Origin of the sequence: Pallidibacillus thermolactis (assembly GCF_025660415.1) — a bacterium.
Classification (GTDB): domain Bacteria; phylum Bacillota; class Bacilli; order Bacillales; family Caldibacillaceae; genus Pallidibacillus; species Pallidibacillus thermolactis.
The window spans coordinates 1-57,671 of the sequence record NZ_JAOUSE010000008.1 but is presented as its reverse complement, the minus strand read 5'-3'; the positions used below and the strand labels follow the sequence as shown (position 1 = coordinate 57,671).

Sequence of the window (57,671 nt, the reverse complement as noted above, 5' to 3'; positions counted from 1 at the left end):
TGCACCAGCACCGACAAATATAAAGTTTAATAGTTCCGATTGTTGCAATGTTAAATGACTTAAATAAAACGGAAGGAAAATAACGACACCAACTTGACACCAGGATCGTAATAAAATGACAACAATGAGTAATATGGATCCCCAAACATGATTTTCCCCGGGTAATTCATTTTTCTTCCCTTGATAATTTTGAACACTGGTCTTCATCCATTTCAGTAAAGGTACAGTTAAAAATAAGGATAAAAAAGCGATAGGTAAGAGCCATATTAATCCGTCAATCCCCGTATAAACGAGAAATAAGGGAATCATCAGTGGTCCAAAGGCTTGCCCCGCATTCCCACCAACTTGGAAAATCGATTGAGCTAAACCTTTTTTCTTTCCTGATGCAAAATGGGTACCCCTTGATGCCTCTGGGTGGAAGATGCCTGAACCTAGGCCAGAGATGGCAATGAAAATTAAAAGCCAAAATAAATTAGGGGCAATGGCGGTTAGCGCTAATCCTGTAACAGATAAAAATAGACCTGCAGAGAAAAACCAAACTCTAGGCTTACGATCAGACATCATACCGAAGATCGGTTGAGAAATAGCAGAGGTTAGATAGGAAATTAATACGATTAACGTAGATTCCGTATAGCTTAAGGCAAAAGCATCCTTATACATAACAACTAACGCTGGAACCATTCCGGTTGTCACAAGATCATTTAAAAAATGGGTACCACTATACGTATACAATGCTCTAGGATAAAATCCACTTTTCGCGGTAACTTGATTTGTAGCCGTTTGTGTCTCCATTTTATCGCCTACTTTCACGAAAAATTTAATTTCATTTTAATATGCGTAATGAGATTTTACCATAATTAAAGATTGTCAGTTTAGTATGTTGCTTTTACGAACATATAAATTTAGGAAAAACTGACAAGGATTTTCTCATTTCTACATGAATAAAAAGGAATTGACAAAAGACACACAGCAGTTGTAAGTAGTTGTCGAACAGTTTTAAAAGGTAATTTTATTGCTTTGTCGAAGTTTACAAAATAAGATGAAGAATAATAGACATTGGTTAGATTTCGAAAGGGAGGTGCAAATGTTGAGTTGGAAAATAAGTGATTTTACAGAGCAAATACAATATGCAGTAAACGACTTAAAATTAAATCGGAAAACGGTGTCGACTTGGTTCAATAAATTAGAAAATGCGCACATCCATTATGTAAATCGCATCGATGAAACGGGTGAAAAAATTTACGATGAACTTGATTTAGAAATTGGTATTTATATAAAACAAAGGCGTAATGAAAAAGCTCCTCTAACAGTTATTTTTAATGAAATAAAAGAAAAGTTTGAAGTGCGACCGGTTCCTTTTCAAGAGGAAACAAAGTTAGACAATAAGGAACTGTATCTCCATGTTTCTGAAAACTTACTACAACAAATCGATTTAAGTGGATTGAAAAAGGAGATTATCAAGGAGATTAAAACAACATACGAAGAAGTAGCATCAGCACAATTGTCTCATATTATACAATCGTATGAATCCTTAATTGAACGATTGCCAGAACAAGGAAATCATGAAGAGGAGCGGGAACGGCGGTTTCAAGAAATGGTTTTAAAAAGGCGTGTTGAATATCAACTAGAAAAAGAGGCAATATTACTTTGGACTTCACAGCCGGAAAGTGAACGGTTTCGAAAAGTAGGTTGGTTTCGAAAGGAGGAAGACACATTAAAAAGAGACTTGTTTGTAAAAGAATATGTTACAAGTCATTTTGCTGAAAGGATTAAAAAGGAATTGTTCTATGAAAAATTGAAAGAGCGAAAAGTTGTTGGAGAAGTTGATGTGTTAACACCTGCCATTAGTCAGTGAGGGAAAAGGAGCTTGTTAAAGAGCTCCTTTTGTAATTCGAACATTTATCGATTGTGCAAGCCTTTTTCTTGTTGAATTTGTTTTAATTTTTCAGGTGTTACATCATTATTCTGATCATCGACAATCTTTAAACCTTCTATTGTATTGCGCATGCCAAAGCGGAAGTTTTCAATATATTTTTTTCTTAACTCAATTTGTTCCTTTTGTTCTGCAAGGGTGAGTCCTTCCGTTTTTGCTTTTTTTGCCAGTGCATTAATTCGATCGAGTTGATGTTTTGGTAACATATGGACACTCCATTCAAAAAATAATCATTTTCCTTTCGTGTTTATTATCTCTGTTTTGTAGAAAAATTACCAATAAAACTATTTAAGAATATTATCATCGCTATTTTTATTGTTATGGAGTTTATAATAGTGCAGAAATTGATCAATGCTTTGATCTTCTAACAGGAGTTGTTTCGTTTTTTTCATCGCTTTTTTTACTTTTTTTAAATCGTGTTTATCTAGTTCAGGGCATTCAGGGTTCGTTTTCATCCAGCTAAATTCTGGATCAGTATAAATTCGAGTGGAGCTGTAACAGTTCGGACAAGTTAAGTACGATTTATACTTCGGATCAATAAGTTGTTGTAATTCTTCCTGATAACGCCGATGAAATTTGCCGCATGTATCACAAATATATAGAGTATTCATTTCTTCCAATTCAATATGACGGGATTGAATTCGATTCGTAATCGTGAAAGTCACGAGGAAACTGATAAGTGCAACGGAAAGGATAAGGGCAACCAACCACATTCTAATCACTCCAAAAATTTTCTATACTTTAACTGTAACAGAAAAGGATTCATGATGGTAAAAAAATGACGGGATTTTCCCGTCATTCTGTGTTTAATTGCTCTTTTAACCAAGTGCGGAGGTCGTTGTAATTCTCTTCAGTTACAAAATGTCCTGCTTGGTAACTTTTAAATGAAAAATTTGCTTTTGTTTTTTCGAGGAAGTTTTTACTCTCTAATGCGAAAGCGTAAGGCAGAACAGGGTCCTGCATTCCATGAGAAATGAAGATGTTAAGTTTTTCAAGATTTTTTGTTTTATTTTCTTCTTTTACAAAAGTTGGGATATAACCACTTAATGCGATTACACCTTTTATGCGACCAAAGTTTTGAATCGCAAAGGACATGGAGACGATGGAACCTTGGCTAAATCCCATTAAGAAAATATTTTCGGCGTCAATCGGATAATGTTGTTCAGCATAGGTAATAAAGGCTTCTAAAGTACGCAATGCATGATCAAACGTATCGCGGTCGGGTGAGCCGAAGTTTTGGAAAGTAAAAAAGGCGTAGCCTGGTGGTTGGATAATCGGTCCCCGAAGACTAAAAATAAACATTTCGTTTTCAAAGCCTTCAACAAGAGGAGGTAAGTCTTTTTCATTGCTGCCCATCCCATGTAACATGAAAAGAACAGGGTACTTTTTACCGGGATCAAGATTCGATGGTTTTTTTAGTTCATAATAAAGTGGCGCATCCATCTCATTCATCCTTTCCAATGCAATGTAAGCTCATTAATACATATACTACCAATAAAAAGGGAATAGGCAAAGTTTTATAGATTGTTTTCTTCAAAAAAGGCTACCTTTTTGTCATAAGATAGCCTCATTAGTTGGATTATGAAAGTCGGTCCATGTGTACGATACGAAAATTAGCTTTCGTAAGTTCTTCATGTATTTTTTCTAAAGTACTATGTTGTACTTCTTTCGGTACCGTAATAACAATTTGTCTAACAAATTGGTCGCTGTGTAGTGTAATCAAGGATTGAATGGGAGAGTACTTACTAATAATACTTGTCAATTTTTTTAATGTATGATCAAAATCATATACACCGATGGTTAGCATATGTCCCTTTGTATGAACACCGAGGGCATCTTCAAATATTTCCATCACTTTTGAATGGGGGAGAATGCCAGTAAATTCTCCTTCTGCATTTACAACTGCCAAATAAGGATATTTTTTGATTGAAAAAAATACGCGGAAGAAAGATTCATCTTCACGAACGGTGGCATCTACATCCTCCGCAATATTTATAACAGAATCCTCAAAAGAGCCGTCATATTTAAATGTATCAATTTCATAGACATTCCCTAAAAATTTCTTTTCGGTTTTATCTAAAATCGGTACACAGCGAAATCCAGTATCTTGTAAAAATTTTTTTGCCTGTTGAATGGAAAAATCCTCCGTTACATATTTCACAAATTTTCGGTCTAAATAGTTATATTGAACTTGCATATCATCCCCACCTTTTTAAGTCATTACATTATATATTCATCTGTTTGAAAAAAGACCTATTTTAAGATGTCTATCAGTTTTCAAATATCACAATGAAAAAGGTTGTAAGTCGCACATGGCCTTACAACCTTTTTTCTCTTCTACCATCGTAACACGACCAACATGCTGCAACATGAAAAGTTATCAGTTGAGTTATCGAATGTAATTTGGATTGCTGACGGTGTAAATGAAACTTTATATTTTATGCTAATGCCAGCTGATTTTATCAATTGTTCGACTCTTACTTGATCTGATTTTTGGGCGGCATCCATTAATTGGTAAGCATATTCAGTAGATTGAATAATGCTGTTTATAAATAAAGTGACTTCTTTCATTAATTCTTGAAACCGTTTTGCTGATTGTTCGAATCCTTTCGTATCAACTGGTGGGAAAGAATTTTGTTGACGATAGCACGGACACATCGGCATATTGAAGTATTGTGTATTTGGCCACACGAATGAGTATGGCGTACCCCAATGAAACGGTTGGTAAGAATAGGTGAGATAGGGATCGTGGTACGACATATTTTCTCCTCCTCATGAATCACAGACTATTTTATTCTATGTTTTTAAGCCGTAAAGCGTTAATTGTTAGTTCTTCTAATATCTTTTGAAGCATGTAATTTATAAAATATAATAATTGGAACTTTACAATACTGTATATCATACACTATAATGAAGGTCGGGAGGAGAGCAAAATTGAGTGAGATAAAAGAACATTTAGAGAAGTTAAATCACGAATTAAAACGAGGGACATTGACAATTGCTGTACTTAGTCAGCTTAAAGAACCACAATACGGTTATTCATTAGTTACTAGCCTAGAGGAGAAAGATTTTCCCGTAGAAGCAAATACCTTATACCCGTTATTAAGACGATTAGAAAAACAAGGGCTATTAGAAAGTAAATGGGATACGAATGAGACAAGGCCACGAAAATATTATTTATTAAGTAAAACGGGAGAAAAGGTGTTTGAACAATTGGTCATTGAATGGAAAAAAATGGTAATGAGTATGGAAAATTTACTTAACAATGGTGAGGGGGAGGAAAATGGAACTAGTCGATAGATATATACATGCAGTTACGCAAAAATTACCTTCAAAAGCGCGCGAAGAAATTGGAAAAGAATTACGTGGATTAATCGATGATATGTTGGAAGAAAAAGCGCAAGGAGATCAGATCACTAATCAACATATAGAAGATGTACTTTTGGAACTTGGAGATCCAAGGGAGTTAGCATTAAAGTACCGCGATGATAAAAAGTATTTCATTGGACCGACATTATTTGATCCATTTGTCATTGTTTTGAAAGTCACATTGATTTCTGTTTTTGTGATCATGGGTACAGGATTTATTATTAAGATGATTTTATATCCACCAGAAATTTTAGATGCTTTTATTCATTTTATTCTTGATATTGTAACGGTAGTCCCAATGGCGGTAGGATGGATTGTCCTTTCCTTTGCACTTGTTGAAATTCTCATTCCAGATGGAATAAAAAAGAAACAAGTTGATAGGGGAGATCGTTGGCATCCTGCAGATTTACCTGAGATTCCTCATCCAAAGGGCCGCATTAAAAAGGGGGAAGTGATTACTGGGATTATCTGTTATATGATTTTAATTGCTCTCTGTTCTAGTAAGTTTTTAGGTATTTGGCTATTTGAAGATGGTCATTTCAAAGCTGTTATTCCTTTTTTTAATCCTAATTTTTACGGTTATCAGCTTATCTTTATTTTACTCATTTTTGGTGTTGGAATTATTAAGGAAGCATTAAAATTGGTTTTTGGCAAATGGACAATTAAATTAGTGATTATTACTGCTGTTGTAAATGTTTTATCAATCATTGGATTGTTAATATTCATTTCGCTTCCGGATATTTGGAACCCAGAATTTATGAAGGCTCTTGTTGAAAATGGACTATTAATTGAGGGAAGTGAAACATATGTGACAGTAAAAAATATCTGGTATGGAATTACATTGTTTCTAACGATTTTTTTTCCGATCGCCTTAATCTGGGATATTGTTGATGGTTTGATTCGTGTACAGAGAAGTAAATATTAATTTTTTGGGCACAATGGGTCCCATTGTGCTCCTTAGGTAGTGGATTGTTTCGAAGAAGGAAGTTTATATTAGAAAAGTTAAATATGCTGATGATATCTAGACTAGTATTCTAGTTTAATAAAAAAACACCTCTATTTTGAAAAATATATAAAGAGGTGTTTCTTAAATTTATTAAGGGTATTGTAAATAACCATTTTGTTTTAAGTAGTCTAAAATCACTTGTACTGACTCTGTTATTGTTAGTTTTTCTGTATCAATGACAATTTCTGGTGATTTTGGTTCTTCGTAAGGGGCGTCAATTCCTGTAAAGTTTTTGATTTTACCCATTTCTGCTTTTCGATAAAGCCCTTTTGGATCCCTTGCCTTACATACTTCGACCCTTGCTTTAACAAAGACTTCGATAAACTCGCCTTCATCAAACAATTTTCTAATTTGCTCACGATCTTCTCGGAATGGTGATATCGTTGCAGCTAAAGTAAGTAAACCGGCATCAACCATTAACCTTGCAACCTCTCCAATTCGGCGGATATTTTCTTTTCGATCTGCAGGACTAAATCCAAGGTTCGCATTTAACCCATGGCGTAAATTGTCTCCATCTAAACGGTAGACATGAATGCCTAACTGAAATAGTTCCTTCTCCAATTCAACTGAAATCGTTGACTTGCCTGATCCCGATAAGCCCGTAAACCAAAGGACGGCACTTTTATGTCGATTTAATTGATGTCGATCTGTTTTTGAAATTTTTGACGCATGCCAAGAGATATGTTTTCCCATACTTAATCACCTAAACTTTCATGTTATGAACCCATTCCGTTTATTAACACGTTCGCAACTTCAGGTCGAGTAAATTCCTTTGGTAATTCCTCCCCGTTCTGAAGTTTTTTACGAACTTCTGTCCCGCTTAAATGAACGTGGAAACTTTGCTCGTGAGGACAAGTTTTTTCTGTGGTCATGTTTTCGCATTTTTTACAGTAAAATGCATGATCAAATTTTAATATTTGAATGCCAAGTTCATCCTCAAATTGCTCCACATATTTTTGAGCATCATATGTGCCGTAAAAATCTCCAACTCCTGCATGATCACGACCAATAATAAAATGAGTACATCCATAATTTTTACGGGCGATTGCATGTAATAGCGCTTCTTTTGGCCCTGCATAGCGCATCGCAGCAGGAAAGACAATAAGTTTTGTTCGATTTTTTGGAAAATAGTTTTCTAAAAGTACTTCGTAACTTCGCATCCGTACGTTAGCAGGAATGTCATCTGCTTTTGTTTCACCCACAAGAGGATTTAACAATAAGCCGTCAACAATTTCGAGAGCACACTTTTGAATATACTCGTGGGCACGGTGGACAGGATTGCGAGTTTGAAATCCGACAATCGTTTTCCAACCAAGTTTTTTAAATAGTTCACGTGTTTCTTTAGGCGTCTTATAATAAGAATGAAATTCGTTATAGTTTTGTCTGTTTAATAGTATAATTGGGCCAGCAAGATAAATCTCCCCACATTCATATAGCCTTTTGACTCCGGGATGAGTAGGATCGGTGGTTCTATAGACTTTTTCAGCTTCAAGGAGCTTATTCGGTGTGTACATTTCTTCTAAATGTATAAGTCCATAGATAACGCCATCTTCTCCAATTAAGGAAATGGTGTCGCCAATTTGGAATGATTCAATTTCTTTTTTATGAGCTGGTAATGTAATTGGAATGGGCCAAATGATGTTATTTTTTAAACGATCTTTTAACAATACGGACAGGTAATCTTTAGAATTCATAAATCCTTGCAAAGGGCTGAAGACACCTGTTCCAATCATCTCCAGATCGGATATCGTCCATTTGGAAACCTTCAATTTTTTAAGGTTTTTTGCTTTTTTTAAGAGTGCGTTTTGTTCAGCTTCTAACTTTTCCCGGTTTATTAAAATGCCGCCATGTGGCCTAATAGACAATTGTATAACCTCCTAAATATTATAGAAGAAGTTTTATTTTTGCTTAGTTTCCTATTGGATTTACATTGTAGTATATGAAAAAATGAGATGATTCGTATAGTCAGAAAACTAGTTTTATATAGTTATAGAAGGCAAATCTATAAATAAAAAGTAGACTTGGTAAAATTGTCATCCATACAATTGTTGAATCAAGATTGTTAAAATTTCTCTAAAAAAATCATTGGTATTTTCATCAAAAAAGAGTAAAATATGATTTGTATTGTAAGATGAATTTTATTTTTTTATCTAATGTGACATTTGTGTCACTTTTATAGAAAGGTTGTTGGATAGCTTGAAAAAAAGGGGAATGTCGAGTTCGACTTGGGCAATTACATTATTTTGTATTGGCGTATTTATGGCAGCCTTAGACAATGGTATCATTAGTGCTGCGTTGACGACCATCAACAATTCTTTTGATGTATCAGCTAACTGGGGAGCATGGGGAGTAACGATTTATACTCTCGGCTTAGCCATTAGCATACCTGTTGTTGGAAAAATTGCCGATCGTTATGGTCGAAGAAAGTTATTTCTTGTAGAAATAGCTCTGTTTGGTATCGGTTCACTATTCGTTGCCTTAAGTCCTAACTTTGGATTTTATTTAGTAGCTCGCTTTATTCAAGCGATGGGGGGCGGGGGAATTTTCATTATCGGAAGTTCCCATATATTAAGTACAGTTCAAAAGGAAAAACAAGGAAAAGCCCTTGGAATATTAGGTGGGATGAATGGGATTGGTGCCGTATTAGGTCCGAATGTTGGTAGTTTTATATTGGATTTAACGGGAAATTGGCATTATTTATTTTTCATTAATGTGCCCATTGCAATCGTATTGATTATTTTAGGGTACTTCAAGATTGAAGAAACAAAAGAGCCATCTACTGGTAAGATGGATTTATTAGGAACGATCCTTTTATCTTTATCGATCCTCGGAATAATGTACGGTATAACGAATATTGAAACTGATTTTTGGGATAGTGTAACTCAACCTGAAGTATTTGGTTTTATTATAGCGGGGATTGTCCTATTCTCAATTTTAATTCTGTATAACCGTGCGTTAGAAAATCGGAAAGATGGCGACCCGGTATTACCTGTTCGTTTATTAACACAACCGCAATATTTGTTGACACTGTTCGTTGGGGCACTATCGGGTGCTTTACTTGCTGGAATGGTTTTTATACCAGCCTTCTCTGAGCAAGTTTTAGGTATTCCAGCCGAGTATTCCGGTTATTGGATGACACCGTTAGCTTTAGCTTCTGGTGTTGGTGCGGCCTTAGGTGGAGCATTAGTTGATAAGCGGGGGCCAATTTTAACCGTCTTTTTATCAGGACTAATTACAGCTATCGGCTTTCTGTTATTCCCTACTTGGATTGATGACAAATGGCAGTTTGTAATTTCATCCTGTATCGCAGGCTTAGGGATGGGGGTTTTATTAGGTGCTCCGTTAAATATTTTAGCAACCGAACGGCTGGAAAAGGATAAAGGAACTGCTGTAGCTGGATTATCACTTATTCGTCAAATTGGTATGACGATTGCTCCGACCATTTATGCTGGATTTATTGCACGGGGATTTAATAAAATTCCCACTTTATTTGAAACAGACTTTCCTGATATTTTAAAAAGAAATATAGAAAATGCTGACTTAAGTCCGGAAGCGTTACAGGAGTTACAAATGATAGCAAGTTCAATGGAGCATACCAATCCTTCTATAGGTGTGAACTACGAAGGAATTTTAGAACGTATTCAAGATCCGGCGTTAAAAGAGGTCATTGAAACGAGTGTTAATCAAATTACCCAAACAGCTGCCCAATCGGGGTATAATGGTTTATTTTATACGACAGTAGTCATATCAGCCCTTGTAATAATCATGGCCATTATTTTAAAACCGGTGCGGAATAAAAATATGAAAAATAGTAAAGCGACTCCATAGAATGGAAAGTGTAATGTGTCAATGGTAGACTGTTCATTTTATACATGATGATTGAAAAAATAGTAGTACAACCTGAATTTAGGTCGTACTACTATTTTTAATTACTAACCATGTTGATGATAGTTAATTCGAGCCATCTGATGAATTAGGTAAACTCAGGTTATGCATCTAAATCCAATTTTCTTTCTGCTTGCCCAATTAGATGCTTTTTCCCCTTAACACATAAAATTGCAATAAGGCTGATAAATGCTGCGAATATCATATAAAAAGCGACCGGAATGAAAGAATTATTAAATTTTGCTAATAACGCTGTTGCCACTAATGGTGCTGTACCCCCTGCAATGGCTGCTCCAAGTTGATAACCTAGAGAAATCCCGGTATTACGAATTTTTGCGGGGAAAAATTCTGACATCATTGTACCTTGAACAGCATTAAGTGATCCCCATATAAACCCAAGTCCAATCACGGTTGCTAATATAAGTAAAAATACGGACCCTTGTTGTAATATCCAAAAATATGGAAAAGCATAAATCATTGTTGCAACAATTCCGAATAAGTAGATTTTCTTCCTTCCAATTCGATCTGATACATGACCTATGATTGGGATCATAATGGTAGCGATTAGAGCCCCAATTACAACCGCATTTAAGGCTTCCGTTTCACCAAACGATAACTGGTTAGTTGCATAGGACACAATAAATGTACCAAATATGTAGAATGGTGCTGTTTCTACTACCTTCACACCCATTGCGATTAAAACTGCTTTCCAATGATATTTTAATGTATCTGCAATGGGGAGTTTGGAAATTTCCCCGGCTTTTTGAGCCTCTTTAAATGCCGGAGTTTCATCAATTCCTTTGCGAATCCATATTCCAACTAATACGAGAGCAGCACTTAATAAGAAAGGTACACGCCATCCCCAACTCATAAACTGATCATTTGGAAGTAACGTCATCACTGACATAACAAGAGAACCTAATATTAAACCGATTGAAATCCCCATTTGTGGAACACTACCGAACAATCCTTTTTTATTTTTTGGTGCATATTCAACGGCTAGTAGAACAGAACCGCCCCATTCACCGCCAAGTGCCAAGCCTTGAATGAATCGTAAACATGTTAAAAAGATGGGAGCCCAAATTCCAATGACTTGATAAGTTGGAAGTAACCCCATACCGAAAGTTGATAACCCCATTAAACTTAATGTTAATACCAATGTCTTTTTCCGACCTAGTCGATCACCGATATGACTGAAAACAACTCCACCAATGGGGCGTAAGAAAAAGGCAATAGAAAAGGAAGTATAAGCAATTAGCAAGCCGACGACGGGATCTTCACTAACGAAGAACAGTTGATTAAAAACTAAAGAAGCAACGGTTCCGTATAGAAAGTAATCAAACCATTCAATTGCACTTCCTATTAAACTTGCAGTTAGTACTCTTGCATTATACATTATTATCACCTCTAAAATAGAAAAAATTATAGTAAACCGCTTTCAATAAATGCTAGAAAAAAAGGTTGATGAAATTTTTTACCAACTCATCTGATGACCTGAATATCTTGTGATTAGATATTACCATTTGTTACAAAAAATGTAAATTATTTTACGAATAATTCAAAAAGATAAAATGTTTAATTTCGCAGTTATGAATCGTAGTACGATAAAGTTCAATTAAGAGATGGGGAATCTACTATTACAAATTTATGCAAAAAAGCGTATAATCGAAAAGGGAGTTGAAGTAATATGAATAAAAAAGATATCGCGAATATTCGTAAACAGTTTAAATTGAATAATGATTTACTGAGAATTAAAGAAATTTTTAATGTTTATGTGCAGAAGGAAACGGGAGAAATATATTTTCATGTAAGTCAACCGTTTCAATTAATAGAACAAGAAGCACAAGAATTATTTTTAAAAAATTTTAAAAAGGTATTAACGGGACAACTTGATTCGAAGTTATTTGAACTTAAATTTGTTCAAGGGATTGAAAACAGTACCCAAACAACGCTTTATGAAGGATTACATGCACATTCTACGGATGAGTGGAAGGAATATATGCTTTCGGTTGTAGAAAAAATGTATGAAAAAAATGTCTATTCCTTTGATACCGTTGTTACATTTATTCGTGGAGAATATCGTAAACCAAAAAGGAGAAAGAACTATGAGTTAGAAGAAGATGGTTCAGAGGAAACATATGCGAGTCCATTTATTTTATGTTCCGTAAATAAAATTGACCAACCGAAAAAAACATTATTATTTGATTACGTCGAAAAAACATTTAAATCAAGTAATGATGTTGATCCGATCATCAATTTAACATCACCGTTAACCGGATTCTTCTTCCCAGCCTTTAATGACAATGCAGCCGATGTTAACCATATATTGTATTATACCGGAAAAGTAAATCAACCAGACTATCAATTTATTGAAGAAGTGTTAAATTGCGAAGAAATACTTACCGCTCAAGACGATAAAGCAATATTTGAACATATTTTAAAAGAAGTGGTAGGGGAAAAAGTGGATGCAGAAGTGATCTCTAATGTATATGAGGAACTTGACCGGATCATCGTTGAAAATGAGGAAAGTGAAGAAATGGAAGAAAGTGCTCCACCGACCATTGATTCTAAAGATATTGAAAAAATATTAACGGTAAGTGGTGTAGAAAATGTAAGTACTCAAATTGTAGAACATGCCATTAAATCGGTTCTTGATGATGAAAAGCATGAATTTAAAGCGAATAGTTTAGTGCCAAAAACAATAAAAATTGAAACGAAAGTGGCAGACCTCACCATTAAACCTAAAGATTTACGAAATATGAAGTATATTATGTTTGAAGGTAAACGATGTCTTCTGCTTGAGATTGACGATGATGTGATTGTTGAAGGGTTTAAATTAGAAGAAGCCAAACTGTAAATGAAATAAAAAAGTGTTGTTCGTTCTAGAACAACACTTTTTTATTTAATCAAAATATCTTAATAAATGAAATTTGTCATAGTAAAAAAGAACAAAATACACCCATAAAAAAAGTTATCATTCTATTTACCTATCTGGATGATAGTAATAAAATCAATATTTGTGCAGAAATGACTAAAAACATATAAAAATATATTAAAAAATAGGTAAATGAACCGATAAAAAGGTAGGGACTGAGATTTTCGTCATAGTTCTTAGTTTTTCCTTTTTATTCTACATATTTATTAAAATTTTGCTATAAAACTACCAAATTATTATCTTAACTATTATAATAGAACCAAATGTTCAGAAGTTTATAAAAAATCAAAAAACAGGAGGCGCTAAGATGTCAAATAAAAAAGTGAAGGTTTCAGTTACGGCGACAGCAGCATTAGCGACGTTACTATTATTAAATAATGAGGCTGAAGCAGCATCATATAAGGTAAAACCTGGAGATTCACTATGGTCAATTGCCCAGAAATATAATATAACGGTTACGGAATTGAAAAAAATCAATAACTTATCTTCTGACCTCATATTTCCAGATCAAGTCTTACTGACGGAGACATCCAAAAATACGAATAATCATTCAAACAACAACTCAAGTCAGCAGTCTTCCACAACTACTTCAAGTTATACGGTTAAAAAAGGAGATACGCTAAGTGCAATTGCTTTAAAATATAAAATCTCTGTGCAAAATTTAATGGAGTGGAATAATTTAACTTCTTCTTTGATCTTCCCTGGTGACGTATTAGTTGTAAAAGAAACAAGTTCCAATGCAGGATCAAATCAAAATAAGAACAATGCAACAAAGGGAAACAGTGCGAATAACGCAACGACCTATACAGTTAAAAAAGGTGATACATTAAGCGAAATTGCTTACAAACATGGAATAACGTTAAAGGAATTAATGGATTGGAATAAGTTACAAACGACATTAATCTACCCTGGCGATGTTTTAGTAGTTAAAAAGACAAATCAAACGCCTTCTAATAACGGTTCAAATAGTAAGAACAATCACAATACAAGCGGTACAAATCGTACATATACTGTTCGGGCCGGAGATTCTTTATGGAAAATAGCAAATACATTTAGTGTATCCGTCGCTAATTTGAAAAAATGGAATAATCTTAGTTCAGATACGATTTATGTTGGGCAAAGTTTAAAGATTTTTGGTGGTAACTCGACAAGTAACAATTCCTCTTCTACACCACAGGATCATATAGGAACAAGTTATAATGTAAATAAATTAATTGAAATTGCAAAAAACTTTATTGGTGTTCCATATGTATGGGGTGGTTCTTCCCCTGCTGGTTTCGATTGCAGTGGTTATATTTATTATGTATATCAACAAGCAGGACTTAATATCGGACGTTTCAATGCAGAAGGCTACTTTAATCGTTCTTATTATGTGACAAGTCCTCAACTTGGTGATCTTGTCTTTTTTAAAGATACATATAAGAAGGGGATTTCCCATGTAGGAATATATCTAGGAAACAATGAGTTTATTTCAGCAACCAGTAGTGGAGGAGTTAAAATTGTTAGTTTAAATAATTCCTATTGGAGCCAGCACTTCGATAGTTATAAACGTTTTTACTAATATTGAAATACATGCCAAAAAGACTGTCTGAATGTGGAAGATACACTTTTAGACAGTCTTATTCATATTCTTTAATAAAGATATTTCAAAGGGTGTAGAATATACTGTTTAATATGAACGTGTTTTTTACGAATATTATTGCAAGTAAAATAAGAAAAACTATTGACTCATTAACATAATCGGTTTATAATTTGTAGCAATAACTAAAAATAAAAACAATTCGCATATGTGACATGCTACGAAGGGAACGAAGTAGTGCCTTATCTCCCTGGTCAAGAGAGCTGATGGTCGGTGTGAATCAGTCCAAAGATAAGCGCGAATTACATTCTCGGAGCAGCTTTTTCTTACTTAGATGAAATCTATTAATCTATCGTAAGGAAAAGACGGTGTCAACCGTTATCCATTTGAGTGGTAGGTAAGTTTTGCCTACAATTAGGGTGGTACCGCGATATATTCGTCCCTACTGGTTGATCCAGTAGGGATTTTTATTATTAAAAAAAGATGGAGGGCATGAAAATGACGGATAGTCAATTAGCAAAATTACGTGATCAAGTTGATGAAATCAATTTACAAATTTTAGAATTGCTAAACAAAAGGGCTGAAATTGTTTTACAAATTGGCAACGAAAAGAAAAAACAAGGTGTGACTCGCTTTGACCCTGTACGTGAACGTCAATCTTTGGATATGATTTTAGAGCATCATAACGGACCTTTTGAACCTTCAACTATTAAACACATTTTTAAGGAAATTTTTAAAGCAAGTTTGGAATTGCAAGAGGAAGATTATGAACAAACGCTTCTTGTTTCCCGAAAAGCGCATCCTGAAAATACAATCGTTGATGTTAATGGGCAAACAATCGGAGATGGTCAGCAATATTTTATTATGGGACCGTGTGCAGTTGAAAGTTATGAACAAACAAGATCAGTTGCACTGGCAATGAAGGAAAAAGGTTTGAAATTACTACGTGGTGGTGCTTTCAAACCACGGACATCACCATATGATTTCCAAGGCTTAGGTTTAGATGGATTAAAAATATTGCGGGAAATTGCTGATGAATTCGATATGTCGGTTGTAAGTGAAATTATGACTCCTGCTGATGTTGAACTCGCTCTGGACTATGTCGATGTTATTCAAATTGGTGCGCGAAACATGCAAAACTTTGACCTGTTAAAAACCGTTGGTAAGGTCAATAAACCGGTTTTACTGAAACGTGGATTGGCAGCGACCATTTCTGAGTTCATTAATGCAGCTGAATATATCATTTCAAGAGGGAATGACCAAATCATACTATGTGAACGTGGAATTCGTACGTACGAACGGGCAACACGAAACACACTCGATATTTCTGCAGTTCCTATCTTGAAAAAAGAAACCCATTTACCTGTTGCTGTGGATGTAACTCACTCAACAGGTCGTAGAGACTTGCTATTGCCGGCAGCAAAAGCAGCATTGGCTATCGGAGCTGATGTGATCATGGCGGAAGTCCATCCAGATCCAGCTGTTGCCTTATCTGATTCATTACAACAAATGAATATTCCACAATTTAATGAGTTCATGGATGAAGTTCGAGCATTTTCAAAGAAATTAGTATAAGGTTCGTTGCGGTGAAAGGTATTCCTTTTCACCGCTTTAAACTACTTCATTCGACATACAGCCAAAGGTAGGTTTATAGTCATGAGGAAAACAGTGTTACTCGTTGGGACAGGATTAATTGGAGGTTCCATAGCGTTAGCAATCCGTAGAGAACATGATGTTTTTATTTACGGTTATGATATTAATATTGAACAAGTTGAAAAAGCGTTATCCTTACAAGTGATTGATGAAGTAGTAACAGATTTAAAAAGTCCTGCTGAAAACGCTGATTTAATCATTTTGGCATCACCAGTTGAAGAAACAAAAAAAATAATGAAAATGATCACTAACTACAGTTTAAAAGAAGATGTGATCATAACGGATGTTGGAAGTACAAAGCGGGATATTATGTCGCTAGCTAATCAATTATGGAACGGGGATGTGACATTTGTTGGCGGACATCCAATGGCAGGCTCCCATAAAACAGGAGTTGAAAGTGCCAAAGCACATCTTTTTGAAAATGCCTTCTACGTATTAACTCCACAAAAAACAACACCTTATGAAAAAATTGAACAATTGAAACAATGGCTGAAAGGAACGAATTCCAAATTTCTCGTATTGGATGCGGAAGAACATGATTATATTACAGGTGCGGTTAGTCATTTTCCGCACATCATCGCAGCAGCATTAGTGAAACAAGTGAAAAAACATTCCGATAGAAATCCATTTATTTCAATGTTGGCCGCAGGCGGTTTTCGCGATATTACTAGAATTGCTTCAAGTAGTCCGAAAATGTGGAAAGATATTGTAAAGCAAAATCGTGATCATTTACTGCGATTGCTGGACGATTGGATAATGGAAATGCGAAATGTGAAAAGTATTCTCGAATCGGATGAGAACGGTAAAGCCATTGCTCGTTATTTTCAAGAAGCGAAGGATTTTCGTGATACGATGCCAGTTCGAGTAAAAGGTGCCATTCCATCCTACTATGATTTATATGTGGATGTAGTCGATCACCCAGGTGCCATCGCCAAAATTACAACCATTCTAGCTGAAAATGAAATTAGTATAACAAATATAAATATTATTGAAGCTCGAGAAGGCTTACTTGGTGTATTGCAAATTAGTTTCCAAACAGAAGAGCATCGAATTGCTGCACGAACTTTGCTTGAACAAAATGGCTATCAAACTTATTAGAGATAATGGAAAACAATATTTTGCTGACTATTATATACAAATTAAAGTGTAATGGTAAAGAAAAGGTTTGCTCTTAATGAATGAAGGGCAGGCCTTTTTTGTTTTCCTGTAACTCATGAAACTTTATTCAAATCACATAACTGTATTATAATAGATAAAACAAATAATTTTCAGATATTTTAAAAAGGAGTGTTATAGTTTGAAAACATTAAATATAGAAAGTTTAGTTGCTGAATTGAAGGAATTAATCGGTGAGGACCGAGTTAGTCAAAATGAAACGGTTTTAGAGCAACATTCAAAAGATGAGTCTTATCATACTCCTATTCTTCCTGATGTTGTCGTATTTCCAAAAACGACAGAAGAAGTCAGTCGCATTATGAAACTTGCGCAAAAATATGAAACTCCTGTTGTACCTTTTGGCATTGGTTCCAGTTTAGAAGGACATGTGATACCAATAAAGAAAGGTATATCGCTTGATTTTACGTTAATGAACAAGATTTTAGAAATTCGGGAGAAGGATCTTCTTGTTGTAGTTCAACCCGGTGTTACAAGAATCCAATTAAATCAAGCATTAAAAAGTTACGGTTTGTTTTTTCCCGTTGATCCAGGGGCAGATGCAACATTAGGCGGAATGGCAGCAACCGGTGCGAGTGGCACAACGACAGTTAAATATGGAACAATGCGTGATCAAGTGCAAGATTTAGAAGTTGTGTTAGCTGATGGTACAATAATACATACTGGCAATATGGCGGCTAAATCGTCTTCCGGTTATCAATTAACGGGTCTTTTCGTTGGATCGGAAGGGACGTTAGGCTGCTTTACGAAGCTCACTTTAAAAGTACATGGATTGCCTGAATTTGTCATGGCTGCCCGGGCAGTATTCCCAACAATTGAAGATGCTGTTAATGCAGTTGTTGATGTCCGACAGGCAGGGATTCCTGTTGCCCGAGCGGAACTGGTGGATGAACAATCGATGCATGTAATCAATGCCTATAGTCAAACCAATTTCCCAGAAAAACCAACATTATTGTTTGAGTTTCATGGCAATGAATCAGGGTTAATGGAGGATGTGCGCCTAACAAAACAAATTTTAGAAGATCACAACTGTCGTGATTTTATATATGAGACTGATCAAGCTAAACGAAATCAACTTTGGAAAATCCGTCATCATATGGCTTATGCGTTTATTCATACGTATCGGGGCAGAAAGTTCATGGCAACAGACGTATGTGTACCGATTTCAGAATTAGCTGGAGCGATTTACCATGCTCGCAAAGCGTTATTTAAAAGTGGGATTCCAGGTGGAATTGCCGGTCATGTAGGAGATGGGAATTTCCATATTTCTCTCATGATTGATACAAATAATGAGGATGAAATAATGCGGATAAAAAAGTTAAATCAGGAACTCATTAAATATGCCATTGAAAGAGGCGGAACTTGTACAGGAGAACATGGAGTCGGAATTGGGAAGAAACCTTATCAAATATTAGAACATGGTACAGCCTTTGAATTTATGAAAAAAATTAAAGATGTGTTTGATCCAAAAGGAATCTTAAATCCAGGAAAGATTTTTTAGAAAGCAACTCTGCATGGAAGAATTTCCTTGCTTCTATGCAGAGTTTTTATTAAAACAATTCTTCTTTTAAACTTTCAATATATATAATCATTTGACCTTTTTCGTTCGTTTGAATAAGATATTTCTTTTTTAGTTGAGATAGGGTGCGGCTTATCGTTTCTCGGCTTGAACCAATCATATTCGCTAATTCTTGGTTTGTAAAACTGCTCAAAAGAACAGTCCGCTCATGATCAATGAGTTTACCATGGGACTTTGCTAAACGAATTAACAGAAGGATGATTTGTTCATACGTATTATGTAAAATTTTTTCTTCCAATCGGTTTTGTAAGTCAAATATTTTATCACCTAATAGACGGATGACTTTCATGGCTGCTCGGGGGTGGGTGAATAAAAATTGTTCAAATAAATGAATCGGAATATAAATTAACGTAACGTCTTCAGTAACAAGGGCGTTGGCCGGATAATTTGTTTTCCTGAAGAAACCGAGATGTGGAAATAAATCACCTTCTTTTAAAATATTGACAATTTGTTCTTTCCCTTGTAAATCTGTGCGGTAAATTTTTACTTGGCCATCATAAATGAAATAAACATTCGATAACGGTTCATCTTGCATAAAAATATGAGAATCTTTCGCTAGCTTCCTTGTCCCTGAAATGTCCACGATTGCATCCATTTCTTCATCAGACATATTTTTAAAAAATGAAAATGGTTGGAGTAAGTTTTTTATTTGTTCTTTATACATTTGAACGTTCCTTTCACACGATTTTCAAAATTTCCATCAATAAAAACGATATTCCAAATAACATAACTTGAAAATAGGAAATTTGTAAAATAAAGATCATATTGTAAAACAGTTCGATTAAAATGATTTTAATCTATATAAATAATTTTAACTTTTCATTACCGTTATTGAAACATTTGCTAAACGTAAATATTTATGAAAATTGATGGGAATGGAAAATTTTTCAATATTAAGCTATTATGTTATGATTAAAATAAACATTCTTTGGTAGGTGAATTTCTTGAAAAAGCAAGAATTTCTAGCGCTCGCAGAAAATGCATATGACTCCTACGAATTAAAACCAGAAAGTATTTTTATGTTTAAATTATTCCAATTTGCCTTTGAGTATAATGATGAAGAAAAAACATGTACGGTTTCTGCTCCAGTAACCGATTATATGTATAATCCTTCCGGGATTGTCCATGGAGGTATTTTAGCGTTTATTGCTGATACAGCGATGGGGCATTTAAATTTCCGTTATAAAAAAGTACAATATGTCACATTAGAATTAAAAACCTCCTATTTTAAAGCGGTTTCTTCAGGAAAACTGATGGCAACAGCACGTTATATTAAAGACGGGTATAACGTTTGTTTTATAGAATGTGATGTAAGAAATGAAAAAGGTGATTTATTAAGCAGGACAAACGGTACCTTTTATCGTTATGAAAAAAAGAATACATAAATATAAGGGGTTGATTATGATCAGTCCCCCCTAAAATGAGTAGGTACTATCAAGTTGATTTCAGGAAAGTATAAAAAGAGCGAATTGAGAAACATAAGGATTTCTCAACTTCGCTCTTTTTTGGACTTATTGGACAGCCCCTTGCAATTCCGGTTTTAATAGATTTATTGGTTAAGTGTACAAGACATATTCTAGTTTATTCATAAGATAGTAGCAGGTAATCTAAATTTTGGAGGTGCATGATGTATATACGAGAACGCAGACCTGCTATTGATGACCGACATTTAATTGATATTACATTAAATAATTTTGAAACTACCCGTGAGCAAACGAGACGAATTTTACGTACTGCTGATACAGTCTTAGTCATCTGTAATGATCGAAATCAGGTGATTGGCTATATATCCTATCGTTGGATCTTAAAAGGCTTTGCCTATGTAGATTATGTCGTGTTAGATGAGCAATATCAAGGGAAAGGTATTGCAAGTTCATTACTACCTAAAGTAATGGAGCATGCATTAGAAAATAATATCTATTGTGTATTAGGATATGTAAGTCTTGAAAATGAGGAAAGTTTGAGAAAATTTCAAAAGTGGGGATTTCAACCGCTTTTCTATTGGTTAAACGGTGTTGTCATCGGTCGGATGTTAATCTAAACTGGATTAGTTAGCCTACTTAAAAGACTACACTATGGAGATTAGTTGAATGGTCTTAACATAAAAAGGGGACTATCTGGTGCGATAGTCCCTATTTTTATTAAACACTATTAAGATCTATTATGAACTTCTTTTCTTTCTTCTTTTCTTATTATCGAATAATGGTGTTTTCACTTTTGGATCTTTTCCTGAAAAACATCGATTTCCATTCGTTGTTCTTCTTTTTTTACCCATATCTTTCACCCCTTTATCTACGTTTCTATATACTATGTGAAAATAGATTGGGATGTAATGGACAAGGGTTTATTAATAAATAGATTTACAAACTATTTATGAAGAATAATATATTTATACTATGGCTTTATTAGTAGTTTACTAGGTTAGTGTTACGTAATTTTTCTGGCAGTTTGTCGATGGATTGGATGACTTGGTCCAATTTCGTCTCTACCCGATAAAGTAAAATTAAGGTAACGACAATTGGAAAACCAACTTCTCCAATCAAAGCGTACAACTCCGTCATTTATTTCCCTCCTATTAAGAAGTGGATCGTTGAAGAGGCTGGCCAACTTATAGGAACAGCCTCTTAGATTATGTCAACGATCAACTATTCAAATTTAATCACTTCAACACCGCGCTGTATTTTACGCGCTTCTTTCACAGCAACAAAAGAGGCGCCAGTTGAAGTTTCAAAAATATTAGCTGCAACAATTTGTTCCATTGCTTCTTTTATGGTATCCCCATCTAAATCTTCCTTTGGATTATTAACGGATAGTCGAACGTTTCTATCATCCGAAGTAATAAATACTAATTCTAAAGTCACTTCCATTGTATTCACCTCCAAAATTTAACGATGGATATTATTCGTTAATTTCCGATTTGTCATCTCGTTCAATTTTGTAAAGAGGTAACTGACAAAGACTTGCAATCGCTTGTGCAGCCTGAAAAATTTCGTCTGCTGTACTCGTTGTCTTCACATTGTTATAACTTTTCCTTTTAAATACAGGATTTCCTTCTTGATCAATTCCTGCCGCATAAATTAAGCGGATATTCGTGTCAACGTGGTTTGCATTTGCCAATTTCTTTCACCTCCTTCCCTTCATCTTTGTTATGATGAAATTTCCAAAAAAGGGTTAATAAAAAATAAAATTTTTTGAGGAAAGGAAATGGATGAAATGCTTAAGTCTTTTTTAAACGATATTTATAAAATGTATCGGAATTATTCTCTCCTTCTGTTGTATTCTGGATAATTCGGCAAATGGCAGCTTCAAGAAACAATATGACTTCCTGCTTGTTTGGCAGACTTTGAAATAATGTTAATATATTTTTTATTTGATCTGTACAACTGACGCCGATCAAATAGTCGTGCACGGTTAAATAATATTTTCCATGAAAAACTTTTTGATAAAGATCGATGCCAAAATGATCATAAAGTAATGTTGCTAATTCGAAATAATATGTATTGGAGTTCATAACAATTCACCTCGAAAGGGAATAGTTATCACAATTATTGACAATGTTATTAATTTTAAACGTTCTCGTATAATTGTAATAATCGCTTATTTTTTTTTGATAGGGGAAGGGGGTGGAAATTGAATTTGAGGTGTTAAAAGCCTTTATTTACCGAAATAAAATGTATATGATGTTTTATTGAGTTAGATCAAGCAAAAAATGGGATGCATGGGAGATCATTGTCCAATATTACTACTTAAAACTTTCAAATCGTAGTTTTTTCAAAAAATCCTTTTCGTTTCAGGAATGTTTGAAATCCTACTACACTTTCAGTTTATTCAACAAACATATTAATGTAAAAGTTTTTTAAAAAATGGTAATGTTCGTTGTTTCTGTGCAAATGAAAATGGTTAAATAGAAATAGGCTGGATGATGAATCATGAGGTAAAAGTGAACTTACCGATTATGTTTTGTCTATAAGGAGAGGATGGATATGACAAAAATTTTTGGTCATCGTGGTGCTAAAGGTACTTATCCCGAAAATACGTTATTAAGTTTTAAAAAAGCTATCGAAATAGGTGTCGATGGATTAGAATTAGATGTCCACGTAACGAAAGATGGGGAAGTCGTTGTCATTCATGATGAAACTTTAGATCGGACAACGAGTGGAAGCGGCTGGATCAAAGATTTAACATTGGCTGAAATTCGTAAAGTCAGTGCAGGAAGTCGATTTTGTCATTTTAATAAGTATGAAAAAAACTGGGATCACGAAAAGGTGCCAACTTTACAAGAAGTACTTGAACTGATTGCGCCATACCCAATTGAATTAAACATCGAATTAAAAACTTCTATGATCCCCTATGATAGGATTGAAGAAAAAGTTTTGCAAATCGTTGATCAATTTGCCTCTGATAAAAAGGTGATTTATTCCTCCTTTCACTTACCAACATTAATTAGGATAAAACAAATGGAACAAGAAGCAAACATTGCTTGGTTATTGAACGAAGGGATATCCCTTCCTGAAGATCATTTAAGCACACTTGATTTAGAAGTGCTCCACCTTCATAAACATATCGTCATCCCCGATACAAAATTATATGAACAAATTTCCCATTTGCTTCATCATTCGCAAGTGGATGTACCAATTGAAGTATTACAATATGTTTGGAAGAAATGGAAAGAAAATCATCCAGAACATCTGCAACATATATATGAAAAAATCCGTGTCTGGACTGTCAATGATCCAAATGAAATTACACGATTACTTGATTTAAATGTGAAAGCGATCATTACCGATGATCCTGAAAGGGCAGTAAGATTACGAGACAAGAGGAAAATTGTAAATGAAAAAAGGAAAGAAAAATGAAACTGGGACTGTTAGGCAGCCCCAGATATTTTTTTAATATAGTTTTCCTTGACGGTATAAAGTTGTGCATAATTTTTTAACAGCTTGGATATAACATTGTTCTCGTAATGAATATCGATCATTAAAATATTGGGGGTAAATGTGATCAAAGGTCGCTTGCATCTTTTCATATAATTGTTTGTAAACTTCTTCTTCACTATAATACTGTGTTTCCCTTCCTTGTAACCATTCAAGGTAGGAAACAATGACACCGCCAGCATTCGATAAAACATCTGGTAAGATGACAACACCTCGATCATTCAAGTATTGATCTGCTTCAGCGGTAATAGGCGCATTTGCTCCTTCAACAATTAATTTTGCTTGTACTTGTGCGACATTATCTTGATGAATTTGATCTGCTAAAGCTGCTAAAATAAGCACATCGACATCTATGTATAAAATATGCTTATGATCATAAATTTCAGCTTCGATGTTTTCCTTTACTAATTGTTCCTTTGTTGTTGGTAAATCACCTCTATTTTGTGCGGTAAAACGTACAAGTGCTGGGATATCTAGGCCGTTAGCATTGTACAATGTAACATTACGATCACTTACAGCGACGACTTTATTTTGTAAATTTTGGCAAATATAAGCTTCTAATGCTGCAACGGAACCCACATTACCAAAGCCTTGAATGGCAAGTTTCAATGGGGTTTTATCTTTGTAATTAAGTAATGTTTTCGCATAAGGATGTTCGGTTTTATTAAATGCATCAATGTTTTTATTTAAGTAATTGTGAATTAAATAACGTAAAGTAAAATACACACCTTTCCCCGTTGCTTCTCTTCTACCTAATGAACCACCGTTACCGACACTTTTTCCGGTGAAACTACCTAAATATGGTTTTCCAGGGTTAATACTTTTATATTCAGCCATCATCCAGTCCATTTCCCGCTCACTTGTTCCTACATCCGGTGCCGGGATATCTTTATCTGGTCCGATAATCCCGTTAAAATAACGAACATATTTTTCACAAATTAAATGTAGTTCTCGTTCTGAAAAATTTCTTGGATTGATGACAATGCCACCTTTTCCGCCACCAAATGGTACATCATGTAAAGCATTTTTTAACGTCATTAAAGCAGCAAGGTTGATTACTTCTTCTTCATCAACTTCTTCATGGAAACGGATGCCGCCTTTATATGGTCCTAGTGTATCATTATGTTGCACCCGAAAGGCAAGTATTCGCACAACTTCTCCACTTTCTCGAGCAATACGTAGAAAAGATTTATGTATATAATTTGGGGTAGAAAGAATAGCGGCTAATGAATGAAAAGCTTTTTCGCGATTACTCCATGTTAAATGGGGCAGAAATGTTTCATCTTCTTTAATAAGATTTAATGAATGGTCAACAATAGTACCCGTTTGGGCCATTTATATCCCTCCAACAAATGTGTCATTCTATATCGGCTTTATCAAAACTTATTATTATTTATAAACATAAAGATGGAATAACTTGCATTAAAAAGCTAAAATCGTTTATTACTAAGATTAGTATGCTAAACTAAAAGGGAAATGTACCAACATTTTTTGAAAAGGAGCTGTCATTTCGTTTGACACAACAGGATTTTACAAAAGGATCGATTCGGAAGCAGATGATAAATTTTGCTGGTCCGATTATTTTAACGAACATATTACAAGTTTCCTATCAATTGATTGATAGTTTATGGATTGGAAATTTAATTGGTGATAAAGCTTTAGGTGCTGTCACTATTTCATCTACTGTTATTGTTACTGTGTTAGCCTTTATTATTGGCATTAATAATGCAACATTAACAATTTTATCTCAGCTAAAAGGGAAGGAAGACCATCAAGGATTGGTCCATTATGTGAATGCCTTTGTAGTGATTTTATCCTTACTTGCATTATTACTCGGAGTTTTCGGTGTAATCTTTTCTAAAAATATATTAGACTTTTTAAATACGCCTCATGAGATGCTTAATGGAGCAAACATCTACTTACAGATTAACTTTTTCGGTATTTTATTACTAATGGGTTATAATTTTATTGGCACTGCACTTCGGTCGTTAGGGGATAGTAAAACACCTCTTCGATTTGTCTTTATTGCAGTTGTCTTAAATACAATATTAGATCCGATCTTTATTGCCGGATTTGATTGGGGAATTGCTGGTGCAGCATGGGCAACGGTCATCTCACAAGGCACCGCCTTTTTACTTGCATTCATTTATACCCTTCGTAAAAAAATGATTCCATTTACCATACCGAGACGACCGAAATGGGAAGAAGTATGGCTGATCTTTAAATTAGGGATACCTGCAGGTCTGCAAATGATGGTAATCCATGCTGGAGTAATGGCCATCTTATCTGTTGTAAACTCCTTTGGTGCTGCAGTTGTTGCTGGGTATGGTGCATCACAAAGGATAGATAGTTTAATCATACTTCCGGCAACTGCCTTAGGAACGGCAGTGAATGCGATGGTCGGACAAAATATCGCTGTCCATCGGTGGGATCGGGTAAGGCAAATTGCAATTTATGGGGCAATCTATAATTTTTTCATCATGGTGACGGTTGCGACTGTAGTCTTTATCTTTGCTAAATTTTTGACACGACTCTTTTTAAATGAAACGGAAGCGATTCAATTTGGAACGGATTACTTAAAAATCATTGCCTATTTCTATCCATTTATCGGTCTTAACTTTATTTTAAATGGAATTGTAAGAGGATCTGGAGCGATGTATCAAGTATTAGTGTTAAACATTATTTCATTTTGGTTGTTAAGATATCCGTTGTCTTATATCTGTTCAAGTTTAATGGGTCAAAATGGAATCGCTGTTGGAGTCGGTATTAGTTTTGTAATTAGTAGTTTCTTTGCCTATGCTTATTTCCAGTGGGGAGGTTGGAAGAAGAAACGGTTATTTAAAGACGGAGGCTGATTGAAAGGGTCAGCCTCTAAGCTGATTATTGAACTTATCCTTCATATGTTTTATAAAATTCAATTGCTTTTTGAATATATTCTGTTTCTTCAGGGGGAACATCTTCTTCGTAATAGATTGCTTGAACGGGACAAACGGCTTCACAGGCGCCACAGTCAATACAAATATCTGGATCGATAAAAAACTGGTCATCACCTTCAGCAATACAATCAACAGGACAAACATCAACACAGTCTGCAGCTTTTTCCCCGATACAAGGGGAAGTGATAATATAGGCCATTATCTTGCTCCTCTCCTATTATGGATTGATGCTAAGTAAGATACCGTTCATTCGATTTAAGTTTTTCCTAATTTTAACTGCACTTAAATAGTCAATCTTATCATGATAGGTTTCTTCTTGTTCGAGTTGTTCTTCATAAGCTAGTTGTTCATATGCCTCTATATTGTTTCCCGTTGATTCCTCATAATCCATAAGTAAGTGATTTTCTAATTGTTGCACATTTTGACTGATTTCATTTAAGTTTTTTGTGATGGCAATGGCCGCGTCCAAACGCTCATCACCGTGTAAATAGGCAATCTGTTCGGATTGGCGATATTGTTCGTGTAATTGTTCTTTAATAGAAGTGAGTAATGTCTGATGTTTTTGATCGACAATCATATGGTCAAGAATTTGGATCGTATCCCCCATTAATGCTTGCAACCGTTCGAAAGCGTCACCCATATCAAACCCACCTTTTTTATTTTCTATCCTAATTTATTATTTACGAACGTTTTTCTGCTTATACAGTTGAATAGAAGTAATGATATGCTTTGTTAAAATTTGTCAATAAGGATTTACTTTAATAGAATATTTTGTCAAGATTATTTTATAAAAACAGAAGAGAGGAATGTAAAATGGAATACCGAAGAATTGAGAATGATTCAGATTTGCAAAAAGCATTTGCCATACGGGAAGAAGTGTTTGTAAAAGAACAGAATGTTCCATTGGAAGATGAATTTGACGAATTTGATCAATTGAATGGAAGATGTGAACATCTTCTTGTTTATTTTAGTGGGACACCAGTTGGGACAGGACGGCTTAGAGTGGTTGACGGCGTAGGTAAATTAGAAAGGATTTGTATATTAAAGCCATATCGTAATTTAGGAATCGGTAAAATAATTGTACAAGCCTTAGAAAAAATAGCAAAAGAAAAAGGAGTGACAAAAGTTAAATTACATGGCCAAACACATGCAGAAGGTTTTTATCTTAAGTTAGGTTATAAAACAGCATCGGATGAATTTATTGAAGATGGTATCCCCCATTATGTCATGGTGAAAAAATTGTAGAAAAAATATGTTTGATTTATATACTTACTTATTTGACTAGTTGCGATTGTCTAGGTTGGCAATCGCTAATTTATTTTGATTAGGTACTGATTAAATTTTAAAATTAATATTGTATAATTATCAATATTTAAACAATAAAAATGGATAGGGGATAGGTTATGGGATTATTTTTTACATATGTATTCGTCGGATTAGCCATTGCAATGCCAGTAGGTACGATTACGGTAGAAATGTCTAAGCAAGGTTTAAAAAATGGTTTTTTGCATGGTTGGGCTGTCGGCTTAGGTGGCATGACGGTTGATTTCATTTTAATTGCTGCTCTTTATTTAGGTTTCGCATCCATTCTTCAACAACCATTTATCCAAGTACCAATGTGGCTAGTCGGTGCTATTTTTTTATTGTTCATTGGTTTAGATTCCATTAAGAATGCCGATAAAGATATCACACCATTAGGTGAAAAGCCTAAAAAGTCTCTTATCTCCTCTTATCGGAATGGATTTTTAGTTGCGATTTCTCCTGGAAATATTGCATTTTGGTTAAGTGTTTTCGGCACTGTATTAACGAATTCTTATGATCATAAAGAGCCAATGTTATTTTTCCTTCTTGCATCAGGTGTTTTGACAGGGATCGTCATTCATGATATCGGTTTATTGACGATTTTAACTTACACGAGAAAAATCATGAGCCGTACATTGATTAAGTCTATTTCTATAATTGCCGGGTTCATTTTAATCGGTTTTGCTGGTTATTTTATCTATGAGTTTATTGTTGGTATCAGTAACTTCATTTAAATGATATAGCAGTTTTGGAGGTAAAGATTTTTCAATTGATAATTGTTTAGGAGATAATCACCATACATATTGGTAAAACAATAAAGGAAGCTAAAGTTGTCCAGAAAATTGTTTTCGAGACGGCAAGTGGTGAAGCATCAAACTTTTCAGCAAGTATTGCAGCATTCACCGCAACCGGCATACAAGATAAAATAAATAAGACAGAGGCAATAGTTCCTTGGATATTTAGTAAAGTGAGTATGAAAAACGCGATAAATGGTGCAATTAATGTTCGAATACAAAAACCGGCATAAAAAGTGATTTGAACATGTTTTTTTAAACTGGAACGTGTTACTCTCATCATTTGAGCACCTAATAGGCATAAGACGATTGGTGAATAGCTATCTGCAACCATCTCAATTCCAATTGTAATCCCTCTTGGAAGTTGCCATTCGAAGATGTTAAAAGGGAAAGCAAAAAGAGTTGCATATATAGCAGGAAGTTTAAATATGGTTGTGAACGCATTTTTTGCTGAAAAATGTGAACGGGCAGCAAAATAAACACCAATGGTATTGATTAATATTGTTTGTAAGATAACATATATGGCGGCTTTTTCTAAGCCAAGTTGTCCTAAAGTTAAAAGGACCAGAGGTAAACCGTAATTGACACTATTTGTAAATGTAGCAATTAGAGTCAATCCTGCCGTTTCCGGTTCTGGAAGTTTTAATAGTTTACTAGCCATCTTTGCCACTAACCACATAAGAATAATGTAAAGGGTAGAGTAAACAAAAGTCAAAAAAACATCTTGAAACACAATGTCTGCTTTTAATATTGTGTCAAAAATTAACATGGGTGTTAAAAAATAGAGCACAAGTGTTAATATCGGTTTAATATTTATGTTTTGAAAATATACGAGTACAGCGCCTGCAATAACGGGGATAGATAAAGGAATAATGGCATTAAAAATAGTATGTAAAATCGTTTCCATCATCAATAATCAACTTCCTTTTCAGAATAGTTAAAAAAATAAACACATTCATCATTTTACAATATTTAGTATGATGAATACAAAAAAATGGAATAGAAAATTATCGTAATACTAATCCGTAAAGGACTGGTATTTTTTTGTGAATTTTATTAAAATCAATAAAAATTTATTGAAAATCAATAAAAAACAGCTTATAATGGTTGGTAAAAAAAGAGGGGTGTTGGTATGGAAAAGGGAAAAATTTTATTTTTAAAATCAGCGATCATCTTGCTTGGAGTCATTATGTTTGCCCTCTGTATCGGATTGGCTGAATTAGCGAGATATACGGCAAAAACGAATCCTGAATATGCATATTTACGCTATCCAATTTTATTTGGTATGTATGTCACAGTCATCCCATTTTATATCGCTCTTTTTCAAGCTTACAAAATATTGAAATACATAGAAATAAAAAATGCTTTTTCACAATTAGCGCTTCAATCACTACAAATAATCAAGCGATGCGCAGTGACTATCAGCATTTTATATGTTGTCGGAAGCATAGGATTGCTGTTATTAAATGTTCTACATCCAGGAATATTCCTTGCTGGAATTACTATTATTTTTACATCCCTTGTCATCGCAGTATTTGCTGCCGTCCTTCAAGCATTATTTAAAAGTGCATTGGAAATAAAGGAAGAAAATGAGTTGACGATTTAAATTTTCGTTTTAGGGGGATATCTGACGTTGTTCTCGTTCATTCTCATTATTTTTTTTGTTTCTATCACAATTCTGGCCATTAAGATGAGGAAAAGGCCTAGTTCAACTGGAAGGCCGTATAAGTGTTCCTATGTGATCTGCATCTTATTGGTTTTAAATTGGCTTCTTTATTTTGCCGGTTTTTATACAATATTACCTTTACAAATCGCGGATATTATGTTTACTCCAATTTGGTTGATATTATCGTTCTTAGGTTTATTAATTGCTTTTATCGAATATAAAAGAAGCATGGGAATTGCAGTTCCGATTGCTTGGCTTTCCATTATTAGCTTGGTTTTTTCACTAGTCCTCTATGGAATAGGTAAGATGTAGTTCTTTAATGACAACTGCATTGGAAAAAGGAAAAAATGTGGTGAAACAATAGAAGGGATATAATGGGGAGGTAAAATGAATATTTATAATACAGTTCCTTATTTTATCAATTATTACGAACCGACAGAGGAATTTTTAAAAACTTATCAGAAAACATTTGCTCCACATTTTCGTGAATATTTTCTATATCATTGTAAAAACCCGGATGACAAAATAAAAGTTGCTCATCAAAGGTATAATTTAAATGATATTAGTGAGATTTCTAAAAACATAGAAAAATATATACAGGAAATTGCCAAGAGTTATCAGAAGAAATATAATGTTCAATTTGAAAAGGATGTTCATATTATTGTAGGGATGTTTGGATCGAATGCCTTTTGCCAGCGAGAAATTATTCCGGAAGTTACATTTTGTGTAGAAAAATTATCACCTAATGCTGAACATTTAAAAGTGATTATTGCTCATGAATTCGGCCATGTCCTTCACCGAATATTTTCTTACCAGGAGAGGATGGACTGGTACTCTGTCCAATGGTATCATCCATACACGATGTTACTAGAAGAGGGGTGTGCTACATATTTTTCTAAGCAAGTTTCGAAAGCAAAAACATCCGTATATTTTTCTTATGATGAAAATGGGGATGAGTGGTTAAATTTTGCAATAAATAATTTCAAGTTAATTTTGAATGCGTTTTTGGAAGATCTGGAAAAATACTCTCATGAACATATATATTATGAATGGTTTTCGATTAGCGGAGGGAAACGCTTTGGTTATACAAGGTTAGCCTATTATATCGGTTATCGTGCCGTGAAAAAATTAATTGAAAAATATGGAGAATTAAAAGGTATTACGATTTGGCGAAATCCAAGCTTTTTCGATCAAATGAAAGAGATTCTAGTAGAATTAAAAAATAGTTAGGCCAAATATGATAATTCTAAATTATATTGAGGAGTAGTTCTTAGGTGCGTTTTGTCCTGTTATCTTCCACAATAATCTATAGGGAGTTATACTTCTCCGAACACTTTTTTTACGATTGATCTGCTTATCTGCGAGAGAAAGGTTTTCATGACGTCTATGAACGTTTTTTTTCGGTTTACTTAAGAAAAAACTGTTTTCATCGAGTGGGTGAGTGCACTTTTTTTCAGTTTACTTGGGAAAAACTGTTTTCATCGAGTGGATGAACGCACTTTTTTTCGATTTACTTTGGAAAAACTGTTTTCATAACGTCTATGAACGCATTTTTTTCGGTTTACTTAGGAAAAACTGTTTTCATCGAGTGGATGAACGCACTTTTTTTCGGTTTACTTGGGAAAAAACTGTTTTCATCGAGTGGATGAGTGCACTTTTTTTCGATTTACTTTGGAAAAACTGTTTTCATAACGTCTATGAACGCATTTTTTTCGGTTTACTTGGGAAAAAACTGTTTTCATCGAGTGGGTGAACGCATTTTTTTCGGTTTACTTAGGAAAAAACTGTTTTCATGACGACCATGAACACATTTTTTTCGGTTCACTTAGGAAAAAACTGTTTTCATAACGTCTATGAACGCACTTTTTTTCAGTTTACTTGAGAAAAACTGTTTTCATAACGTCTATGAACGCATTTTTTTCGGTTTACTTAGGAAAAAACTGTTTTCATAACGTCCATGAACGTACTTTTATTCATTTACTTTCGAGGAAACGGTTCTTAACACGTCCATAACGCAAAAAAATGTAGGGGACACGTTAATGGTGTCCCCAAGCCTCTTTAAGAGTTTCCCCATACGCTTTCAGCAATTTGGATTAAGTGTTTAATTTTATTCCATTGTTCTTCTTCCGTTAAAAGGTTCCCTTCTTCTGTACTAGAGAATCCACATTGTGGGCTAATCGCTAAATTTTCCAAAGGTATAAATTGACTCGCTTCATTTATTCTATTACGTATATAGTCTGCATCTTCGAGATCAGGGAATTTGGATGTAAGTAAACCGAGTACGACTTTTTGATTTTTACGTTTAAAGCTCCTTAATGGTTTAAAATCACCTGAACGTTCATCATCGTATTCTAAGAACAGACCGTCAATGTCTAAGTCTGTAAAGATCGTGTCTGAAATATTTTCATAACTGCCTTCAGCAAAATAGGTTGATTGGAAGTTACCGCGACATATATGCATGGTTATCACTAAATCATCAGGCTTTTCGCTAACAGCACCATTTATTGCATGAACTCTTGAAGCTATAATTTCATTCACTTCTGTACCATATCGTTCCTTCACGAGCTTAATGCGATTTTCGTCAACAAAATCGCTCCAAGACGTATCGTCTAATTGTAGATATCGACACCCAGCGTCATAAAATGCTTGAATGGCTTTTTGATAAGCAACGATTGTATCTTCTATAAGGGTTTCGAGATCACCTTGATAGTATTCATCGGATTGGAATCGTCCAATTAACATATTTGGACTTGGAATGGAAAACTTTGCTACTTGTGTCCCATCACCATGTTTTTCAACGGTTTCTTTTAAAAATTGAAAATGCTCAATCATATAATGGTTATCAAAATCAATTTTATCCACTATTTTAATTGCCTTATTTTTAGGACTTGGACCTTTGAAGCGATTCACATACTCAGCTTCAAACCAATCAACTCCTTTTAATCCAGCAAGAAAATCTAAATGCCAATATTCCCGTCGAAATTCGCCATCTGTAATTGATTTTAGGCCAAGTTCAATTTGTTTTTGCACAAGCTTTTCAATTTCTTCATCCTCAATGGCTGTTAGCTTATTTTGGCTGATATCACCATTTTGGAATGCTTTTCTAGCCTCTTTTATCACCTTAGTCCTTAAGAAACTACCAACATGATCCGCATAAAAAGGAGCTTTAATCGATGTTTTGAGTGCCATTTTCATACCCTCTTTCATGAATTAATATAATAAAAAACCTCTTCTTAAAAATAAGAAGAGGTTAGTATTCAACATAAATTGGATTCATCTCTTCTTATCTTCAAGCAATCATTGCTTTCTGGATTTGGCACAGTACTATAAAAGTCCGCTGCCGAGGCTTCGTTGGGCCAGTCCCTCCACCTCTCTTGATAAGAATACTGAAAATATGAAATTATTTAATTGAAATAAGAATAAGTAATTTTTGTAAAAATGTCAACTGTTTTTGGATATGTTTATAGATAGATTGAATGTATTATAATGAATTTTTGGAAAAGTTTTACTTATCCGATATAATAGAGTTGTACTAGATTATAAAGTGAAAGGAGAGCTGTTTATGAACAAAGAACAATTGCAACGCATCCAATCAGGCAAAGGATTTATTGCGGCCCTTGACCAAAGTGGAGGAAGCACACCGAAAGCTTTACGAAATTACGGAATTTCGGAAGATCGATATTCTACAGATGAAGAAATGTTTAATTTAGTACATGAAATGAGAACGCGGATCATGAAAAGTCCTGCTTTTGATTCAAAATATATTTTAGGTGCAATTTTATTTGAAAATACAATGGAACGTAAAATTGATGATCGTTATACAGCAGATTACTTATGGGAGAAAAAAGGGATTGTCCCGTTTTTAAAAGTAGACAAAGGATTAGATGAGCTAAAAGAAGGTGTTCAATTAATGAAACCAATTCCTCATTTAGAAGATTTATTGAAAAGAGCAAAAGAACATCGCATTTTCGGTACTAAGATGCGTTCGGTTATAAAAGAGGCTAATCCTGTTGGGATTAAGAAGATTGTTGAACAACAATTTGAAATAGCAAAGCAAATTATGGCTGCTGGCCTTGTTCCCATTATTGAACCGGAAATTGATATTTACAGTCCAGATAAAGCGAAATCAGAAAAAATAATGAAAGAGGAATTCTTTCACCATTTAGCAGAACTTGATCAAGATGCAAAAGTGATGTTTAAACTATCTTTACCAAGTGAAGATAACTTCTTTAAAGATTTATTAGAAGACCCACGAGTTGTCCGAATCGTTGCTTTATCTGGGGGGTATAGCCGTGATGAAGCGAATGAAATTCTTGCTCGAAATAAAGGAATAATTGCGAGTTTCTCCCGTGCATTAACAGAAGGTTTAAATGTTCATCAAACAGATAAAGAATTTAATGAAACATTAGAAAAAGCAGTTCTAGCCATTTATGAAGCTTCCATTCAATAACATTGTCACGAACACACCTAAAGCAAAACAAGCTTTGGGCTTTTTAAAAGATAAGACATATGGGTATTGATGACATAGTGAAGGAAAATATTAAAATTTTATTTCAAAAGTAACGATTGTTGTTATATAATCTTAATGCTATTATCCTATTTTTATATTTTTATAGGTCATTTATACTGATTTGTTGTTGAGGGAGGTAACGGATTGAATATTCAGGATGGGAAAGAAGGGCTGCGGCGCAGAAAGAAACAACAACAAGCAAAAAAGAAAAGGCAAAAAATTTATATAACCTTATCTCTATTAACGGTATTGTTTGTTGTGGGCGGTGGCGGAATTCTTTTATGGCAATCTATTAAAGAAACGAAGCCCATTGGAAATGTCGAAATGCATGTTAACAAGTCTGTTTTAGCTGTTGTGAAAAAAGAAGTACCTGAACGAAAAATTGAAACAATTACCGTAAGTGCAGCTGGAGATTTTACCCTTGGCTATGATGAAGATTATGGTTACACTGGTTCGTTTGTACATGAAGCAGATACAAAAGGATTAGAACATTTTGTTGGTGGTTTAAATGATATTTTTAAAAATGATGATTTTTCAACGGTCAACTTAGAAACGACATTAACGACATCAACACAAAAGGCACAAAAGAAATTCCGATTTAAAGGTAATCCTGAATATGCCAAAATTTTAACAATGGCAGGAATTGAAGCGGTTAACCTTGCGAATAATCATATTTATGACTATTTAGAACAAGGCTATCAAGATACGATGGCCAATTTGGAAAAGGAAAATATTGGTTACTTTGGGTATGATCGTAAATATATAGATACGATCAATGGTATTAAAGTTGGTGCATTAGGATATGAAGGATGGTCAGATACCCAAGAGATTCGTAATCAAATAGAGAAGGATATTCAAAGTTTACGAAATCAAGGTGTTCAGTTAACAATTGTACACTTCCATTGGGGGATAGAACGTCAATATGTTCCTACTAAAGCACAACAAACATTGGCCCGATTTACGATTGATAGCGGTGCCGATTTAGTTTTAGGCCATCATCCGCATGTTGTTCAAGGCATTGAGGAATATAATGATAAATTTATTGTTTATAGTTTAGGGAATTTCATGTTCGGTGGTAATAAAAATCCAAGTGATAAAGATACATTTGTATTTCAACAAAAATTTTATTTTGAAAATGGAAAATTATCCAATAAAAAAGAGATTGATATCGTGCCGTTCTCCATTTCCTCAACAACGCATCGAAACGATTTTCGTCCAACCATGCTAACTGGAGAAGAGCATGATCGCGTTCATGCAAAAATTGTTCATGTATCAAATCAAATAAATGGTTCTAGTTGGTTAGTGTATGAAGTAAAGGGACCAATCGTTTCGGCAAATGAATAAAAATTAGTGTCAAAAAAATACCAGCCTTATTTGGTGAAATAAGAGGAGATATTCATCCCCATCTATATCGATGGGGATTTGTTAGTTCAGTTATGATTGATCATTTTACAAAAGAAGCGCTCGTTTTCTTCTGTTCGTAATGGTTATGATTTCGTAATTTCTAATACCATTTTGCCTTTTGCTTTACTTTCAATAATTTCTATATGAGCCCTTGAGGCTTCCTTTAATGGGATGATTTTGCCAACAATAGGCTTCAGTCCACCATTTTTTAAAGCAGCTTCAATTGCTACTAAACTTTCATTATATTCATGTACCGGAGCATTCCAAACTGCCATACCAAGGATATCTGCTTCTTTTGCCATGGTGAGTCGAGGGTTAAAATCAAGGGAACCACGGTTGCCAACGACAACGATTCTCCCGAATTTGTTAAGATATGTAAAATCTTGTTCTAAGTTGACATTCGCTAACATCTCTAAAATGACATCAATTCCTTTAAAATGGGTCAGAGAAGGAAGGGTGTCTAAATAATTTGCTACACTATGATTTAACACAATATCAGCACCGGACTGTTTGACTAATTCTATCCCTTCTTCTGTACCAGCAGTTCCAATGACGTTCGCGCCAATATATTTTGCGAGTTGGACAGCCAAGAGACCGACACCACCAGATGCCCCGTGAATCAATACGGTTTCACCAGGTTTTATCCGAGCGCGGTGGAATAGAGCTCGATAGGCTGCAGTTGCTGGTATTCCCAAAGCAGCTCCTTGTTCAAAGCTAATGGATTCTGGTAAAAGATAGACCGCATCTACATCACAAACAACTTTTTCTGCATATGTACCTGTTTTTCTTCTAGCTAAGGTTGATGCAACAAATACACGATCCCCTGGTTTTAAGCGCGTTACCCCAGGACCGATGGCATCTACTATACCTGCACCATCAAAACCGGGTATATACGGTAACTCAGGTTCGAAAAAGGCATATCCTCCTTGCCGGATATACGTTTCGGCTGGATTGACACCGGCATAGTACAATTTTACCCGGACTTCGTTTTCATTAGGTACAGGTTCTTCAACATCCACATACTTTAAAACTTCAGCTCCACCAAAAGAAGACATTTGAATGGCTTTCATAAAATCCCTCCTTCATTTATAAACGATCTATCTTTATATGATAGTATATTTTGATTTTTAATTAAACTGTTTTGGAAATTTTCAAAAAATATTTATTTAAACTCTACTTTTCTTAAACCTTTATGATCGAGAATATCTTGTATACCTTCTTCACAAACGCCAAATGAGCGCCAAGAGCAGGTTTGGCAAATATGCTGTATATCTTTTGGTACGACAAACCTGCGGATTCGTTCTTCAATTTCTTTCCATTGTACGTCTTGCCCAATTTTCAACCTTAATTTTTCTAAAATTTCATGGTCACGTTTGTAAATATGTTGATCTTCACAATGATATTTACCCGAGTTTGGGTATTTTTCACATAATTGATCTGGACCATCAACAATTTCAATCCACGTGTTGGGGTTTTCACGTATGTTTCGATGCATATAGGTCATATTTTCAATATATTCTTTTGAATAACCCATTCCACGAAATCCGACAAGACAAAAGAGATGATGTCCGCGTAATTGATACATTTTATCCCCCCTAGACCATAATGTTAACGTGAAAATTATCAGGTTTACTAAAATATAGCATATCAAATTGCATCTGCTTTGTGCAGTCATTTTTACGATTACTTCTTCCGAATATAAAGTAAAAGTAAGGAATAAACATATTTTGAAAGGGGTTTCATTATCAAGTAAACAGTTTCGTTTTGAAAAATAAATTTAATGGAGGAGAAATGATGTCTCAAGATGATAAATTATTTGATACTTCTGTTGTTCATGATGGATATGATGCGAAAGGAATGTTAGGCAGTTTATCGGTACCTATTTTTCAAACATCAACATATGCTTTTGAAACAGCTGAACAAGGGGAAAGGAGATTTTCTGGAAAAGAAAATGGGTATATTTATACACGTTTAGGTAATCCGACCGTCAGTGTTTTAGAGGAGCGGATTGCTGCTTTAGAAGGGGGAGAAAAAGGACTGGCTTTTAGTTCTGGTATGGCTGCAATTGCAAGTATATTAATTGCACTTACAAAAACGGGGGATCATATCATATGTTCTGCAGGATTATATGGGGGTACATTTAGTCTGTTCAATTTGTTGAAAGAAAAATATAAAATTCAGTTCGATATTTCAACAATGGAAACGAGAGAACAAATTGAATCATTAATTCGTCCAGAGACAAGATGTATATACGTGGAGACCCCGATTAATCCAACGATGAAACTAATTGATTTACAAATGGTTGCCGAAGTTAGCAGTAAACATCAATTACCTGTTATAGTTGATAATACATTTGCTACACCGTATTTACAGCGACCGCTAGAGTTGGGATGCGATGTCGTTATTCATAGTGCGACAAAATATATTGGCGGTCATGGTGATGTAATTGCTGGACTTGTTGTCGGAAAAGCGGAATTTTTAAATCAAGTAACAATGACCACATTAAAAGATATTGGTGGCGTTTTATCTCCGTTTGATGCTTGGTTATTATTAAGGGGGTTAAGAACATTACCTGTTCGAATGGAGCGGCATTCACAAAATGCGGAGAAAATATTTTCACTGTTAAAAGATCATCCAAAAGTCGCTGCCGTTTATTATCCTGGTGATCCGGAAGCATTTCAATATGAAATTTTCAAAAAGCAAATGTCCCTTGGTGGCGGGATGATTTCTTTTGAAATTGAGGGTACAAAAGAAGATGCCCAACATTTTTTAAATTTGTTAAAATTAATTAAAATAGCAGTAAGCCTGGGAGACACAGAAACGTTAATTGAACATCCTGCAACGATGACCCATGGATTGCTTTCTCAAGAAGAAAGAGACGCGGTTGGAATTCGCGATCAATTGATTCGCCTCTCAGTAGGTTTAGAACATTGGAAAGATATTTGGGCAGACTTAAAACAGGCATTGGATCAATTATAAAGTGCATATTTTCATCTTGTTATATTTTATCTGAAATATATTTTAAAAAAATAATAGAAAAAGATGTTGACGACGAATATTAACTATGTTAATATAACATTCGTCGGTTGTTCAAACACGTTACACCATAAATTTCCAGTTTTTTATGGAGGGGTAGCGAAGTGGCTAAACGCGGCGGACTGTAAATCCGCTCCCTCTGGGTTCGGCGGTTCGAATCCGTCCCCCTCCACCATTTTGTTATGGCGATCGTGGCGAAGTGGTTAACGCATCGGATTGTGGCTCCGACATTCGTGGGTTCGATTCCCATCGATCGCCCCATAAATATATGAATTTGCGCCCGTAGCTCAATTGGATAGAGCGTTTGACTACGGATCAAAAGGTTAGGGGTTCGACTCCTCTCGGGCGCGCTTTCGTTTATACCGTATTGTTCAATTTAAAATTGTATTGATGGGGCCTTAGCTCAGCTGGGAGAGCGCCTGCTTTGCACGCAGGAGGTCAGCGGTTCGATCCCGCTAGGCTCCACCAATATATAGAAAATATGGCGGCGTAGCTCAGCTGGCTAGAGCGTACGGTTCATACCCGTGAGGTCGGGGGTTCGATTCCCTCCGCCGCTACTCTTCTTATTAATAATAAAAATGGTCCGGTAGTTCAGTTGGTTAGAATGCCTGCCTGTCACGCAGGAGGTCGCGGGTTCGAGTCCCGTCCGGACCGTAGTTGAAAAAGATTTTGATAATTAATTTTGAATCTATTTTCAATCTTTATACTATGGCCCCTTGGTCAAGTGGTTAAGACACCGCCCTTTCACGGCGGTAACACGGGTTCGAATCCCGTAGGGGTCATTATAACAGCGAACCAGTCGCTGTTTTTTTTTATCAACTTGTTGATTCCACGTTTCAATATGATTCTCTTTCTTATCCTTTATCTAGATAAGACATTTATTCATTGTTCCTCTATTTAACCTCAATTTTTATTTTCCATTTACTTAGCATTACAAGGAAAAATAGTAGTACGGCTCACTGTGATGGACATACTAAGAAAAAACAGCAAAAGGAGCTGTATGCCGTGGAAGAGAAAGGAGAAACTTTAACGGTATTTGCACTGGGTGGCTTAAATGAAATTGGTAAAAATATGTATATTATAGAGTATGGTGAAGATATTATTGTAATCGATTGCGGCAATAAATTCCCTGATGAGAGTTTGTTAGGGATTGACTTAATTATTTCTGATTTTTCGTATTTAATTGAAAATGGAAAACGAGTGCGTGCGGTAATTGTAACCCATGGACATGAGGATCATATCGGTGGGATTCCATACTTTTTAAAAAAAATAAATGTTCCAGTTTATGCCACCCGCTTTACGTTAGGGTTAATCGAGTTAAAACTTAAAGAACATCGTTTATTAAGGGAAAGTACATTGTATGAAATTCATCCTAATTCAAATATACAAATCGGTTCGTTTAATTTCACCTTTTTTAAGGTAAACCACAGCATTCCGGATTGCTTAGGTATTGTGATTAAAACGCCTGTTGGAAATATTGTACATACTGGAGATTTTAAATTTGATTTAACGCCTACTAATCAAGAACGACCAGAAATCCATAAAATGGCACAAATTGGTGAGGAAGGTGTTTTACTTCTTTTGTCGGAAAGTACGAATGCCGAACGTATTGGTTTTACACCGTCTGAACAAATGGTGGAAGAACACTTAAATGCCGCTTTTTTAAAAGCTAAAAAGAAAATTATCGTATCTACATTTGCATCAAATATCAGTCGTGTTCAACAAATTGTAAATGCAACAAAGAAAACGAATCGAAAATTGGTTTTACTTGGGAGAACGATGAGGAATGTCGTTGAAATCGCCATTGAAAAGGGATATTTACGTGTACCGGAAGATATGATTGTCGATCGAAATGAAGTAAGTCAATTGGAACCGGAAAAAGTTGTTATCCTATGTACAGGCAGTCAAGGCGAACCATTGGCTGCCCTATCCCGTTTGTCTACAGGAGAATTTCGAGGTGTCGATGTCTTGCCGGGAGATACGGTCATTTTTGCAGCCGGACCGATTCCTGGCAATGAAAAAAATATTACCGCCATCGTTGATAACTTTTTTGCTTTAGGAGCAAATGTGATCTACGGAACTGGTAGCACGTCAGGTATGCATGTATCTGGCCACGGGTATCAGGAAGATTTAAAATTAATGTTAACGTTAATGAAACCAAAATATTTTATTCCGATCCATGGTGAATATCGAATGTTACATCATCATTGCTTACTTGCTGAATCCGTTGGTGTTGAAAAAGAAAATACGTTTATATTACAAAACGGTGATGTCGTTGAAATTAAAAACGGAATAGCGCGGAAAAACGGTAAAATTCCGATAGGCAATATGTATGTTGATGATGGAGAGATCGGGGATATGGAGTTTGTTTTGCGTGATCGAAAGCAAATTTCCGAAGATGGGATGCTGATCATTGTATTAACGATGAGTAAATATGATGGTAGGCTTCTTGCTGAGCCCGAAACGTTTTCCCGGGGGAAATACTAGCTCAAGAAAAATATTCATGGAACGGTATGAAAAAGCAAATTAAAAAGTCGCTTCGTACATTTATACAAGAAAAAACAAAGAAAAAACCAATGATTGTTCCAATTCTTATTGAAGTATGAGGATCGACATTAAGGAGTCATTACTTACCAACATTTTAATGCGTATGATTGGGTAACATAAGGCTTGGATGAGCTAGTTCTTAGTTCATACCAAATATAAATGAGGATGTGATGGTGTTGGCTGAAAGAGATCAAAGAAGAGGTCAAAGAAGAAATCAAAATCAAACAGATAACAGTGTAAGTGAAGCTGTCGGAACAGGCGCAGGTGCTGTTACAGGAGCAGCAATCGGTTCTGTTTTTGGTCCATTAGGTACTGTCGCTGGTGCTGTGGCTGGTGGAGCGTTAGGTAATAAAGCTGGTGAAAATGCCGATAATATGGATGAGAATGAACAAACAGAATAATCAAAGTTAATGATGTAAATGCTATTAACTTTTTATCAGAGGCTAATCATCGATGAGATGGTAAGCCTCTATTTTTTGTAAAAAAATAACGAATTTTCTTGCGCAAAGTATATGAAACACTCTATCATAATATTAGGTGTGATTTGCTGAGAGAGCTTTGATTAAAAGAATGGGTACAATCAGCCTGTCATACCTTAAGAAAGACAAAGGGGAATTGAAACTTTACAATGGGGGGATTGAAATGATCGGTAAAACGATGATCACAGTAATTGAACATGATATTGATGAAATGGGGCATGTCAATAATAAAGTTTACCTAGATTATTTAGAAAAGGGTAGAGAAAATTGGTTTGAAGAAGTATCTGGGATGAACTTTTTAACTATGAAGGAACGCAATTTAGGTACGGTTGTTATACGTATTGAAATTGATTTTAAAAAAGAAGCTCTACTTGGTGATCGATTAAAGGTCGAAACAATCCCTGCTCAATTAGGGAACAAGAGCTTTAAGTTTAAACAAGTGATTTACAATCAACATAATGAATTATTAACAGAAGCGCTTGTTACGTGCGTTATGTTTGATCCGACAGCAAGAAAAAGTATCCCAGTGATCGAAGAAATACGAGAAGGTTTCAAAAATTGCGAATCGGTTTACAATTAAGTATAAGGCCAGTCTTGAACTGGCCTAATTTATTTTTTATATTGATTATTTTGACTGTTTACTTTATCAACATGGGCGTGTTCCTTACCGGGACCAGCATTTCCTTTTACGCTTGCTGCACTGACTCCAGCCTTTGATGGATCTTTTTTTAACCTTGCCATTCCTTTATTCCCCCCTTGAACATTTGTGTATTTATAATTTACCCTGCAAATAAAAAAATATCACCATTTTGTCATTCTGCATGGATCTTTTTCATTTACGGTTATATTATGAATAAGTTTTTCAATTACCTAGTTCGTTATAAAGAATGTTTATTTTTAGTGAAAGATATGAAGCAATATCGTCAAATACTTATATTGTGTTAACAAGCTGTTAAAATAAATCGTTTATTTGACTAAACTATGATGAATATGGATAATAATAGTGTGAAACGCTTAATTTGTTCAAGAAATCTTGACAAATATTTAATTAAAATTTTATTGTTATAATGTGGAAATTGTATAATAATAATTTCTAGAAGATAATAATTTTAAAAAAATATTTAGGAGGAATTGCAAATGTCTTTAATTGGAAAACAAGTTGAACCATTTACATTACAAGCTTATCGAAATGGAGATTTCGTAGAAGTAACAGAAGAAGATTTCAAAGGAAAATGGAGTGTTCTTTGCTTCTATCCAGCTGACTTTACATTTGTATGCCCAACTGAACTAGAAGATTTACAAGCACAATATGATGAGTTGAAAAAACTAGGTTGTGAAGTTTATTCTTGCTCAGCTGATACTCACTTTGTTCATAAAGCATGGCATGATCATTCAGAAGCAATCAGTAAAATTACATATACAATGATTGGTGACCCTTCTCATAAATTAATTCGTATGTTTGATGTGTTACGAGAAGAAGAAGGAGTAGCAGATCGCGGTACATTTATCATTGATCCAGATGGTGTAATCCAAGCAGTAGAAATTAACGCAGACGGCATTGGACGTGATGCAAGTACATTAATTGATAAAATTAAAGCAGCACAATACGTACGTAACCATCCAGGTGAAGTTTGCCCTGCGAAATGGAAAGAAGGAGAAGAAACATTAAAACCTAGTCTTGACCTTGTAGGTAAAATCTAATAGCTCTATGACCGTTTGTTTATAAGAAGGCAAGGCAAATTGAGGAGAGATCAATAAATGCTAGATGCAGATATTAAGCAGCAGTTAGAACAATATTTAAAACTTCTCGAAGGTGATGTATTACTTAAAGTTAGTGTCGGTTCTGATAAAGTATCTCAAGACATGATGGAGCTTGTAGAAGAATTAGCTAGTATGTCGCCTCGAATTAAGTACGAACGAGTTCAATTAGAACGTACACCAAGTTTTAGTGTCAACCGACCAGGGGAAGATACCGGCATTGTATTTGCTGGTCTTCCTCTTGGCCATGAATTTACATCTCTCGTTTTGGCATTATTACAAGTTAGTGGTAGACCACCGAAAGTTGAACAGTCGATTATTGACCAAGTTAAAAATATTCAAGGCGAATATCGATTTGAAACATATGTTAGTTTGACATGTAATAATTGTCCAGAAGTTGTACAAGCATTAAATTTAATGAGCCTACTTAATCCTGGTATTTCACATACTATGATAGAAGGTAAGGCTTTTAAAGATGAAGTTGAGAGTAAAGACATCATGGCTGTGCCGACCGTATACTTAAATGGCGAATTCTTTGAAAGCGGTCGTATGACGATTAAAGAAATTCTAGCTAAACTTGGTAGTGAAGAAGATCCATCGATTTATGAAAAGAAAGAACCGTTTGATGTACTTGTAATTGGTGGAGGACCTGCAGGTGCATCCGCTGCTATTTATGCTGCCCGTAAAGGTGTACGGACAGGGATTGTTGCAGAACGCTTCGGCGGTCAAATTTTAGATACAACGACAATTGAAAACTTCATCTCAGTCAAAGAAACAGATGGTGAAAAATTAGCAGCACAGTTAGAGGCACACCTGAGAGAATATCCTGTTGATATTATGGATTCTGTATCTGTTGAGCATCTCGAAAGAAAAGGCGATATGATCCATATACAATTGAAAAATGGCGCTGTACTTAAGAGTAAAACAGCGATTATTGCAACAGGTGCACGTTGGCGTAATGTCGGCGTACCTGGCGAAGAAGAATTCCGTACAAAAGGTGTAGCCAACTGTACACACTGTGATGCACCATTGTTCGCAGGTAAAAATGTTGCCGTAATCGGTGGAGGGAACTCTGGACTTGAGTCAGCTATTGATTTAGCAGGGATAGCAAATCATGTCACTGTATTAGAGTTTGCACCTGAGTTGAAAGCTGATTCTGTTCTACAAGAACGCGTGAAAAGCTTACCAAATGTAAAAGTGATTAAAAATGCTGCTACAAAGGAAATTACAGGTACAGATAAAGTCAATGGTCTAACTTATGTTGACCGTGAAACAAATGAAGAACATCATCTTGAATTGGAAGGTGTTTTCGTACAAATTGGCCTTGTGCCAAACACGGAATGGCTAGAAGGCACAGTTGAAATGGATCGCGGCCAAATTATTGTCGATAAACATGGTGCAACGAATGTACCAGGCGTGTTTGCAGCAGGAGATTGTACCGATAGTGCTTACAAGCAAATTATAATTTCCATGGGTTCAGGTGCAACAGCTGCTCTCGGTGCATTCGACTACTTAATCCGTCATTAATTTGTATTTTATTTGGTAAAAGCAGACAGAATTGATTCTGTCTGCTTTTTTTATTATGGAAGAATTTGAAGAAAGCATAAATTCCATCTCACTTCTAATAATAAAAATCAGAAGGAGGGATTTTTTTGGCGAAGCGCACCAAGAAAAATGATGCACAACAGAAAAATAAGCAAGGGATTGATTCTGCAATACAAGATACAGAATTTGCTAAGGAAATCGGAAGTGCAAAAGCAAATGAAATTCAGAAGGAAGAGGCAAAACGCCGTCGGGCAGATGGTTGGAATATAGGTTAAACAGAAAATAGAGGAAAAGGGGGCATGATCAATGACTTGGTCAAAACGAACAAAAAGGGATCGTTGGCGTTTACGAAAAACTCAAAACAATCCACCCCATGGAAAAGTTAAGTCATTTGAGGAATTAGCAGAAGAAGCTGGTAAAGATAAGAATGGAAACTAGTAATATGGATTAAAAAGAAATTTGGAGGCAAACAGGTCTTTTTTGCCTCCTTCATCTTATTTTAAGTGCTTATTAAAGAATGATTTTTCTTTTTTAAAGAAATCCAATACCGTTGTTGATTTTTATGTAAGGTAACAGGGTGTTGGAGAAAGTTGGATAACATTTCTTCTGTTAATATTTCTTCAGTTTTACCAGCGTTATACATGGTTCCTCCACGTATTAAAAGGATATGTGAAAACACAGGTAAAATCTCTTCTAAATGGTGTGTTACATAAATGAGTGTTGGACCACCGGGGTTATTTGCTAATTTTTCAATATAATGAAGTACTTTTTCCTTTTGAATAATGTCCAGTCCGGAACACGGCTCATCTAACAGTAAAAGTTTTGGTGACGCCATTAATGCGCGTGCAATGAGGACGCGTTGCTGTTCTCCTTGGGAAAGCGTATTAAATTTCGCGTCATGTAAATGGATGCAGTCCATGAACTCCATTAATTGCCGAGCTTTTTCAACATCTTGTTCGTTCACTTCGTTGTATAAACCAATCGATGCAAACTTACCACTTAAAATTATAGATTGGACCGGATCGTTGTATAACTCCCGTTGTAACGATGAACTTACCCAACCGATCTCCCTTCTTAAGTCTGGAATGCTAGTTTTTCCAAATGTTTTTCCGAGTACTTGAATGTTTCCTTCAGTTGGCCAGAAAAACCCGTTAATTAGCTTTAACAAAGTTGTTTTTCCTGAACCATTTAAGCCAAGGATGCTCCAATGTTCTCCTTTATTTAAATTCCAGGTTATGTTTTTCAATAAGTATTTACCGTCTTTTTTTAATGAAACATTTGATAATGATAACAATTCGATTCTCCTCTCTATTCGATAGTTTCGAGGTGATATCACTAGTTGTTATTCAATATCTAACTATATTTTTTGAATTGTGTAAACAATAAAGCTTTTTTGCGAGGTAGGAAAAGGATGGAAAAGCGTATAAGATAAGCATAAATGCGAATTTTATCATCGTTATTTAACAATAAATTGGCTTGTATCCATACTTCGTAAATGATATAACTTCATTATAGTGTGAGTAATTGTTTTGATGATCAATGTCATAAAAAATTCATAATGAATGTATTACATCATTTACTATTAGGAAACCATTTCTTATAAAAAGTTAGACAAACAAATAGAAGGCTGTCCAATTTTTCAAGGGCTAACCGCAAAACAGTCAATGTTGTTCTGATAATGGTTTGGCCCATTGGACAGCCTCAATCTTACATACTTTGTTTTTCTTTATCTTTTTCTTGTGTAGTTTCGTTATTTCCTTGCTTTTTTCCGGAAACAAACCAGCCAATCACGGCAATTCCAACCATAACGACCCAGAAAATGATGTTCCAAACGGGTCCTTCTACAAATGAATGTGGAATGATATGGAGTGCATCGTGAGCTAACGTATGAACAGCTAATTTTACACCGACCCAGCCGACAATTAACATCGCAGCTGTTTCTAAACTTGGTCGAGCGGTTAATAATTTAATAAATAATGCCGAAGCAAATCGGATCACGATTAATCCTGCAAGCGCACCTAAAACAATAATGATAAACTGTGCAGCATCCATTCCGCCAATGTGACCAAATGTTGTTGCAGGTAATGCAATCACTAATGCTACTGCTGCTAAAATTGAGTCAATCGCAAAGGCGATATCTGCTAATGCAATTTGAGCGACCGTAGCTTTAAAGCTTTTTGGTTTCAATTGTTTTACTTCATGATGATCCTTTTTAATAAAATGTCTGATAGCAATGTACATTAAGTACGCAGCACCGATGGCTTGAACTTGCCATACGTTGAATAAATACGAAATGATAAAGATGGCTCCAATTCGGAAAACAAATGCGAGCATTAAACCGATATCAATGGCTTTTTTCTGTAATTCCTTCGGTAATCCTTTCGCTAATACAGCTAATACTAATGCATTGTCTGCTGATAATAATCCTTCAAGTACGACAAGGACTAATAAAACAGTTCCATATTGTAAAAAAAGTGATAAATCCATAAAGTTCCTCCTTTATAAAATATGTAGTCGAAAGGAAACAAACAAAAAGAGACCTTTGAATTATGAGGTGTAATCATAATTCAAAGGTCTCGTTAACAACGGAATCGTTGCCAATAAAACCGATGGATTCAAACGATCCATGAAATGACGGCTTTATTGTTAAAACTACTCCCCTTTGACTTCACTTTTGTATTATTAATATATCAGATTCTATAAAAAAATGCATTACTTTTTTTAAAAGTTTTTTAGAATAGGTGATTATAATGATTGGAAAAAGGGGGGGATTTCCCCAACTGGCTCAAAATCAAATGTCAATATGTTTTTAAGTTCAATTGAGAAAATTTCTTAATCCTTCCACAAATAGATCGCATCTAATTTCTTGCTTCTGTAGGTGTGTTTTAGCCAACCCTTTTTCAGCAATTATTTCATTTACTTTAATTCGTTTCCGAATTTTCCAGTGAAAAGAGATTCTTTAATTGGACGACGACCATTTGGTTGTTCCCGCTCTTGTAATTTTTCAGAAAGTGCTTCTTTTTCACCTTGATAGCCGATCGCAACTAAAGCTTCAATGGCATAATCCTCTGGGATTTCTAACGTTTCGCGAGCTCTATCAAAATCAAATCCTGTCATAGGATGGGTAATTAAACCGCATTTGTTCGCTTGTAGAGCAAGATGTGCCCACGCTGCTCCTGCATCAAAAGAATGACTTTGAAGAAATTCTCCATTTCTTGTTGTTTTAGAGAGGATTAGCACAAGTACAGGCGCCTTTTTACACCATGATAAATTGAATTCACTAATAAATGGATAAAATCGTTCGCGTTCTTCTTTTGTTTTAGCAATAATAAACCGCCATGGTTGTTCATTGTAAGCAGATGGTGCCCAACGTGCGGCTTCAAAAACCGTTAGTAACACTTCTTCAGGAATTTCCTTATCTAAAAAGGATCTTGGTGACCAACGATTAATAAACATCTCATCGATTTCGTAGTCTGGTTTTCTGTATGATTTTGTTTCCGTAATTATAGTCATGAACATTTCCCTCCTGGACATTATTATATAGCAATACGTTAGTGAATCAAAATAAAGGGATCATATATTTTGAAACTATTTGTCTAATATAGTAAGGTAAAATTGAAAATCTGAATTAACTTGTTCCATCTAATTTTTTCGCATACAACAATATCGAAGAAATAACATGGATTTATAACTATGCAACAATAATGAAATAGGAGTGATCAAATGTACCGAACAGTACAAGATTTTCTGAATGATTGGAGTCGTGCTACAGATGCTACAATTAAAGTACTGGAATCGCTAACAGATGAAAAACTCGGACAAGCCATTGTGCCGGGGCATAATACTCTTGGTTGGTTAGGATGGCATTTAGTGACAAGCATTTCCTATTTTGCTTCACAAGTAGGCTTACAAGTACCGATTTCTGGTGATGTAAATTCGATTCCAGATAAGGCCAGTCAAATTGTTGAGGCATACAAAGCAGCGTCACGTCAACTAGAAGCGGAAGTAAAAGGAAAATTTACAAACGATCATTTAGTTGAAGAAGTTGAAAGCTTGGGTAGACTCATGCCAAGAGGTGACGTGTTGCGCATATTATTGGATCATCAGACCCATCATCGCGGACAAATGACCGTTCTTATCCGACAAGCCGGTTTAAAAGTACCGGGTATTATGGGACCAACAAAAGAAGATCAAGAGAAGTAAGGAAAAATAGAAATGGGGGCTACATTGAACGGCCCCATTTTTTTAACTACTTTTAACTGTGTTTGGGCTTCACTCCATTTTTATGAATTCTTTTTTACTGTCTACTTCTACTTTATACAAAGCATTCATATCTTTATTTTAAGATTTCGCATACATTTCTCAACTTCTTTAAAGTTTTTATCAATTGATTTATAATGATTCATTCTTTTAAATGTTATTTAAAAGATTTTTTCCTTCAATTTATCTTCCTATTCCATTCCATAAACATTTACACTTTAGAGTTTGTGACACATAGATATAGCAATTACAACAAAATTGGTTATTTATAGGGGGAACCAGATTCAAAAAGATGAATCTGGTTTTCCTTTTGAATGAAAGAAAGGATGGAACGATCATCAATTTAATTTATTGGTTTTCTTGACTTTGAAAGAAAAGTTTCGTGTCCTTTCAATTTAACATCGTTCATGTATATTACATTACTAGAACGTGAGGGGAGTATACTTGTAAAATGGGATAATTGCTTCTTGATAATTTGAGATGTTTCTCGATCGATAATCGGATTCTCTTTAAATTTATCTATATGATTATTTAATATATATGCACCTTTCATACATAATCCTTTTAAGTTTGCCAAGAGCGGTTTAAAACTATATTCTAATATGAAATGATAATCGAGGCTTTCGCCAGTCATAATGGGTAGGACCGGTTTTTGTTCAAAGATGTTAGGTGGTAATAAGTCAATATAGGCTTTTAATACGCCGGAAAAGGATCCTTGTAAAACAGGTGAGCCAATAATAATTCCATGCGAGCTGTGTATAGACTGTTTCATTTGTTGGATAAGCGGATTTTGAGAATCAGTGTTGAAAAGTGTTTCTGGGGGAATATCTTTTACAGAAATATGTTTAACCGAAAAACCTTCTTCAATTAGTAAAAGTCCTAAATATTTAAGAACTTGTTCAGTTTCCGATATTTCATTTGGATTTCCTGAAATAATGACAACATCACTCAAATGATTCACCCTTTCATGAATGAAATTAAATTGGTATAACGTGTGACGTTACTTATTTTGCCCCCCTTTTTTCATGCTGAAAAAAGAGGGACATTTCATGAAGTATCAACAGGCTTTGTCTTCTCTCTCACTTCCTTTTAAAATTTTTTAGCAAACGTCCAAAAATTCTTCTGCAAACTCATATCGTTCATTGTGACGATTTTCCCATTTAATTCCATTAATCTTGTACTTTTTTAATTGAGGTGAAGATATTCCAACCAACTCTTCCCTTTGTGAATAGTCTAACGTACTTATTTTGCAAGCAAGGATACGAATGTTCATGATAGTTGCATGCCAAGATATTCATCGCGAATCCAAAATTGTCGTCTTCAGTCTCTTTTAAACGGTTAAATGAACCGTTTGTAAGTCGATTAAACTTTTAAAATAGTACAGTTGCTTTTTTGTTCTTTGCAAAATCTCTTCATCAACGATCGGTTTTTCCCTATATTTATCAATTTGATCGTCTTGAATAAAGATTCCTTTAAGGTTCATCCCTTTTAACGATGCAATTAACGGTTTTAAGCTATATTCTAATGCTAAAAGATGATTAGAACTTCCTCCTGTCATAAGTGGTAATACAGGTTTATGTTGAAATACATCTTGTGGAAATAAGTCGATTAAAGATTTAAATACACCGGCGTAAGCACCTTTATAAACAGGTGTTCCAACAATAAGCCCCTTCGCTTGTTGAACAGATTGTACAATGTTTTGAATGACCGGGCTAAGGTAATTGGCGGTCATGAGGTCCTCAGAAGGGACATCTTTTACAGAAAAATGTGTAACAGACATATTTTCCTTTAACAGTAATGATCCTAAATACTTTAATACTTGCTCAGATCTAGATGTTTCAGTCGGACTCCCCGAAATAATGACGACGTCACTCAATACTTTCACCTCATTTATTTAAAATAAGTTTTTTGTTTTTGGGAAATAAGAGTTGATTGTAAATTATATAAAAAAACCCCTTTTCTTAAAGAGAAAAGAGGATGATTGAAATACGATTCGAATCATTTCTTATCTCCCAAGAAAAACTTCTTGCTGGATTTAGCACCTTTCTGAATGAAATTCAGAGGTTGCTGAAGCGTCATCAGGCCAGTTCCCTCGACTTCTCTTGATAAGAAAATTATTAAATTTGTAAACTATTGTATAACTAAAAAACAGATTAGTCAAGTAGGAATTATTGGGATTATTTTGTTGACATTTCAAAAAATTTATTTTATTATAACAAACAATTAAGTAAATAGTGTTATTCTTATCGAGAGAGGTGGAGGGACATGGCCCAGTGAAGCCTCAGCAACAGGTTCTTTTTTAGAATACTGTGCTAAATCCATCAAGCGATTCGCTTGAAAGATAAGAAGAGATATGAAGTTTATCGAACTCTTTTCTTATCGGAAAAGAGTTTTATTTTTGAATACGATAGAAAGAAGGGATACAGGTGAGGTATGGATTCTGGTTACCAGTATTTGGAGGTTGGCTAAGAAACGTAGAAGATGAAAACATGCCAACAACATTTGAATATGCAAAGGAAGTGATCCAGTCTGCAGAAAATTGGGGCTATGAAGCGACTTTGATTCTTGAATTATATTTAAATGATATAAAAGGAGTCAAAAAAGATACATTAGAAGGATGGTCTCTCGCTGCAGCATTAGCAGCTGTAACAGAAAAAATTGAAATTATCCAAGCGGTACGCCCGATTTATCATAATCCAGCTGTGACTGCGAAACAGGCTGCAACAATTGATCATATTAGCCAAGGGCGTTTTACATTAAATGTCGTATCCGGTTGGTGGGAGGAAGAAGCGAAACAATACGGCGGGGACTTTACATCCCACGATGAACGGTATGAACGAACAAGTGAATTTGTTGAAATTTTAAAAGGATTATGGACCGAAGAAACTTTTTCTTATCAAGGGAAGTATTACAAAATAGAAAATACTCATCTGTTTCCGAAACCAGTGCAAAAACCGACAATAAAACTGTATGCTGGTGGTGAAAGCGATAAAGGAAAGGAAGTCATTTCCAATTATTGTGATGCTTATGTTATGCATGGTGGTACAGTTGATGAAGTGAAAGTAAAAATTGAAGATATGAAACAGCGAAGAGCAAAGGCTGGAAAACAACCTTTGGCAACCTTTGGAATGGCAGCATATGTGATTTGTCGTGATACAGAAAATGAAGCATACGCTGAGTTAGAACGTATTACAAATGTAAAAGATCTAAGTGGTTATGCAGGCTTTAAGGACTTTACGACAAAATCAGAACTTGAACAAAAGTTACAACTTCAAGATTATTCTGTTTCGAATCGTGGGTTGCGTCCGAATCTTGTCGGTACACCTGAGCAAATAGCAAAAAGAATTTTAGAATATGAAAAAGCCGGTGTAAACTTACTCTTATTGCAGTGTTCACCTCAATTAGAAGAGATGGAACGATTTGCAAAACGAGTAATGCCAAAGGTAGAAGAACTACGTGGAGCATTAACAAAATAAAAGGGGATTTGAATATGACAAAAATTTATGTAATACATGAAAATCATGAATGGACAGCCCATTTGTTTAAACGACTGGAAGAATTAAATTTACCTTATGAAGATTGGCACTTAGGAGACGGTATGGTTGATTTAACAAAAACACCACCTGAAGGGATCTTTTACAACCGCATGAGTGCATCAAGTCATACAAGAGGACATCGTTATTCACCTGAGCTTGCCCATGCTGTACTTGCTTGGTTGGAACATAATGGGAGGAAAGTGATCAATGGTAGTCGTGCGTTACAATTAGAAGTAAGTAAAGTGCGTCAATACTTAGAACTTGAAAAATATGGCATTAAAACTCCAAAAACATTGGTTGCTGTCGGTAAAAAACAAATAATTGAAGCTGCAAAGGCTTTTGAAGGAAAAAAATTTATTACAAAACATAACCGAGCAGGTAAAGGTTTAGGTGTTCAATTGTTCCATTCGTTCGATGCTTTAAAAGCATATGTAGAAAGTGATCAATTTGAAAATTCAGTTGATGGAATAACTCTTATTCAACAATATATTGAGTCACCAGAAAAATTTATTACGCGTTGTGAGTTTGTCAATGGAAAATTCTTATATGCGGTTCGGGTGGATACTTCCGATGGATTTGAACTATGTCCGGCTGATGCTTGTCGAATTGATGATTTGTTTTGTCCAGTCGGGGAAGAAACTACGGTTCGCCCAATGTTTGAAATTCAAGAAGATTTTCATGATCCGATTATCGAAAAATATGAACAAGTATTAAAAGCGAATGACATTCAAGTTGCCGGAATCGAATTTATTAAGGATAAGGAAGGGAATATTTACACATACGATATAAATACGAATACGAACTATAACAGCGATGCAGAAGCAAGAAGTGGCAAATTCGGAATGTTAGCAGTTGCGAAATTTTTAGGAGAAGAACTTGCAAAATTAGACAATGAGGCTTTCGTGTAGGTTTTATTTGGCTTACGATTTAAGATAGAGGCTGGTAGGGCGCCTCTTTTATTCTTAATAATAAACCAGCCCTTTAAATCGCTATACTTTTCATTCTTCTTTGATTCCTCTATACTAGAACTGTAGGAGGAATGAAGCATGGAAATGTTAAAACAGTTTAATTTGGCAAGATCATCACTTCTTTCATATATAGAAGAATTAGATGAGGAAATTGTTGATAAACAATCGAAATATTTCGAGCAAACGATTCGTTGGCATATAGGTAATACTTTATTCATGTTCGAAAAGTTTTTATTTGTTTCGCGAGATATGCAAATATTACCGACAGATTATGCAGAGCTGTTTAGTGCAGATATTAGCGTATCCGATTGGAAAATAAAGCCACCAACTTTATATCAATTAGTTGAAAACTTAGTTCATCAACAACAAAGAATTAATGAGTTTAGTGAGCTGTTTTGGAAAACGGATGTGAAATTTAAGGTTCCAAATGGATCAGTCGAAACACATGGCGATTTGTTAATCATGTTAGCTCATCGAGAAGCAGAGACGCTTGGGAAAATAAAAATAATGAAACAAGTTCTGGAAAAGGAAGATCACTAAAAAGAGAAAGGGATTTATTCATTCACTTTACTTTGTGAAAGAATAGATCCCTTTTTGTGTTTTGTAGAGATCTATTAAAAAAGTGGATTGGTTACTATTTACATGAAGTTTTTGAAACTTGACAGGAAAAGTTTTCCAAACTATGATAAAAGAGGTCTGTAAAAAAAATAGGTAATTTGAAACATAAATGTAACATAATGGTAATTCGTTCGACAAAATTGATTTGTAGAATAGTAGTCAGAAATGTCAAAAGATAGGGAAAAAGGTGAGATCTTAAATGAAAAAGTCAATTGCTGTTCTAAGTGCTACGATTCTTTTAGGAACAGGTTTATATACTGCAACACCGACTTTTGCAGAAAGGCCTGCGGAGATTCAACAAAAAATAGATGAAAATCGCAATAAGCAAGCTAAAGTGGAAGAGCAAATCGCCAAAATTGAAAATGCAATTAAAGAAAATGAAAAAATAATTGCAAAAACGGAAAAAGATATAAAGTTAACGCAAGATGTAATCGACCAGTTAAATGCTGACAAAAAGCATCTTCAAAAGAAGATGGAAGAGCGCAAAGAATTAATAAAAGAACGCCTCCGACTTATGCAACAAAATGGTGGGAATAAAGCTTACTTGGATATCATTCTCGGTTCTACTAATTTTACAGAATTAGTAAGCAGAACAAATGCAGTTTCAAAAATTATTGAGGCCGATCAAAATTTAGTTGAAGAACAGAAAAGAGATGCTAAACTGCTTGCTAAAAAGGAAAAAGAATCTGAAGAAAAATTAATGAGTTTAAAAGATAAAAAGTTAGAACTAGAAGGAATCCAAGCAACAATTTCTGAACAAAAAGCGCAGGCAGAAGCACTTAAGAAACAACTACTAAATACGGAAGAAGACTTAATCCAACAAAAGAAAGAGGCAGAAGAAGCTGAAAGAAGAAGAATTGAAGAAGAACGTGCAAGAAGACAAGCTGAATTACAAGCAAGACAAGCAGAAACACAAACACAAACCCAAACAAGACAAGTAGAATCACAAATAAGACAAGAAGAAACACAAGATACACAAGCACAGTCACAAACGGCACAATCACAATCAATTAATTCAACACCATCAAAATCTTCTACAAAGAAGGAAACAAAAAAAGACACTAAGGTCAAAAATTCAACCTCAACACCATCGGCTAGTGCTGGTAATGCCATTGGAATTGTAACTTCTATAGGTAAGCAATTTATCGGTAATTCCGTATATGTTTGGGGGGCACAAGACCCTGCCAGAGGTTATTTTGACTGCTCTGGTTTTGTCAATTGGGCATTTAAACAAGCAGGAATATCTGTTGGAAGATCTACGTCTGAATTAAGTAGCCAAGGAACAAAAGTATCTGTAAATGAGATGAGACCAGGTGATCTTGTCTTTTTCGATACATACAAAAAAGATGGACACGTTGGTATTTATTTAGGTAATGGTAATTTTATCGGATCACAAAGTTCAACAGGTGTAGCGATTGCAAGTATGACAAGTGGGTATTGGAAACAGCATTTCAGTGGCCATGTTCGTCGCGTAATAAAATAATGGTATAAAGTCAAAAGCTTTCCAATGATAGGAATATAATATTTTTGGAAAGCTTTTGACTAATTTATATTTGCGATTACATGGATTAACTTCATTCTTTTTTATTTACATTGAAAAGGTGGAGGTACTAGACTGTCTTTGTCTTTATTTAGTTGGAACACTTTGCTGCCTAACAAAGCTTTTTTACCGTGGAAATTTCCGACTAACATGGGATATTCTCACGGATGCTTGTCTAATAATAGTTCTGCAATCATTAATTCCGTTTCGATATTTGGAGAAAGTTTGGCGGCAATTTCATTATTTAAAAATCTTAAAATCTTGCCAACAGGAATTTCCTCTAGCGATGCAACAGGATGTTCAGGAAGAGTTGGCGGTAGGCCGACACCATTTTCCTCAAGGAATTTCTTAAGGTCACTAATTTCTTTCTTACGAATAGCAATTAGTAAATCTTTTAAATCGTAACCCCATCATGATTGAGCATAGTATGTTTGATATGTTGCTTACACAACTAAGTGATGCAAAACGTAAGACTATGTAGCAAATACTTCCCCATAATGTATTGGTTCTTCTTTAGGATTTCCACTTAAAATACCCAAGTTCATTTTCCAACTACTTAAAAACTTTACATGGAAAATAAAAAAACGAAATCAAATATGATTCCGTTTCAGACTGTCGACAAACCCCAACTCAAATGCTTCATTTGAGTTGGGATTTGTCTTTTTTTGCTCATCATTTTCTAAGATTCTTATCTTATTTAGGCTGGACATGGTCTTTTCCATGTCC

At 34.9% G+C, this 57,671-nt stretch carries 60 protein-coding genes, 7 tRNA genes, 1 pseudogene, 3 riboswitches and 1 other annotated feature (1 of these 72 running past the window's edge); of the genes and pseudogenes, 40 read left to right on the top strand and 28 right to left on the bottom strand.

Annotation, left to right across the window (positions count from 1 at the left end; all coding sequences use genetic code 11):
- Positions 1-792, bottom strand: partial view of an MFS transporter gene (locus OEV82_RS04890; RefSeq protein ID WP_263061212.1) — the 5' portion only. 396 nt of this gene lie to the left of the window's left edge; 792 of the gene's 1,188 nt are visible here — the first part of the coding sequence; the start codon lies at positions 790-792; its stop codon lies off the left edge, out of view.
- A 295-nt stretch (positions 793-1,087) separates the two neighbouring features.
- On the opposite strand from OEV82_RS04890, the gene OEV82_RS04885 reads away from it, so the two are divergent.
- Positions 1,088-1,855 carry a hypothetical protein gene (locus OEV82_RS04885; RefSeq protein ID WP_173657770.1) on the top strand — a complete coding sequence of 256 codons (768 nt, stop codon included), beginning with the start codon at positions 1,088-1,090 and terminating at the stop codon, positions 1,853-1,855.
- A 44-nt stretch (positions 1,856-1,899) separates the two neighbouring features.
- Here OEV82_RS04885 and OEV82_RS04880 read toward each other — a convergent pair whose 3' ends face one another.
- The 5 genes from OEV82_RS04880 to OEV82_RS04860 all read right to left on the bottom strand — a co-directional run bounded on the left by OEV82_RS04880 (position 1,900) and on the right by OEV82_RS04860 (position 4,693).
- On the bottom strand, positions 1,900-2,139 hold the full coding sequence (locus OEV82_RS04880) for a DUF896 domain-containing protein (protein WP_173657771.1): 240 nt from the start codon (positions 2,137-2,139) through the stop codon (positions 1,900-1,902).
- A 78-nt stretch (positions 2,140-2,217) separates the two neighbouring features.
- On the bottom strand, positions 2,218-2,646 hold the full coding sequence (locus OEV82_RS04875) for a hypothetical protein (RefSeq protein ID WP_263061211.1): 429 nt from the start codon (positions 2,644-2,646) through the stop codon (positions 2,218-2,220).
- Positions 2,647-2,728: 82 nt separating this feature from the next.
- Positions 2,729-3,376 (bottom strand): alpha/beta hydrolase, encoded by a 648-nt coding sequence (locus OEV82_RS04870; protein ID WP_173657773.1) that lies wholly within the window; start codon positions 3,374-3,376, stop codon positions 2,729-2,731.
- A gap of 136 nt (positions 3,377-3,512) precedes the next feature.
- Positions 3,513-4,130 carry a cyclic di-AMP binding protein CbpA gene (gene cbpA, locus OEV82_RS04865; protein WP_173657774.1) on the bottom strand — a complete coding sequence of 206 codons (618 nt, stop codon included), beginning with the start codon at positions 4,128-4,130 and terminating at the stop codon, positions 3,513-3,515.
- Between the two features lie 140 nt (positions 4,131-4,270).
- Complete coding sequence (locus OEV82_RS04860; protein WP_263061209.1) at positions 4,271-4,693, bottom strand: hypothetical protein; 423 nt, start codon at positions 4,691-4,693, stop codon at positions 4,271-4,273.
- A gap of 174 nt (positions 4,694-4,867) precedes the next feature.
- Between OEV82_RS04860 and OEV82_RS04855 the strand changes: the two genes are divergently transcribed.
- Positions 4,868-5,233 (top strand): PadR family transcriptional regulator, encoded by a 366-nt coding sequence (locus OEV82_RS04855; RefSeq protein ID WP_263061208.1) that lies wholly within the window; start codon positions 4,868-4,870, stop codon positions 5,231-5,233.
- Positions 5,217-6,227: an HAAS signaling domain-containing protein gene (locus OEV82_RS04850; protein ID WP_263061207.1), complete on the top strand. Its 1,011-nt coding sequence runs from the start codon at positions 5,217-5,219 to the stop codon at positions 6,225-6,227. The genes OEV82_RS04855 and OEV82_RS04850 overlap by 17 nt, the downstream gene beginning before the upstream one ends.
- A 171-nt stretch (positions 6,228-6,398) precedes the next feature.
- Here OEV82_RS04850 and cysC read toward each other — a convergent pair whose 3' ends face one another.
- Together cysC and sat are read right to left on the bottom strand one after the other, a co-directional pair.
- Positions 6,399-7,001: an adenylyl-sulfate kinase gene (gene cysC, locus OEV82_RS04845; protein WP_173657778.1), complete on the bottom strand. Its 603-nt coding sequence runs from the start codon at positions 6,999-7,001 to the stop codon at positions 6,399-6,401.
- 23 nt (positions 7,002-7,024) lie between these two features.
- A complete protein-coding gene (gene sat, locus OEV82_RS04840) occupies positions 7,025-8,173 on the bottom strand; it encodes a sulfate adenylyltransferase (protein ID WP_263061206.1) in 1,149 nt (382 codons plus the stop codon).
- 346 nt (positions 8,174-8,519) lie between these two features.
- Between sat and OEV82_RS04835 the strand changes: the two genes are divergently transcribed.
- Positions 8,520-10,136, top strand: coding sequence for an MFS transporter (locus OEV82_RS04835; RefSeq protein ID WP_263061205.1), 1,617 nt, complete (start codon positions 8,520-8,522; stop codon positions 10,134-10,136).
- Between the two features lie 160 nt (positions 10,137-10,296).
- Here OEV82_RS04835 and OEV82_RS04830 read toward each other — a convergent pair whose 3' ends face one another.
- Positions 10,297-11,589 (bottom strand): MFS transporter, encoded by a 1,293-nt coding sequence (locus OEV82_RS04830; RefSeq protein ID WP_173657779.1) that lies wholly within the window; start codon positions 11,587-11,589, stop codon positions 10,297-10,299.
- A gap of 291 nt (positions 11,590-11,880) precedes the next feature.
- Between OEV82_RS04830 and OEV82_RS04825 the strand changes: the two genes are divergently transcribed.
- The 5 genes from OEV82_RS04825 to OEV82_RS04805 all read left to right on the top strand — a co-directional run bounded on the left by OEV82_RS04825 (position 11,881) and on the right by OEV82_RS04805 (position 19,034).
- Entirely contained in the window at positions 11,881-13,050 is a 1,170-nt protein-coding gene (locus OEV82_RS04825) for a DUF4317 domain-containing protein (RefSeq protein WP_173657780.1), read from the top strand.
- 385 nt (positions 13,051-13,435) lie between these two features.
- A complete protein-coding gene (locus OEV82_RS04820) occupies positions 13,436-14,689 on the top strand; it encodes a C40 family peptidase (RefSeq protein ID WP_263061204.1) in 1,254 nt (417 codons plus the stop codon).
- Positions 14,690-14,918: 229 nt separating this feature from the next.
- Positions 14,919-15,154: a binding site (T-box leader), on the top strand.
- Positions 15,155-15,205: 51 nt separating this feature from the next.
- Positions 15,206-16,282: a bifunctional 3-deoxy-7-phosphoheptulonate synthase/chorismate mutase gene (locus OEV82_RS04815; RefSeq protein ID WP_173659798.1), complete on the top strand. Its 1,077-nt coding sequence runs from the start codon at positions 15,206-15,208 to the stop codon at positions 16,280-16,282.
- A gap of 81 nt (positions 16,283-16,363) precedes the next feature.
- Positions 16,364-17,458: a prephenate dehydrogenase gene (locus OEV82_RS04810; RefSeq protein WP_263061203.1), complete on the top strand. Its 1,095-nt coding sequence runs from the start codon at positions 16,364-16,366 to the stop codon at positions 17,456-17,458.
- Between the two features lie 199 nt (positions 17,459-17,657).
- The gene (locus OEV82_RS04805) at positions 17,658-19,034 is read left to right on the top strand and encodes an FAD-binding oxidoreductase (RefSeq protein WP_263061201.1); all 1,377 of its coding nucleotides are present in this window, start codon (positions 17,658-17,660) and stop codon (positions 19,032-19,034) included.
- 49 nt (positions 19,035-19,083) lie between these two features.
- On the opposite strand, the gene OEV82_RS04800 is transcribed toward OEV82_RS04805, so the two are convergent.
- On the bottom strand, positions 19,084-19,776 hold the full coding sequence (locus tag OEV82_RS04800; protein ID WP_263061200.1) for a Crp/Fnr family transcriptional regulator: 693 nt from the start codon (positions 19,774-19,776) through the stop codon (positions 19,084-19,086).
- Positions 19,777-20,056: 280 nt separating this feature from the next.
- On the opposite strand from OEV82_RS04800, the gene OEV82_RS04795 reads away from it, so the two are divergent.
- Entirely contained in the window at positions 20,057-20,497 is a 441-nt protein-coding gene (locus OEV82_RS04795) for a PaaI family thioesterase (protein WP_263061199.1), read from the top strand.
- A 242-nt stretch (positions 20,498-20,739) separates the two neighbouring features.
- Complete coding sequence (locus tag OEV82_RS04790; protein ID WP_263061198.1) at positions 20,740-21,153, top strand: GNAT family N-acetyltransferase; 414 nt, start codon at positions 20,740-20,742, stop codon at positions 21,151-21,153.
- A 364-nt stretch (positions 21,154-21,517) separates the two neighbouring features.
- On the opposite strand, the gene OEV82_RS04785 is transcribed toward OEV82_RS04790, so the two are convergent.
- From OEV82_RS04785 to OEV82_RS04770, 4 genes are all read right to left on the bottom strand, one after another.
- The gene (locus OEV82_RS04785; RefSeq protein WP_263061197.1) at positions 21,518-21,673 is read right to left on the bottom strand and encodes a YvrJ family protein; all 156 of its coding nucleotides are present in this window, start codon (positions 21,671-21,673) and stop codon (positions 21,518-21,520) included.
- 84 nt (positions 21,674-21,757) lie between these two features.
- Positions 21,758-21,979, bottom strand: a complete 222-nt coding sequence (locus OEV82_RS04780; protein ID WP_263061196.1) for a DUF2922 domain-containing protein — start codon at positions 21,977-21,979, stop codon at positions 21,758-21,760.
- Between the two features lie 31 nt (positions 21,980-22,010).
- Positions 22,011-22,229: a DUF1659 domain-containing protein gene (locus tag OEV82_RS04775; RefSeq protein WP_263061195.1), complete on the bottom strand. Its 219-nt coding sequence runs from the start codon at positions 22,227-22,229 to the stop codon at positions 22,011-22,013.
- A 100-nt stretch (positions 22,230-22,329) separates the two neighbouring features.
- Positions 22,330-22,623 (bottom strand): hypothetical protein, encoded by a 294-nt coding sequence (locus tag OEV82_RS04770; protein WP_263061194.1) that lies wholly within the window; start codon positions 22,621-22,623, stop codon positions 22,330-22,332.
- Positions 22,624-23,095: 472 nt separating this feature from the next.
- Here OEV82_RS04770 and OEV82_RS04765 point away from each other — a divergent pair, with 472 nt between their 5' ends.
- Positions 23,096-23,968, top strand: coding sequence for a glycerophosphodiester phosphodiesterase (locus OEV82_RS04765; RefSeq protein ID WP_263061193.1), 873 nt, complete (start codon positions 23,096-23,098; stop codon positions 23,966-23,968).
- 33 nt (positions 23,969-24,001) lie between these two features.
- On the opposite strand, the gene OEV82_RS04760 is transcribed toward OEV82_RS04765, so the two are convergent.
- Positions 24,002-25,381 (bottom strand): Glu/Leu/Phe/Val family dehydrogenase, encoded by a 1,380-nt coding sequence (locus tag OEV82_RS04760; protein WP_263061192.1) that lies wholly within the window; start codon positions 25,379-25,381, stop codon positions 24,002-24,004.
- Positions 25,382-25,560: 179 nt separating this feature from the next.
- Between OEV82_RS04760 and OEV82_RS04755 the strand changes: the two genes are divergently transcribed.
- Positions 25,561-26,901, top strand: coding sequence for an MATE family efflux transporter (locus OEV82_RS04755; RefSeq protein WP_263061191.1), 1,341 nt, complete (start codon positions 25,561-25,563; stop codon positions 26,899-26,901).
- Positions 26,902-26,935: 34 nt separating this feature from the next.
- On the opposite strand, the gene OEV82_RS04750 is transcribed toward OEV82_RS04755, so the two are convergent.
- Positions 26,936-27,181 carry an indolepyruvate ferredoxin oxidoreductase subunit alpha gene (locus OEV82_RS04750; protein ID WP_263061190.1) on the bottom strand — a complete coding sequence of 82 codons (246 nt, stop codon included), beginning with the start codon at positions 27,179-27,181 and terminating at the stop codon, positions 26,936-26,938.
- Positions 27,182-27,199: 18 nt separating this feature from the next.
- Positions 27,200-27,622, bottom strand: a complete 423-nt coding sequence (locus tag OEV82_RS04745; RefSeq protein WP_173658168.1) for a hypothetical protein — start codon at positions 27,620-27,622, stop codon at positions 27,200-27,202.
- Positions 27,623-27,795: 173 nt separating this feature from the next.
- Between OEV82_RS04745 and OEV82_RS04740 the strand changes: the two genes are divergently transcribed.
- Both OEV82_RS04740 and OEV82_RS04735 read left to right on the top strand, forming a co-directional pair.
- Entirely contained in the window at positions 27,796-28,227 is a 432-nt protein-coding gene (locus tag OEV82_RS04740; protein ID WP_263061189.1) for a GNAT family N-acetyltransferase, read from the top strand.
- A gap of 158 nt (positions 28,228-28,385) precedes the next feature.
- Entirely contained in the window at positions 28,386-29,018 is a 633-nt protein-coding gene (locus OEV82_RS04735; protein ID WP_263061188.1) for a LysE family translocator, read from the top strand.
- A 46-nt stretch (positions 29,019-29,064) separates the two neighbouring features.
- Here the strand turns inward: OEV82_RS04735 and OEV82_RS04730 are convergent, their stop codons facing one another.
- Positions 29,065-29,988: an AEC family transporter gene (locus OEV82_RS04730; RefSeq protein ID WP_173658716.1), complete on the bottom strand. Its 924-nt coding sequence runs from the start codon at positions 29,986-29,988 to the stop codon at positions 29,065-29,067.
- Positions 29,989-30,210: 222 nt separating this feature from the next.
- Here OEV82_RS04730 and OEV82_RS04725 point away from each other — a divergent pair, with 222 nt between their 5' ends.
- The 3 genes from OEV82_RS04725 (at position 30,211) to OEV82_RS04715 (ending at position 31,974) form a co-directional block, all read left to right on the top strand.
- Positions 30,211-30,684, top strand: a complete 474-nt coding sequence (locus OEV82_RS04725; protein ID WP_263061187.1) for a DUF2975 domain-containing protein — start codon at positions 30,211-30,213, stop codon at positions 30,682-30,684.
- Positions 30,685-30,816: 132 nt separating this feature from the next.
- Positions 30,817-31,056 (top strand): hypothetical protein, encoded by a 240-nt coding sequence (locus OEV82_RS04720; RefSeq protein WP_173657857.1) that lies wholly within the window; start codon positions 30,817-30,819, stop codon positions 31,054-31,056.
- 75 nt (positions 31,057-31,131) lie between these two features.
- On the top strand, positions 31,132-31,974 hold the full coding sequence (locus OEV82_RS04715) for a hypothetical protein (protein ID WP_173657856.1): 843 nt from the start codon (positions 31,132-31,134) through the stop codon (positions 31,972-31,974).
- A gap of 828 nt (positions 31,975-32,802) precedes the next feature.
- Here OEV82_RS04715 and OEV82_RS04710 read toward each other — a convergent pair.
- Entirely contained in the window at positions 32,803-33,933 is a 1,131-nt protein-coding gene (locus tag OEV82_RS04710) for a 5-methyltetrahydropteroyltriglutamate--homocysteine S-methyltransferase (protein ID WP_173662054.1), read from the bottom strand.
- Between the two features lie 91 nt (positions 33,934-34,024).
- Positions 34,025-34,128: riboswitch (SAM riboswitch) on the bottom strand.
- Between the two features lie 178 nt (positions 34,129-34,306).
- Between OEV82_RS04710 and OEV82_RS04705 the strand changes: the two genes are divergently transcribed.
- Both OEV82_RS04705 and OEV82_RS04700 read left to right on the top strand, forming a co-directional pair.
- Positions 34,307-35,194 (top strand): fructose bisphosphate aldolase, encoded by an 888-nt coding sequence (locus tag OEV82_RS04705; RefSeq protein ID WP_263061186.1) that lies wholly within the window; start codon positions 34,307-34,309, stop codon positions 35,192-35,194.
- 333 nt (positions 35,195-35,527) lie between these two features.
- Positions 35,528-36,598 (top strand): CapA family protein, encoded by a 1,071-nt coding sequence (locus tag OEV82_RS04700; RefSeq protein WP_407672739.1) that lies wholly within the window; start codon positions 35,528-35,530, stop codon positions 36,596-36,598.
- A gap of 143 nt (positions 36,599-36,741) precedes the next feature.
- On the opposite strand, the gene OEV82_RS04695 is transcribed toward OEV82_RS04700, so the two are convergent.
- Entirely contained in the window at positions 36,742-37,728 is a 987-nt protein-coding gene (locus OEV82_RS04695) for an NADPH:quinone reductase (protein WP_173657706.1), read from the bottom strand.
- 92 nt (positions 37,729-37,820) lie between these two features.
- Positions 37,821-38,243: a DUF1284 domain-containing protein gene (locus OEV82_RS04690; protein WP_263061184.1), complete on the bottom strand. Its 423-nt coding sequence runs from the start codon at positions 38,241-38,243 to the stop codon at positions 37,821-37,823.
- A 209-nt stretch (positions 38,244-38,452) separates the two neighbouring features.
- On the opposite strand from OEV82_RS04690, the gene megL reads away from it, so the two are divergent.
- The 11 genes and pseudogenes from megL (at position 38,453) to OEV82_RS04635 (ending at position 43,300) form a co-directional block, all read left to right on the top strand.
- Complete coding sequence (gene megL, locus OEV82_RS04685; protein ID WP_173662251.1) at positions 38,453-39,637, top strand: methionine gamma-lyase; 1,185 nt, start codon at positions 38,453-38,455, stop codon at positions 39,635-39,637.
- 147 nt (positions 39,638-39,784) lie between these two features.
- A tRNA-Tyr gene (locus OEV82_RS04680) sits at positions 39,785-39,869 on the top strand.
- Between the two features lie 10 nt (positions 39,870-39,879).
- Positions 39,880-39,955: transfer RNA gene (locus OEV82_RS04675), tRNA-His, on the top strand.
- 15 nt (positions 39,956-39,970) lie between these two features.
- Positions 39,971-40,044, top strand: a tRNA-Arg gene (locus OEV82_RS04670).
- 42 nt (positions 40,045-40,086) lie between these two features.
- A tRNA-Ala gene (locus OEV82_RS04665) sits at positions 40,087-40,162 on the top strand.
- Positions 40,163-40,177: 15 nt separating this feature from the next.
- Positions 40,178-40,251 (top strand) — tRNA-Met (locus OEV82_RS04660).
- Positions 40,252-40,274: 23 nt separating this feature from the next.
- Positions 40,275-40,348: transfer RNA gene (locus OEV82_RS04655), tRNA-Asp, on the top strand.
- Between the two features lie 56 nt (positions 40,349-40,404).
- Positions 40,405-40,476: transfer RNA gene (locus tag OEV82_RS04650), tRNA-Glu, on the top strand.
- 289 nt (positions 40,477-40,765) lie between these two features.
- Positions 40,766-42,300, top strand: a pseudogene (locus OEV82_RS04645) (ribonuclease J).
- 117 nt (positions 42,301-42,417) lie between these two features.
- The gene (locus OEV82_RS04640) at positions 42,418-42,642 is read left to right on the top strand and encodes a glycine zipper domain-containing protein (RefSeq protein ID WP_263061183.1); all 225 of its coding nucleotides are present in this window, start codon (positions 42,418-42,420) and stop codon (positions 42,640-42,642) included.
- Between the two features lie 241 nt (positions 42,643-42,883).
- A complete protein-coding gene (locus tag OEV82_RS04635) occupies positions 42,884-43,300 on the top strand; it encodes an acyl-CoA thioesterase (protein WP_173660713.1) in 417 nt (138 codons plus the stop codon).
- 29 nt (positions 43,301-43,329) lie between these two features.
- Here OEV82_RS04635 and OEV82_RS04630 read toward each other — a convergent pair whose 3' ends face one another.
- Positions 43,330-43,461 carry a YuzL family protein gene (locus OEV82_RS04630; RefSeq protein WP_173660711.1) on the bottom strand — a complete coding sequence of 44 codons (132 nt, stop codon included), beginning with the start codon at positions 43,459-43,461 and terminating at the stop codon, positions 43,330-43,332.
- A gap of 396 nt (positions 43,462-43,857) precedes the next feature.
- Here OEV82_RS04630 and ahpC point away from each other — a divergent pair, with 396 nt between their 5' ends.
- The 4 genes from ahpC to OEV82_RS04610 all read left to right on the top strand — a co-directional run bounded on the left by ahpC (position 43,858) and on the right by OEV82_RS04610 (position 46,461).
- Positions 43,858-44,421: an alkyl hydroperoxide reductase subunit C gene (ahpC, locus tag OEV82_RS04625; RefSeq protein ID WP_173660709.1), complete on the top strand. Its 564-nt coding sequence runs from the start codon at positions 43,858-43,860 to the stop codon at positions 44,419-44,421.
- A gap of 57 nt (positions 44,422-44,478) precedes the next feature.
- A complete protein-coding gene (ahpF, locus tag OEV82_RS04620; protein WP_263061182.1) occupies positions 44,479-46,005 on the top strand; it encodes an alkyl hydroperoxide reductase subunit F in 1,527 nt (508 codons plus the stop codon).
- A 125-nt stretch (positions 46,006-46,130) separates the two neighbouring features.
- Positions 46,131-46,298 carry a hypothetical protein gene (locus OEV82_RS04615; RefSeq protein ID WP_263061181.1) on the top strand — a complete coding sequence of 56 codons (168 nt, stop codon included), beginning with the start codon at positions 46,131-46,133 and terminating at the stop codon, positions 46,296-46,298.
- Between the two features lie 31 nt (positions 46,299-46,329).
- The gene (locus OEV82_RS04610; protein WP_263061180.1) at positions 46,330-46,461 is read left to right on the top strand and encodes a DUF6254 family protein; all 132 of its coding nucleotides are present in this window, start codon (positions 46,330-46,332) and stop codon (positions 46,459-46,461) included.
- A gap of 61 nt (positions 46,462-46,522) precedes the next feature.
- Here OEV82_RS04610 and OEV82_RS04605 read toward each other — a convergent pair whose 3' ends face one another.
- From OEV82_RS04605 to OEV82_RS04595, 3 genes are all read right to left on the bottom strand, one after another.
- On the bottom strand, positions 46,523-47,317 hold the full coding sequence (locus OEV82_RS04605) for an ABC transporter ATP-binding protein (RefSeq protein ID WP_263061179.1): 795 nt from the start codon (positions 47,315-47,317) through the stop codon (positions 46,523-46,525).
- Between the two features lie 413 nt (positions 47,318-47,730).
- Positions 47,731-48,510 carry a TerC family protein gene (locus OEV82_RS04600; protein ID WP_173662356.1) on the bottom strand — a complete coding sequence of 260 codons (780 nt, stop codon included), beginning with the start codon at positions 48,508-48,510 and terminating at the stop codon, positions 47,731-47,733.
- Positions 48,511-48,939: 429 nt separating this feature from the next.
- Entirely contained in the window at positions 48,940-49,536 is a 597-nt protein-coding gene (locus tag OEV82_RS04595) for a nitroreductase family protein (RefSeq protein WP_377701754.1), read from the bottom strand.
- A gap of 210 nt (positions 49,537-49,746) precedes the next feature.
- Between OEV82_RS04595 and OEV82_RS04590 the strand changes: the two genes are divergently transcribed.
- Positions 49,747-50,226 carry a DinB family protein gene (locus tag OEV82_RS04590; RefSeq protein ID WP_173662355.1) on the top strand — a complete coding sequence of 160 codons (480 nt, stop codon included), beginning with the start codon at positions 49,747-49,749 and terminating at the stop codon, positions 50,224-50,226.
- 400 nt (positions 50,227-50,626) lie between these two features.
- Here the strand turns inward: OEV82_RS04590 and OEV82_RS04585 are convergent, their stop codons facing one another.
- The 3 genes from OEV82_RS04585 to ssuE form a co-directional block, all read right to left on the bottom strand.
- Positions 50,627-51,235: an NAD(P)H-dependent oxidoreductase gene (locus tag OEV82_RS04585; protein WP_263061178.1), complete on the bottom strand. Its 609-nt coding sequence runs from the start codon at positions 51,233-51,235 to the stop codon at positions 50,627-50,629.
- 147 nt (positions 51,236-51,382) lie between these two features.
- Positions 51,383-51,556 carry a hypothetical protein gene (locus OEV82_RS04580; protein ID WP_173657801.1) on the bottom strand — a complete coding sequence of 58 codons (174 nt, stop codon included), beginning with the start codon at positions 51,554-51,556 and terminating at the stop codon, positions 51,383-51,385.
- A 57-nt stretch (positions 51,557-51,613) separates the two neighbouring features.
- A complete protein-coding gene (ssuE, locus tag OEV82_RS04575; RefSeq protein ID WP_173657802.1) occupies positions 51,614-52,159 on the bottom strand; it encodes an NADPH-dependent FMN reductase in 546 nt (181 codons plus the stop codon).
- Positions 52,160-52,285: 126 nt separating this feature from the next.
- A riboswitch (SAM riboswitch) is annotated at positions 52,286-52,395 on the bottom strand.
- Positions 52,396-52,523: 128 nt separating this feature from the next.
- Positions 52,524-52,631: riboswitch (SAM riboswitch) on the top strand.
- 78 nt (positions 52,632-52,709) lie between these two features.
- On the opposite strand from ssuE, the gene OEV82_RS04570 reads away from it, so the two are divergent.
- The 4 genes from OEV82_RS04570 to OEV82_RS04555 all read left to right on the top strand — a co-directional run bounded on the left by OEV82_RS04570 (position 52,710) and on the right by OEV82_RS04555 (position 56,888).
- Positions 52,710-53,759, top strand: a complete 1,050-nt coding sequence (locus tag OEV82_RS04570; RefSeq protein ID WP_263061177.1) for an LLM class flavin-dependent oxidoreductase — start codon at positions 52,710-52,712, stop codon at positions 53,757-53,759.
- A gap of 14 nt (positions 53,760-53,773) precedes the next feature.
- A complete protein-coding gene (locus OEV82_RS04565; RefSeq protein ID WP_263061176.1) occupies positions 53,774-54,727 on the top strand; it encodes an ATP-grasp domain-containing protein in 954 nt (317 codons plus the stop codon).
- A 138-nt stretch (positions 54,728-54,865) separates the two neighbouring features.
- On the top strand, positions 54,866-55,327 hold the full coding sequence (locus tag OEV82_RS04560) for a DinB family protein (RefSeq protein ID WP_173662057.1): 462 nt from the start codon (positions 54,866-54,868) through the stop codon (positions 55,325-55,327).
- Between the two features lie 277 nt (positions 55,328-55,604).
- On the top strand, positions 55,605-56,888 hold the full coding sequence (locus tag OEV82_RS04555) for a C40 family peptidase (RefSeq protein WP_263061175.1): 1,284 nt from the start codon (positions 55,605-55,607) through the stop codon (positions 56,886-56,888).
- Positions 56,889-57,671: the final 783 nt, after the last annotated feature.

Coding starts and splice junctions, on each gene's coding strand:
- OEV82_RS04790 (WP_263061198.1), top strand. CDS start 20,740: ATGTATATACGAGAACGCAGACCTGCTATTGATGACCGACATTTAATT.
- OEV82_RS04860 (WP_263061209.1), bottom strand. CDS start 4,693: ATGTCGTACCACGATCCCTATCTCACCTATTCTTACCAACCGTTTCAT.
- OEV82_RS04690 (WP_263061184.1), bottom strand. CDS start 38,243: ATGTATCAATTACGCGGACATCATCTCTTTTGTCTTGTCGGATTTCGT.
- OEV82_RS04820 (WP_263061204.1), top strand. CDS start 13,436: ATGTCAAATAAAAAAGTGAAGGTTTCAGTTACGGCGACAGCAGCATTA.
- OEV82_RS04880 (WP_173657771.1), bottom strand. CDS start 2,139: ATGTTACCAAAACATCAACTCGATCGAATTAATGCACTGGCAAAAAAA.
- OEV82_RS04800 (WP_263061200.1), bottom strand. CDS start 19,776: ATGTATAAAGAACAAATAAAAAACTTACTCCAACCATTTTCATTTTTT.
- OEV82_RS04735 (WP_263061188.1), top strand. CDS start 28,386: ATGGGATTATTTTTTACATATGTATTCGTCGGATTAGCCATTGCAATG.
- OEV82_RS04710 (WP_173662054.1), bottom strand. CDS start 33,933: ATGGCACTCAAAACATCGATTAAAGCTCCTTTTTATGCGGATCATGTT.
- OEV82_RS04815 (WP_173659798.1), top strand. CDS start 15,206: ATGACGGATAGTCAATTAGCAAAATTACGTGATCAAGTTGATGAAATC.
- OEV82_RS04830 (WP_173657779.1), bottom strand. CDS start 11,589: ATGTATAATGCAAGAGTACTAACTGCAAGTTTAATAGGAAGTGCAATT.
- ahpF (WP_263061182.1), top strand. CDS start 44,479: ATGCTAGATGCAGATATTAAGCAGCAGTTAGAACAATATTTAAAACTT.
- OEV82_RS04730 (WP_173658716.1), bottom strand. CDS start 29,988: ATGATGGAAACGATTTTACATACTATTTTTAATGCCATTATTCCTTTA.
- cbpA (WP_173657774.1), bottom strand. CDS start 4,130: ATGCAAGTTCAATATAACTATTTAGACCGAAAATTTGTGAAATATGTA.
- OEV82_RS04770 (WP_263061194.1), bottom strand. CDS start 22,623: ATGAACTCCAATACATATTATTTCGAATTAGCAACATTACTTTATGAT.
- OEV82_RS04555 (WP_263061175.1), top strand. CDS start 55,605: ATGAAAAAGTCAATTGCTGTTCTAAGTGCTACGATTCTTTTAGGAACA.
- OEV82_RS04630 (WP_173660711.1), bottom strand. CDS start 43,461: ATGGCAAGGTTAAAAAAAGATCCATCAAAGGCTGGAGTCAGTGCAGCA.
- OEV82_RS04810 (WP_263061203.1), top strand. CDS start 16,364: ATGAGGAAAACAGTGTTACTCGTTGGGACAGGATTAATTGGAGGTTCC.
- OEV82_RS04725 (WP_263061187.1), top strand. CDS start 30,211: ATGGAAAAGGGAAAAATTTTATTTTTAAAATCAGCGATCATCTTGCTT.
- OEV82_RS04870 (WP_173657773.1), bottom strand. CDS start 3,376: ATGGATGCGCCACTTTATTATGAACTAAAAAAACCATCGAATCTTGAT.
- megL (WP_173662251.1), top strand. CDS start 38,453: ATGTCTCAAGATGATAAATTATTTGATACTTCTGTTGTTCATGATGGA.
- OEV82_RS04760 (WP_263061192.1), bottom strand. CDS start 25,381: ATGGCCCAAACGGGTACTATTGTTGACCATTCATTAAATCTTATTAAA.
- OEV82_RS04560 (WP_173662057.1), top strand. CDS start 54,866: ATGGAAATGTTAAAACAGTTTAATTTGGCAAGATCATCACTTCTTTCA.
- OEV82_RS04875 (WP_263061211.1), bottom strand. CDS start 2,646: ATGTGGTTGGTTGCCCTTATCCTTTCCGTTGCACTTATCAGTTTCCTC.
- OEV82_RS04780 (WP_263061196.1), bottom strand. CDS start 21,979: ATGGAAGTGACTTTAGAATTAGTATTTATTACTTCGGATGATAGAAAC.
- ahpC (WP_173660709.1), top strand. CDS start 43,858: ATGTCTTTAATTGGAAAACAAGTTGAACCATTTACATTACAAGCTTAT.
- OEV82_RS04595 (WP_377701754.1), bottom strand. CDS start 49,536: ATGACTATAATTACGGAAACAAAATCATACAGAAAACCAGACTACGAA.
- OEV82_RS04850 (WP_263061207.1), top strand. CDS start 5,217: ATGGAACTAGTCGATAGATATATACATGCAGTTACGCAAAAATTACCT.
- OEV82_RS04580 (WP_173657801.1), bottom strand. CDS start 51,556: ATGAACATTCGTATCCTTGCTTGCAAAATAAGTACGTTAGACTATTCA.
- cysC (WP_173657778.1), bottom strand. CDS start 7,001: ATGGGAAAACATATCTCTTGGCATGCGTCAAAAATTTCAAAAACAGAT.
- OEV82_RS04825 (WP_173657780.1), top strand. CDS start 11,881: ATGAATAAAAAAGATATCGCGAATATTCGTAAACAGTTTAAATTGAAT.
- OEV82_RS04740 (WP_263061189.1), top strand. CDS start 27,796: ATGGAATACCGAAGAATTGAGAATGATTCAGATTTGCAAAAAGCATTT.
- OEV82_RS04705 (WP_263061186.1), top strand. CDS start 34,307: ATGAACAAAGAACAATTGCAACGCATCCAATCAGGCAAAGGATTTATT.
- OEV82_RS04695 (WP_173657706.1), bottom strand. CDS start 37,728: ATGAAAGCCATTCAAATGTCTTCTTTTGGTGGAGCTGAAGTTTTAAAG.
- OEV82_RS04610 (WP_263061180.1), top strand. CDS start 46,330: ATGACTTGGTCAAAACGAACAAAAAGGGATCGTTGGCGTTTACGAAAA.
- OEV82_RS04785 (WP_263061197.1), bottom strand. CDS start 21,673: ATGACGGAGTTGTACGCTTTGATTGGAGAAGTTGGTTTTCCAATTGTC.
- OEV82_RS04600 (WP_173662356.1), bottom strand. CDS start 48,510: ATGGATTTATCACTTTTTTTACAATATGGAACTGTTTTATTAGTCCTT.
- OEV82_RS04745 (WP_173658168.1), bottom strand. CDS start 27,622: ATGGGTGACGCTTTCGAACGGTTGCAAGCATTAATGGGGGATACGATC.
- OEV82_RS04750 (WP_263061190.1), bottom strand. CDS start 27,181: ATGGCCTATATTATCACTTCCCCTTGTATCGGGGAAAAAGCTGCAGAC.
- OEV82_RS04835 (WP_263061205.1), top strand. CDS start 8,520: ATGTCGAGTTCGACTTGGGCAATTACATTATTTTGTATTGGCGTATTT.
- OEV82_RS04765 (WP_263061193.1), top strand. CDS start 23,096: ATGACAAAAATTTTTGGTCATCGTGGTGCTAAAGGTACTTATCCCGAA.
- OEV82_RS04565 (WP_263061176.1), top strand. CDS start 53,774: ATGACAAAAATTTATGTAATACATGAAAATCATGAATGGACAGCCCAT.
- OEV82_RS04715 (WP_173657856.1), top strand. CDS start 31,132: ATGAATATTTATAATACAGTTCCTTATTTTATCAATTATTACGAACCG.
- OEV82_RS04635 (WP_173660713.1), top strand. CDS start 42,884: ATGATCGGTAAAACGATGATCACAGTAATTGAACATGATATTGATGAA.
- OEV82_RS04590 (WP_173662355.1), top strand. CDS start 49,747: ATGTACCGAACAGTACAAGATTTTCTGAATGATTGGAGTCGTGCTACA.